The 57008-nt window shown below is 69.3% G+C and carries 54 protein-coding genes (1 of these 54 only partly in view); 21 read left to right on the forward strand and 33 right to left on the reverse strand.

Translation table 11 applies throughout. The features are described from left to right. The first annotated feature begins 91 nt into the window (after positions 1-91). Positions 92-757: a response regulator gene (locus ACZ5CR_RS32365; protein ID WP_468864023.1), complete on the forward strand. Its 666-nt coding sequence runs from the start codon at positions 92-94 to the stop codon at positions 755-757. Between the two features lie 66 nt (positions 758-823). Here ACZ5CR_RS32365 and ACZ5CR_RS32370 read toward each other — a convergent pair whose 3' ends face one another. The 9 genes from ACZ5CR_RS32370 to ACZ5CR_RS32410 form a co-directional block, all read right to left on the reverse strand. Continuing rightward, positions 824-1651 carry a cyclase family protein gene (locus ACZ5CR_RS32370; protein WP_468864025.1) on the reverse strand — a complete coding sequence of 276 codons (828 nt, stop codon included), beginning with the start codon at positions 1649-1651 and terminating at the stop codon, positions 824-826. Between the two features lie 83 nt (positions 1652-1734). Beyond that, complete coding sequence (locus tag ACZ5CR_RS32375; RefSeq protein WP_468864152.1) at positions 1735-2697, reverse strand: carbohydrate kinase family protein; 963 nt, start codon at positions 2695-2697, stop codon at positions 1735-1737. 37 nt (positions 2698-2734) lie between these two features. Continuing rightward, the gene (locus ACZ5CR_RS32380) at positions 2735-3178 is read right to left on the reverse strand and encodes an SRPBCC family protein (RefSeq protein ID WP_468864026.1); all 444 of its coding nucleotides are present in this window, start codon (positions 3176-3178) and stop codon (positions 2735-2737) included. A gap of 4 nt (positions 3179-3182) precedes the next feature. Further along, positions 3183-3437, reverse strand: a complete 255-nt coding sequence (locus tag ACZ5CR_RS32385; RefSeq protein WP_468864028.1) for an acyl carrier protein — start codon at positions 3435-3437, stop codon at positions 3183-3185. A gap of 130 nt (positions 3438-3567) precedes the next feature. Continuing rightward, the gene (gene acpS, locus ACZ5CR_RS32390; protein WP_468864031.1) at positions 3568-3996 is read right to left on the reverse strand and encodes a holo-ACP synthase; all 429 of its coding nucleotides are present in this window, start codon (positions 3994-3996) and stop codon (positions 3568-3570) included. Then, complete coding sequence (locus tag ACZ5CR_RS32395) at positions 3975-5216, reverse strand: beta-ketoacyl-[acyl-carrier-protein] synthase family protein (protein WP_468864033.1); 1242 nt, start codon at positions 5214-5216, stop codon at positions 3975-3977. Before ACZ5CR_RS32395 ends, acpS begins: the two co-directional genes overlap by 22 nt. After that, positions 5213-6508: a beta-ketoacyl-[acyl-carrier-protein] synthase family protein gene (locus ACZ5CR_RS32400; protein WP_468864035.1), complete on the reverse strand. Its 1296-nt coding sequence runs from the start codon at positions 6506-6508 to the stop codon at positions 5213-5215. Before ACZ5CR_RS32400 ends, ACZ5CR_RS32395 begins: the two co-directional genes overlap by 4 nt. Next, positions 6508-7590: a methyltransferase domain-containing protein gene (locus tag ACZ5CR_RS32405; RefSeq protein WP_468864037.1), complete on the reverse strand. Its 1083-nt coding sequence runs from the start codon at positions 7588-7590 to the stop codon at positions 6508-6510. The genes ACZ5CR_RS32400 and ACZ5CR_RS32405 overlap by 1 nt, the downstream gene beginning before the upstream one ends. After that, entirely contained in the window at positions 7587-8057 is a 471-nt protein-coding gene (locus ACZ5CR_RS32410; protein ID WP_468864039.1) for a cupin domain-containing protein, read from the reverse strand. The genes ACZ5CR_RS32405 and ACZ5CR_RS32410 overlap by 4 nt, the downstream gene beginning before the upstream one ends. A 258-nt stretch (positions 8058-8315) precedes the next feature. Here ACZ5CR_RS32410 and ACZ5CR_RS32415 point away from each other — a divergent pair, with 258 nt between their 5' ends. After that, entirely contained in the window at positions 8316-8762 is a 447-nt protein-coding gene (locus ACZ5CR_RS32415; protein WP_468864042.1) for a hypothetical protein, read from the forward strand. On the opposite strand, the gene ACZ5CR_RS32420 is transcribed toward ACZ5CR_RS32415, so the two are convergent. Next, entirely contained in the window at positions 8731-9168 is a 438-nt protein-coding gene (locus tag ACZ5CR_RS32420) for a winged helix-turn-helix transcriptional regulator (RefSeq protein WP_468864044.1), read from the reverse strand. The genes ACZ5CR_RS32415 and ACZ5CR_RS32420 overlap by 32 nt on opposite strands. Positions 9169-9369: 201 nt before the next feature. Here ACZ5CR_RS32420 and ACZ5CR_RS32425 point away from each other — a divergent pair, with 201 nt between their 5' ends. The 3 genes from ACZ5CR_RS32425 (at position 9370) to ACZ5CR_RS32435 (ending at position 13358) form a co-directional block, all read left to right on the forward strand. Then, complete coding sequence (locus tag ACZ5CR_RS32425) at positions 9370-11589, forward strand: alpha-N-acetylglucosaminidase (RefSeq protein WP_468864047.1); 2220 nt, start codon at positions 9370-9372, stop codon at positions 11587-11589. Between the two features lie 149 nt (positions 11590-11738). Beyond that, positions 11739-12584, forward strand: coding sequence for a chitosanase (locus ACZ5CR_RS32430; protein ID WP_468864048.1), 846 nt, complete (start codon positions 11739-11741; stop codon positions 12582-12584). 129 nt (positions 12585-12713) lie between these two features. Continuing rightward, positions 12714-13358 carry a LysE family translocator gene (locus ACZ5CR_RS32435; RefSeq protein ID WP_468864050.1) on the forward strand — a complete coding sequence of 215 codons (645 nt, stop codon included), beginning with the start codon at positions 12714-12716 and terminating at the stop codon, positions 13356-13358. A 1797-nt stretch (positions 13359-15155) separates the two neighbouring features. Here the strand turns inward: ACZ5CR_RS32435 and ACZ5CR_RS32440 are convergent. From ACZ5CR_RS32440 to ACZ5CR_RS32485, 10 genes are all read right to left on the reverse strand, one after another. Continuing rightward, a complete protein-coding gene (locus tag ACZ5CR_RS32440; RefSeq protein WP_468864052.1) occupies positions 15156-16379 on the reverse strand; it encodes an MFS transporter in 1224 nt (407 codons plus the stop codon). Between the two features lie 235 nt (positions 16380-16614). After that, entirely contained in the window at positions 16615-18027 is a 1413-nt protein-coding gene (locus tag ACZ5CR_RS32445; protein ID WP_468864054.1) for a nucleobase:cation symporter-2 family protein, read from the reverse strand. A 137-nt stretch (positions 18028-18164) separates the two neighbouring features. Then, positions 18165-19523, reverse strand: coding sequence for a nucleobase:cation symporter-2 family protein (locus ACZ5CR_RS32450; protein ID WP_468864154.1), 1359 nt, complete (start codon positions 19521-19523; stop codon positions 18165-18167). 373 nt (positions 19524-19896) lie between these two features. Next, positions 19897-21285: an 8-oxoguanine deaminase gene (locus ACZ5CR_RS32455; RefSeq protein WP_468864056.1), complete on the reverse strand. Its 1389-nt coding sequence runs from the start codon at positions 21283-21285 to the stop codon at positions 19897-19899. A gap of 48 nt (positions 21286-21333) precedes the next feature. Continuing rightward, complete coding sequence (locus ACZ5CR_RS32460) at positions 21334-22746, reverse strand: nucleobase:cation symporter-2 family protein (RefSeq protein ID WP_468864058.1); 1413 nt, start codon at positions 22744-22746, stop codon at positions 21334-21336. Between the two features lie 67 nt (positions 22747-22813). Beyond that, positions 22814-23737 (reverse strand): factor-independent urate hydroxylase, encoded by a 924-nt coding sequence (pucL, locus tag ACZ5CR_RS32465; protein ID WP_468864059.1) that lies wholly within the window; start codon positions 23735-23737, stop codon positions 22814-22816. 5 nt (positions 23738-23742) lie between these two features. Beyond that, the gene (gene uraH / locus ACZ5CR_RS32470) at positions 23743-24165 is read right to left on the reverse strand and encodes a hydroxyisourate hydrolase (RefSeq protein WP_468864061.1); all 423 of its coding nucleotides are present in this window, start codon (positions 24163-24165) and stop codon (positions 23743-23745) included. Further along, the gene (uraD, locus tag ACZ5CR_RS32475; RefSeq protein ID WP_468864063.1) at positions 24165-24683 is read right to left on the reverse strand and encodes a 2-oxo-4-hydroxy-4-carboxy-5-ureidoimidazoline decarboxylase; all 519 of its coding nucleotides are present in this window, start codon (positions 24681-24683) and stop codon (positions 24165-24167) included. Before uraD ends, uraH begins: the two co-directional genes overlap by 1 nt. A gap of 168 nt (positions 24684-24851) precedes the next feature. Continuing rightward, positions 24852-25220, reverse strand: coding sequence for a helix-turn-helix domain-containing protein (locus ACZ5CR_RS32480; protein WP_468864064.1), 369 nt, complete (start codon positions 25218-25220; stop codon positions 24852-24854). After that, positions 25217-25477 carry a YkoF family thiamine-binding protein gene (locus tag ACZ5CR_RS32485; protein WP_389901044.1) on the reverse strand — a complete coding sequence of 87 codons (261 nt, stop codon included), beginning with the start codon at positions 25475-25477 and terminating at the stop codon, positions 25217-25219. Before ACZ5CR_RS32485 ends, ACZ5CR_RS32480 begins: the two co-directional genes overlap by 4 nt. A gap of 181 nt (positions 25478-25658) precedes the next feature. Between ACZ5CR_RS32485 and ACZ5CR_RS32490 the strand changes: the two genes are divergently transcribed. The 3 genes from ACZ5CR_RS32490 to ACZ5CR_RS32500 all read left to right on the forward strand — a co-directional run bounded on the left by ACZ5CR_RS32490 (position 25659) and on the right by ACZ5CR_RS32500 (position 29159). After that, positions 25659-26486, forward strand: coding sequence for a TIM barrel protein (locus ACZ5CR_RS32490; RefSeq protein WP_468864066.1), 828 nt, complete (start codon positions 25659-25661; stop codon positions 26484-26486). A gap of 69 nt (positions 26487-26555) precedes the next feature. Beyond that, complete coding sequence (locus ACZ5CR_RS32495; protein ID WP_468864068.1) at positions 26556-27446, forward strand: 2-hydroxy-3-oxopropionate reductase; 891 nt, start codon at positions 26556-26558, stop codon at positions 27444-27446. Positions 27447-27701: 255 nt separating this feature from the next. Then, a complete protein-coding gene (locus ACZ5CR_RS32500; protein ID WP_468864071.1) occupies positions 27702-29159 on the forward strand; it encodes a catalase in 1458 nt (485 codons plus the stop codon). A 453-nt stretch (positions 29160-29612) separates the two neighbouring features. Here ACZ5CR_RS32500 and ACZ5CR_RS32505 read toward each other — a convergent pair whose 3' ends face one another. Continuing rightward, positions 29613-30191 carry a YdeI/OmpD-associated family protein gene (locus ACZ5CR_RS32505; RefSeq protein ID WP_468864073.1) on the reverse strand — a complete coding sequence of 193 codons (579 nt, stop codon included), beginning with the start codon at positions 30189-30191 and terminating at the stop codon, positions 29613-29615. A 93-nt stretch (positions 30192-30284) separates the two neighbouring features. Then, a complete protein-coding gene (gene gcl / locus ACZ5CR_RS32510; RefSeq protein WP_468864156.1) occupies positions 30285-32072 on the reverse strand; it encodes a glyoxylate carboligase in 1788 nt (595 codons plus the stop codon). A 299-nt stretch (positions 32073-32371) separates the two neighbouring features. Between gcl and ACZ5CR_RS32515 the strand changes: the two genes are divergently transcribed. The 3 genes from ACZ5CR_RS32515 (at position 32372) to ACZ5CR_RS32525 (ending at position 34818) form a co-directional block, all read left to right on the forward strand. Further along, positions 32372-33337, forward strand: coding sequence for a protein kinase domain-containing protein (locus ACZ5CR_RS32515; protein ID WP_468864075.1), 966 nt, complete (start codon positions 32372-32374; stop codon positions 33335-33337). Positions 33338-33386: 49 nt separating this feature from the next. Continuing rightward, a complete protein-coding gene (locus tag ACZ5CR_RS32520) occupies positions 33387-34121 on the forward strand; it encodes a hypothetical protein (RefSeq protein ID WP_468864078.1) in 735 nt (244 codons plus the stop codon). Positions 34122-34263: 142 nt separating this feature from the next. Next, complete coding sequence (locus ACZ5CR_RS32525; RefSeq protein ID WP_468864080.1) at positions 34264-34818, forward strand: GNAT family N-acetyltransferase; 555 nt, start codon at positions 34264-34266, stop codon at positions 34816-34818. Here the strand turns inward: ACZ5CR_RS32525 and ACZ5CR_RS32530 are convergent. Further along, positions 34781-36433, reverse strand: coding sequence for an AMP-binding protein (locus ACZ5CR_RS32530; RefSeq protein ID WP_468864082.1), 1653 nt, complete (start codon positions 36431-36433; stop codon positions 34781-34783). The genes ACZ5CR_RS32525 and ACZ5CR_RS32530 overlap by 38 nt on opposite strands. Before the next feature lie 438 nt (positions 36434-36871). On the opposite strand from ACZ5CR_RS32530, the gene ACZ5CR_RS32535 reads away from it, so the two are divergent. Then, on the forward strand, positions 36872-37474 hold the full coding sequence (locus ACZ5CR_RS32535) for a hypothetical protein (RefSeq protein ID WP_468864084.1): 603 nt from the start codon (positions 36872-36874) through the stop codon (positions 37472-37474). 141 nt (positions 37475-37615) lie between these two features. Here ACZ5CR_RS32535 and ACZ5CR_RS32540 read toward each other — a convergent pair whose 3' ends face one another. Beyond that, positions 37616-39301 carry an AMP-binding protein gene (locus ACZ5CR_RS32540; RefSeq protein ID WP_468864086.1) on the reverse strand — a complete coding sequence of 562 codons (1686 nt, stop codon included), beginning with the start codon at positions 39299-39301 and terminating at the stop codon, positions 37616-37618. Positions 39302-39494: 193 nt separating this feature from the next. Between ACZ5CR_RS32540 and ACZ5CR_RS32545 the strand changes: the two genes are divergently transcribed. After that, positions 39495-40301, forward strand: coding sequence for a LuxR C-terminal-related transcriptional regulator (locus tag ACZ5CR_RS32545; RefSeq protein ID WP_468864158.1), 807 nt, complete (start codon positions 39495-39497; stop codon positions 40299-40301). A 15-nt stretch (positions 40302-40316) separates the two neighbouring features. Here the strand turns inward: ACZ5CR_RS32545 and ACZ5CR_RS32550 are convergent, their stop codons facing one another. Then, entirely contained in the window at positions 40317-41561 is a 1245-nt protein-coding gene (locus ACZ5CR_RS32550; protein WP_468864087.1) for a winged helix DNA-binding domain-containing protein, read from the reverse strand. Positions 41562-41699: 138 nt separating this feature from the next. Here ACZ5CR_RS32550 and ACZ5CR_RS32555 point away from each other — a divergent pair, with 138 nt between their 5' ends. After that, positions 41700-42872, forward strand: a complete 1173-nt coding sequence (locus tag ACZ5CR_RS32555) for a magnesium and cobalt transport protein CorA (RefSeq protein ID WP_468864089.1) — start codon at positions 41700-41702, stop codon at positions 42870-42872. An 840-nt stretch (positions 42873-43712) separates the two neighbouring features. On the opposite strand, the gene ACZ5CR_RS32560 is transcribed toward ACZ5CR_RS32555, so the two are convergent. The 3 genes from ACZ5CR_RS32560 to ACZ5CR_RS32570 all read right to left on the reverse strand — a co-directional run bounded on the left by ACZ5CR_RS32560 (position 43713) and on the right by ACZ5CR_RS32570 (position 45819). Further along, a complete protein-coding gene (locus ACZ5CR_RS32560) occupies positions 43713-44960 on the reverse strand; it encodes a tyrosine-type recombinase/integrase (protein ID WP_468864091.1) in 1248 nt (415 codons plus the stop codon). Between the two features lie 46 nt (positions 44961-45006). Next, on the reverse strand, positions 45007-45423 hold the full coding sequence (locus ACZ5CR_RS32565; protein WP_468864094.1) for a helix-turn-helix transcriptional regulator: 417 nt from the start codon (positions 45421-45423) through the stop codon (positions 45007-45009). Positions 45424-45534: 111 nt separating this feature from the next. Further along, the gene (locus tag ACZ5CR_RS32570) at positions 45535-45819 is read right to left on the reverse strand and encodes a helix-turn-helix domain-containing protein (protein ID WP_468864096.1); all 285 of its coding nucleotides are present in this window, start codon (positions 45817-45819) and stop codon (positions 45535-45537) included. A gap of 257 nt (positions 45820-46076) precedes the next feature. Between ACZ5CR_RS32570 and ACZ5CR_RS32575 the strand changes: the two genes are divergently transcribed. The 5 genes from ACZ5CR_RS32575 to ACZ5CR_RS32595 all read left to right on the forward strand — a co-directional run bounded on the left by ACZ5CR_RS32575 (position 46077) and on the right by ACZ5CR_RS32595 (position 51578). Then, on the forward strand, positions 46077-46961 hold the full coding sequence (locus ACZ5CR_RS32575) for a hypothetical protein (RefSeq protein WP_468864160.1): 885 nt from the start codon (positions 46077-46079) through the stop codon (positions 46959-46961). Then, on the forward strand, positions 46958-47674 hold the full coding sequence (locus tag ACZ5CR_RS32580) for an ATP-binding protein (RefSeq protein ID WP_077965340.1): 717 nt from the start codon (positions 46958-46960) through the stop codon (positions 47672-47674). Before ACZ5CR_RS32575 ends, ACZ5CR_RS32580 begins: the two co-directional genes overlap by 4 nt. Before the next feature lie 413 nt (positions 47675-48087). Further along, on the forward strand, positions 48088-49107 hold the full coding sequence (locus ACZ5CR_RS32585) for a DUF2637 domain-containing protein (protein WP_468864098.1): 1020 nt from the start codon (positions 48088-48090) through the stop codon (positions 49105-49107). 117 nt (positions 49108-49224) lie between these two features. After that, complete coding sequence (locus tag ACZ5CR_RS32590) at positions 49225-49890, forward strand: MobC domain-containing protein (protein WP_468864101.1); 666 nt, start codon at positions 49225-49227, stop codon at positions 49888-49890. Further along, a complete protein-coding gene (locus ACZ5CR_RS32595) occupies positions 49887-51578 on the forward strand; it encodes a relaxase/mobilization nuclease domain-containing protein (protein WP_468864102.1) in 1692 nt (563 codons plus the stop codon). The genes ACZ5CR_RS32590 and ACZ5CR_RS32595 overlap by 4 nt, the downstream gene beginning before the upstream one ends. 25 nt (positions 51579-51603) lie before the next feature. On the opposite strand, the gene ACZ5CR_RS32600 is transcribed toward ACZ5CR_RS32595, so the two are convergent. From ACZ5CR_RS32600 to ACZ5CR_RS32615, 4 genes are all read right to left on the reverse strand, one after another. Continuing rightward, on the reverse strand, positions 51604-52185 hold the full coding sequence (locus ACZ5CR_RS32600; protein WP_468864104.1) for a hypothetical protein: 582 nt from the start codon (positions 52183-52185) through the stop codon (positions 51604-51606). A 28-nt stretch (positions 52186-52213) separates the two neighbouring features. Next, on the reverse strand, positions 52214-52909 hold the full coding sequence (locus ACZ5CR_RS32605) for a class I SAM-dependent methyltransferase (RefSeq protein ID WP_468864106.1): 696 nt from the start codon (positions 52907-52909) through the stop codon (positions 52214-52216). After that, positions 52910-53824, reverse strand: coding sequence for a phosphotransferase family protein (locus ACZ5CR_RS32610; protein WP_468864108.1), 915 nt, complete (start codon positions 53822-53824; stop codon positions 52910-52912). A 75-nt stretch (positions 53825-53899) separates the two neighbouring features. Further along, a complete protein-coding gene (locus ACZ5CR_RS32615; protein WP_468864110.1) occupies positions 53900-54649 on the reverse strand; it encodes a hypothetical protein in 750 nt (249 codons plus the stop codon). A gap of 231 nt (positions 54650-54880) precedes the next feature. Between ACZ5CR_RS32615 and ACZ5CR_RS32620 the strand changes: the two genes are divergently transcribed. Together ACZ5CR_RS32620 and ACZ5CR_RS32625 are read left to right on the forward strand one after the other, a co-directional pair. After that, positions 54881-56236 carry a helix-turn-helix domain-containing protein gene (locus ACZ5CR_RS32620; RefSeq protein ID WP_468864113.1) on the forward strand — a complete coding sequence of 452 codons (1356 nt, stop codon included), beginning with the start codon at positions 54881-54883 and terminating at the stop codon, positions 56234-56236. A 24-nt stretch (positions 56237-56260) separates the two neighbouring features. Then, positions 56261-56773, forward strand: coding sequence for an NUDIX domain-containing protein (locus ACZ5CR_RS32625; RefSeq protein ID WP_468864115.1), 513 nt, complete (start codon positions 56261-56263; stop codon positions 56771-56773). 53 nt (positions 56774-56826) lie between these two features. On the opposite strand, the gene ACZ5CR_RS32630 is transcribed toward ACZ5CR_RS32625, so the two are convergent. Then, positions 56827-57008, reverse strand: the end of a protein-coding gene (locus ACZ5CR_RS32630) for a pentapeptide repeat-containing protein (protein ID WP_468864117.1). Its footprint extends 835 nt past the window's final position; only the last 182 of its 1017 coding nucleotides appear in the window; the start codon falls outside the window, past its right edge; it ends in the stop codon at positions 56827-56829.

The following is a 57008-nucleotide window of genomic DNA, read 5'->3' on the forward strand; positions in this document are numbered from 1 at the left end:
AAATCAGCCAACGGGGGCGCGGAGCACAACACTTGATGTACCTCTGTTCTGATCTTTCACAGTCGTGAATGCGGAACCCTGGGGGATATCAGTGTCATCGATAAAGATCCTGCTCGTCGACAGCGAACAACTCGTGCTAGAAGGTTTCCGAAAGCTTCTCGACGGCTTTACGGAATTCTCCGTGGTGTCCATCGCGCACGACGCCGCCGCGGCCGTGGAGCATGTACGCGGGCACCGGCCGCAGATCGTCGTGATGGGGCTGGGCGTGCCCGGAACGGGCGGCGTGGACGCGATTCGGGCCATTCGCCGGGAGTCCGGCCACGTGCGCATCGTCATCCTCTCCTCCAACCAGCAGCCGGTCTATATGCGAGAGGCCTTCGTGGCCGGCGCCAACGCCTATCTCTCCCGCAGCATCGACGCGGACGAACTGCACGGGACGCTCCTCGCCGTGCACCGCGACGGCGCCGCGTTCACCGCGGCCACCGCGGGGCCGATACTGCAGCTCGTGGCGGGCCGCCACCGCGGCGACGACGCGGCGCTCTCGACACTGACCGAGCGCGAGCGGCAGATCCTGTCCCTGGTCGCCGACGAACACGAGACGGCCTGCATCGCCACTGCGCTAGGCATTCGCCCGAAGACCGTGCGCAACTATCTGAGCCGTATCTACGCCAAATTGGGCACCCCCAACCGTGTACAGACCGTCCTCTACGCAAAACGCTCTCTGGGCCACCAGGGAGGGCTCGTGACGGACCCGTGACGCACGGGTCCGTAATCTTCCGACACCGCACAGGGACACGTTTCCATTGCCCGTGCAATTGCCCATTCAATGTACGTCGGCCACCGCCCTGCACCATGCCGCGCCCGCGTCGGCAAGGGCTATGGGGAAGGCCATGAAGGTGAACGAGCCGCCTTGCGGGAGATCCCACAGTCGGGCCAATCCCTCAATCTGGATGAACTCCCGTTTCCTGCCGTGGAGATGCGTGGGCCACAGAGCCGCGGGATCACGCGTTCCGTAGAAGGACTCCACCATCGCTCGGGCGGGGCCGTCGAAACTCCAGCAGTCCGTGCCGAGCACCTTCACGCCGAGATCAAGCAGATGGTCGACGGCCCCGGGGGTGATGGCGGTGGACTCCGTGTAGTACGCGGGAGTGCCAAGACGCAGATCCGAGTCGGTGCGGAAGAGCACCACTGTCCCCGGCCCGACCGCCGCACCGGCCGGACCGGCCGCATGCAGCGCCTCCTTCACGTCCGAGGCCGTGACGCGCCTCCCGCACTCCCTTACGTCGAGGACGACGCCGGGCCCGCGGAACCAGTCGAGCGGCAGGTCGAGGACCTTCTTCGCGGGCCTGCCCGCGCACTCGGGGCCGTAGTGGAAGGGTGCGTCCACGTGCGTGCCCTGGTGCACGGACATCCGGTAGAACTCGTTGGAGAGGAAGCAGCCGTCGGGCAGATCACGCGTGCGCAGTCGGCGGGCCCCGGTCAGCCAGCGCACGTAGTTGCGCCGCCGGTCCTTGCGGCTGTCCCCCGGCAATGCCCTGATCCTGCGCGACAGGTGGCGGATGCCGTCCCGGTGGAGCCACTGCTCGAACTCGACGCCGGGCGCACGGCGGCTGATGGGGATGCTCAGGTCTACGTACCTGCTCGGATGCATGTCGGTCTTTCCTTCTCTGTCGGTGACGCCTCGGTGCCTCGCTCGGTGCTCAGTGCTCGGCGCCTAGGTGCCTCGGTGCCGCCTTACGCGGCATAGGTGACCAGGCGGCGGATCGCGACCGCCGCCGTGTGGCCGTACGCCTCCCGGACCCGGTTGAGGAGGCGCCGTACGTCCATCGCGTACTCCTGTGTGCCGGTCGTCTCCAGGGCGAACGAGGCGAGTACGCAGCCCAGTTGAGCGGACCGCTCGTGCGGCGCCCCCTGGGCGAGCCCGGCGACGAAGCCCGCCCGGAACGCGTCCCCCGCCCCGCTCGGCTCGGCCACGGTGACCGAGCCGAGGGAGGGGACGAGAGACGGCTCATGGCCGAAGCGCTCGATCCGCGCCCCGGCGGGGCCGAGCGTGGTCACCCACGCTCCGACCCGGTCGAGGATCTGCGGACGGGTCAAGCCGGTGGCTTCCCTCAGCCGCACCGACTCGTCCTCATCGGTGAAGAGGCAACTCGCACCCGAGATCAGGTACTTGAGGTCGGCGCGGTCCATCCCGGCGATCTGCCAGGAAGGGTGGGCCACGAACGGCAGTCCCAGTGAGCGGCACTCCTCGGTGTGCCGGAGCATCGCGGACCGGTCGCCCGGCGCGACCACCACAAGCCCCAGACCGCCCGTGCGCTCCGCGACGGAACGCAGCGAGGGAAGCGAGTCGGTGGCGGCGGCCCGCATGGCGCCCGGCCGGAAGGTGCTCACCTGCTCCCCCTCGATGTCGGTCGTGCACACGTGACGCGCGGTGTGCTCCCCCGGCACGACGAGGACGGACTCGGTGTCGACCCCGTGCTGCTTGAGCCACACCTGGTAGTCGGCGAAGTCGGAGCCGACCGCGCCGACCAGGACCGGATCGAGGCCGAGCCCGCCGAGGCCGAAGGCGATGTTGGCACCGCCCCCGCCCCGGCGTATCTCGAGCCGCTCGGCGAGGAAGGCCAGGGACGCGGCGTGCAGCCGGCCCCCGACCAACCGCTCCGGGAACCGGCCCGGAAAGGTCATGAGGTGGTCCATCGCGATGACCCCCGTGACGGCGATGGGCACGGAGAGCTCAGACCCCGGACTCGATCTTCCGCTTGATGCCCGCCTGGTTCTGTCGTGTGTGCAGTTGCATGCGCTCCACGACGGTCGGCAGCGGGACATCAAAGGCTTCGTCGACCTCGAAGTCCTGGACCCAGGTCATCAAGGTCCCCTCGGGCACCTGCTGATAGCTCCACTTGAGATGCATGTAGCGGAACGGGAAGAGCGGATCGCGCCGCTCGGCGACCGCCGTCAGCTCACGGTGGTCCAGGAGCCGCCAGGAACTCCAGGTCGCACCCTCGGGGTTGGTCAGCTCGAAGAGGATCTCGGTCCAGCGACCGTCCCGCTCCTCGGAGACCACCTTGGCGTGGTTGTACTCGTCGAAGAGGTCCGGCCAGCGGCCGATGTCGTTGGTGACCTCGAAGACGCGCTGGGCGTCCGCCTCGATGACGACGCTGTTCTCGATCCTGGGCACCGTCTCAGCTCCCCACCGCGGCGACGCCGGCCGACAGCAGGCGCTCCACACAGTCGACGAGGTCGCCGAAGGTGCGGAAGCCGCCCTCGGCATCGGCGTCGACGCTGACGCCGAAGTGCTGTTCGAGGGCGACGACGACTTCGACCAGCTCGGTCGAGTCGATGTCGAGGTCCTCGGCCAGGCGCTGGTCGTCGGTCAGCTCCTCGTTCTTGAAGCCGGCACCGCGCATGACGGTGACCACGTTCTCGCGGATGTTCATGGAACTCACTTACTCCTTCGGGTAATTCAGGTGGTTGGCCTTGATGAGGTGCTACGGCCTCGGTCAGATGCGATGGCCGGTCGGCGACCGCGATCGTCACGACCCGGTCGGCGACCGCGATCGTCACGGCTCAGTCGGCGATCGCGATCGCCACCGCCACGCCCGCCTCGTGCGAGATGCTCACGTGCAGCCCGCTGTAGCCCGCGCGCCGGAACGCCTCGTCGGCCCGGCCGACCAGGCGGGGCACCGGTGCGCCCGACGCGTCGCGGCCGATCTCGACGTCGCGCCAGGCAAGGCCTTCGCCGTAGCCGCCGAGCGCCTTGCGCACGGCCTCCTTGGCTGCCAGGCGGCCCGCCATGCGGTACGCCCGGTGGCGGGGCGACGCGTCGTCGCACAGGGCTTGTTCATTGACCGTGAAGAGCCGCTCCAGGAGCCGCTGTCCACGCCGCTCGGCCATGGCGCGCAGACGTTCCACGTCGACGATGTCGATGCCCACCGCGCGGATGCCGGCCGACTGGGGCAGGACTCCTCGCGCTGTCAACGCCTCAGCAACAGACATGCGTTGACACCTCCGAGGCCGCGTGAGACCACCAGCGTGTGCTCGCATTCGGCCGCGGAACGCGCTTGCCCCGTGACCAGGTCGAGGTCGATCCCGGGAGCCCGGCGGTCCAGGTTCACGGTCGGCGGGAGCACCCCGTCGCGCATCGCCCGCAGCGCGAGCGCCGCGTCTGCCGGCGCGGCCGCCCCCAAGAGGTGGCCGAAGCCCGACTTGGGTGCGGTGACCGGGAGTTGGCGCGCGGTGGCGGGTCCGAACGCCTCGTGCAGCGCGTACCCCTCCGTCACGTCCTCGAACGGGATGCCCGAGCCGTGCGCGAAGACCGCTCCGATGTCGCCGCCGGAGATCCCGGCCCGTTCCGTCGCGGTGCGCATGGCACGGCCGAGTACCTCTCCGGTCGGCTCGACCGTGTAGTACGGCATGTAGCCGTCGGTGCTGACACCCCAGCCGGCGAGCTCGCCCAGGATCCGCGCCCCGCGCCGCTCGGCATGCTCGCGCCGCTCCATGACCAGGAACACCGCGCCTTCACCGAAGACGCTGCCGCCGTGGCCCGCGTCGAACGGCCGGTACAGCTCGTGCGGCGCGAGCGAACCGCGGGACTTGGCGCCGAGCCCGCTGGTCTCCATGCAGAGCCAGCCGTACGGCGACAGGGGCGCCTCCACCCCGCCCGCGATCACGACGTCGGCGCGGTCGCGCAGGAGCGCCTCGGCCCCGCCGATCAGCGCGTACGCACCGCTGGCCCGGTCGGCGACGAACGTGCGCGCCGGGCCCTTGATCCCCTGGTCGATACAGATGTTGCCCTGCGGCGCCGCGGGGAACCAGGCGGTCGCCTGATAGGGGCTGACCGCGCGCGGCCCGTCGGTCCACAGGTGGCGCAGCTCGCGCTCGGCGAACTCCCAGCCGCCCAGGATGTTGCCGACCATGACGCCGGTGCGCTCGGCCGACGCCTCTTCGCCCACGGTGACGCGGGCGTCCGCGAGGGCCTGGCGCACGGCGTGCACGGACAGGTGCGTGAAGCGGTCGGTGCGCTTGACGAAACGGGACGGCAGTTCCGCCTCGGCGTCGAAGTCCGACTGTCCTGCCGCCGAAGTGGCGTACCGCGAGGCGTCGAAGCGGTCGATGGCGGCGACCAGTGGGATACCTGCGCGCGCGCTGTCCCAGAGGGGATCGATGCCGATGCCCGCGGGCGTGACCGCGCCGATTCCGGTGATGACGATGCTCATCGGTGCGCACCTTCCCGCACGGCCCGCGTGACGAGCGCGGCGTGCAGCCCCGCGAATCCACTGGCGCCCTTGAGGATCGCCTCGCCGTGCCACGGGCGGCCTTCGCCCGGAACGTAGTCGAGGTCGCACGTCGGGTCGGGATTCTCGTAGTTGGCGGTCGGATGGACGAAGGAGTGCTTGCCCGCGAGGGCGCAGAGCACGATCTCCATGGCGCTCGCGGCAGACAGGGCGTGGCCGACCATCGACTTCGCCGAGTTCACCGGGATCTCGTGGGCGCGCTCGCCGAGGGCGAGCTTGAGGGCGCTGGTCTCGCAGGTGTCGTTCTGCGGGGTCGAGCTGCCGTGCGAGCTGACGTGGTCGATGTCCTCCGGACGCAGGCCGGCCTCCGCTACGGCCTGTGTCATGGCGCGGGTCAGGTCCTCGCCGTCGGAGAGCAGGTCGGTCATGTGCGCCGCGTTGGAGGTGTTCGAGAACCCGTCGACCGTCAGGTACGGCCTGGCCCCCCTGCGCTCCGCGTGCTCACGCGACTCCAGTACGACCACTCCGCAGCCCTCGCCGAGCACGAAGCCGTCACGGCCGGCGTCGTACGGGCGTGACGCGGCCTCGGGACGGTCGCCGTGGGAGCGCGAGAGACAGTTGATGATCTCGAAGGACGCCACCGTCACCGGAGTGATGGGCGCCTCCGTAGCCCCCGCGATCATCACGTCCGCCTCCCCGTGGCGGATCGCCTCGAAGGCGTGGCCGACCGCGTCGACGCCGCCGATGCAGCCGGTCGACAGGGTGACGCACGGGCCCTGCATACCGAACAGCGCAGAGAGGATCGTGCCCGGGGTGTTCGACATGGACGCGAGGTACAGGTCGCGGCCCGCCTTGGCGGGGTCGATGGGCCCCCGGCCCTCGTCGGTGACCCGCAGGAACTCCTCCTCCATCTTCGGGGTGCCACAGACCGCCGTGGACAGCGAGAGTCCGGCGCGCTCGGGGTCGTACGTGCCCGGGGCGAGCCCCGCGTCCCGTACGGCCTGGCAGGCGGCCACGACGGCGAACTGTGTGTACCGGTCGAGCCGTTGCACCTCGGGCGGAAGACCCGGTATCTGCTCCTCGAATCCGGAGACCTCAGCGATCGAGTCCGACACGAAGTCGAAGTCTTTGAAGAGCGCCGAACTCGTGATGTCGGAAAGGGGTTTCGTCACGCTCTTTCCCGCGGAGATCGTTTCCCATAATGCTTCGGTTCCTATTCCGGCCGGGCTTACCACGCCCAACCCGGTGACCACCACTTCTCGCACGTGAACCACTAACGCCTTTCTCCTGTGAGGACAGTGATGAGGCCGGGTGTGACGGATTCCTTTGCCGTCACCCCGTATTTCCGCATGACCGCGCGGTACGCGGATTCCTCCTGGATCCCGCCCGCCTCGGTGTTCACCAGGAGGCTGAGCGCGATCATCGGGCGGTGCAGGGCGGGCTCCCCCGGCGCCTGTCGCATGACGTCGACGACCAGCAGGGTGCCGCCGGGACACAGCAGCCGTGCGCACTCCTGGACGAGGCGCTCCGTGGCGTCGGGGCCCGCGAAGCGCCCCAGGTGCGACAGGACGACGGTGTCGAAACAGCCGTCGGGGAAGGGCGCCTTGGCGAAGTCGCCCGCGTAGTCCCTGGTCAAGTCGGCGGGGACGAAGCGGAACCGCTCCGAGACGCCGAACTCCACCGCCCGCTCGCGTGCGGCGTCGAGCAGTTCCGGGGAGTCATGGACCACCACCCTCGCCTTGGGGTCGGCAGCGGCCAGGGCGATGCCCCACTCGCCGGAACCCGCCGCGAAGTCCAGGACACGCCCCGCCTCCCCCGACAGCGAGAGCCCCCGCGGAGAGAGCTCCCGCACCACGCGGAAGGCGGCGCGCACCGCCACCGGGAACATCCCGGCGAACATCCCCGGGTACTGGCCCCGGCTCTCCGGATCACCCAGCTCACCGCCGCCGTGCCCGCCGGCCCGCACCAGTTCGGTGAGGCCGCTCCACTGGTCCCACTCCGCGAGTACGTCGGCGAAGTGCCGGCCGAGGTAACTGCGGCCGCCCTCGACCAGATAGGCGCGGGACACGTCGGTGAGCGTCCAGCTCTCCTCGGCACCGCCCGCGACCAGGCCCAGCTCCTCGAGCGCCGCGAGCAGCAGGCGTAGCGCCTCGGTGTCGCACGCCAGTTCGGCGGCGAGGCCGTGCGTGCCGCGCGGGCCCCGGACGAGACCGGTGAACACGCCGAGGTCCAGGGCCGTGCCGAGCACCCTGGCGCGGGCGAAGCCGAAGTTCAGGGCGAGGAGCGGGCCGGGGTCCGGCCCGTCCTCGTACGGAGCCAGGGCGCGGCTGGGGGCCGCGGCCGTCGGGGCACTCACTTGCTGCCCTCCGCGACCTTGTCGCCCGCCGTCGCCTTGCCGCCCTCCAGGAGGCTCACGTACTCGGGGTTCTGCGTGTACTCGTACGGGTCCTCGGAGAGGAAGACGTTCCGTACCGGGGGCCGCTCGCAGGGCGCCACGACCAGGAACCGGCAGGTCTGGTCCGGTCCCGTGACGAAGCCGTGGGGCTCGTTGCGGGGAATGAAGATGGCGTCACCGGGGCCGACTTCCTCGGTCTTGCCGAGCTCGGGCATGACGAGCCCCATCGAGCCTTCGAGCACATAGATCTCGTGCTCCCACTCGTGGTAATGCGGCGGTGTGGAGCCGTTCGGCGAGACCTCGAATTCGGTGAGGACGAAACGGTCGGCACCGTCCGGTGTGTCGATGAGCTTCCGGTGGGTGGTCTCTTTCGCTCCCGGCTCGCGGACTACTTCAGCCTTGACCGCGGTCCTGTGTACGCGCTTCATTTACTGCCTTTCTCGGGATTCTCTCCGGATGGGGGCGCTTTCAACGGCGCCGAAATCGAACGTAGGTCAGTGACGGTGGGCTCATCTATGGGCATAGACCGCCGCTGACGTCGGGACATGGAGCCGGACTTGCCTGGGATGGGGGCCCACAGGGGTGGGACAAAGTCCCGGTGCCTGGGCTAGGCTCCGGAGCACGCTGCTTCGGAAATCGAAGCAGCGTGCCTGAAGCAGCCGCAGCAGTCAGGAGGAGTGGCACTGATGAGCCTCGACATACGTGACTTACTGGCACCCGGCGTGCCCGACCGAACCCGGCTCCTGCTCGCGAGGGACGTCGTCTTCCACAGCCCTGTCGCCGACTACAGCGGGCGGGACGACGTGGCGCACCTGCTCCCGAAGATCGGGCAGTGCTTGACGGGGATCGAACCGCTGGGGGAGTTCACCGATGCGGGGACGGATGGGCAGGAACAGGGGCAGGAACAGGGGCAGGGACAGGAGCAGGGACAGGAGCAGGGGCGGCAGTGCGTGACGACGTTCACCGGGAAGGTGGGTGAGGAGTCCGTGGACGGCGCGTTCGTGCAACAGGTCGACGCCGAGGGTCAGTTGGCGGAGGCGACCTTGCTGATCCGGCCGCTCAGTACGCTGACGAGCGCCGTCCGGCAGATGCGCGACGCGCTCATCGCCGACCCTCTGCCGAGTCGGGGCTGACTTCAGGGCTGACGTCGAGGTTGACCTCAGAGCTGGCCTCAAGGCTGGCCTCAGGGCTGACACCAGGACTGACCTCGGCGCTGACCTCCGTCGCCCAGCGTCCGGCCCAGGCGTCCAGGGGGCGCAGGGCCTCGTGGGCCTCGCGGCCGAGTTCGGTCAGGGCGTAGGAGCTGTCGGGCAGCTGCCGCACCAGGCGGGCTTCGAGCAGCTCGGTCAGGCGCTGGCGCAGCACGCTGGACGACATCGCGTCGCACCGCTCCTGCAACGCACGGAACCCCAGCGGCTCCGCCCGCAGCTCCCAGACGATCCGCAGGCTCCAGCGCCGCCCGAACAGGTCGAGGGCGGCCATCAGAGGGCGACCCGTGGTGGAGGCGCGGGTCGGTCTGCCGGGCAGGGGTGCGGTCATCCGCTGACGCTAACACCGGGGGTACGAACACCGCGGGTTCGGACCCCGGGGCTTCGGGCGGAGGAGCGGTGCGGGACGACCGTGGTTCACTTCGCCACGGCATCTTGACCATGGTTCGTGGGCGGTTCATCGTGGTGCGCCGTCCAGCACTGCCCGGGCGCCCGCCCGGACATCGCCGAACCGGGAGGGTATCCCCACGTCATGCCCCTGGCCCGCCGCACCTTCCTCACCGCCATCGCCGGAACGACCGGCGCCGCCGTCGCCTGTTCCGGCTCCACCGCCGACGGCGCCCCGACCTCCGGTCCGCCATCGGTCCCCGGATCGCCCGCGTCCTCCGACACACCGGTGGTCAATGCCGCCCGGCGTCTGCTGCCCGGACACTTCAAGCAGCTGACGTTCAGAACCGCAGGCCCCGCCGACGCCTTCCGGGTCTCCGGGCGGCGCGGGCACATCACCATCACCGGACCCACCCCCGCCGCTCAACTGACGGGCTTGCGGCACTACTTGAAGCACACCGCCCACGCGAACATCACCTGGGCGGGCGACCAGCTGGACCTGCCCGACCGGCTCCCCGGCCTCGCCGAGCCGGTGACCGGACGCGCCAACGCCCCGCACCGCTTCGTCCTCAACGACACGAACGACGGCTACACAGGTGCATACCACGACTGGTCGTACTGGGAGCGCGAGATCGACGTGCTCGCGCTGCACGGCTACAACGAAGTGCTCGTGTACGTCGGCGCCGACGCCCTCTACCACCGCGTGTTCCAGGAGTTCGGCTACTCCGAGAGCGAGTTGCGCGAGTGGATCCCGACCCCGGCACACCAGCCGTGGTGGCTGCTCCAGAACATGTCCGCCTTCCCGTACCCCGTTTCGCGTCAACTGCTGGACCGACGCGCCGCGTTGGGCCGCCGCATAGCGGACCGGCTGCGCGACCTCGGCATGACGCCGGTCCTGCCCGGCTACTTCGGCACGGTGCCGCCCGGCTTCGCGGCGAAGAACCCCGGCGCCAGGACCGTGCCGCAGGGCGACTGGGTCGGCTTCCCGCGGCCCGACTGGCTGGACCCGCGCACCGAGGCCTTCAGACAGGTGGCCGCGGCCTTCTACCGCTCCCAGGACGAGCTGTTCGGCACCTCGACGATGTACAAGATGGACCTCCTCCACGAGGGTGGAAAGCCGGGCGACGTACCGGTCCCGGATGCGGCCAAGGCCGTCGAGAAGGCCCTCCAGGCCGCGCACCCCGGCGCCACCTGGGTGATCCTCGGCTGGCAGAGCAATCCGCCCAAGGCCATCGTCGACGCCGTCGAAAAGTCCAGGATGCTGGTGGTCGACGGCCTCTCCGACCGCTTCCCGAAGGTCACCGACCGCGAGTCCGACTGGAACCGGACCCCGTACACGTTCGGCTCGATCTGGAACTTCGGCGGACACACGACGCTCGGCGCCAACACCCCCGACTGGGCCGCGCTCTACGAGAAGTGGCGCACCAAGGAAGGCAGCACGCAGCGCGGTATCTCCCTGATGCCGGAGGCGGCCGACAACAACCCGGCCGCCTTCGAGCTGTTCTCCGAACTTGCTTGGCGGACGGGTGACTTGGATCTGGACGCCTGGTTCGCCGACTGGTCCGTATCGCGGTACGGAGCGGCCGATCCGCACGCTGCCGCCGCCTGGGGCATCCTGCGCCGCACCGCGTACGGCACGACCCGCGCCGACGAGTGGGCCGAGGGCGCGGACGGCCTCTTCGGCGCGCGGCCCGACCTGTCGGCGAAGTCGGCGGCGGCCTGGTCGCCGAAGGCGATGCGCTACGAGCCGACCGACTTCGAGCCCGCACTCGGTGAACTCCTGGATGTGCGGGCCGGGTTGCGCGGGTCCTCCGCCTACCGGCGCGACGTACTGGACGTCGCGCGCCAGGCGCTCTCCAACCGCAGCCGGGTACTCCTCCCTCGGATCAAGCACGCCTACGACGACGGGGACACCGCCCGCTTCGACCGGCTGACCCGGACCTGGCTCGGCCTCATGAACCTGCTCGACAAGCTGGTGGCCACCGACTCCCGCCATTTGCTCGGTCGTTGGGTCGCGGACGCCCGCTCGTGGGGCGCCGACGCGAAGGAGCGGGACCGGCTCGCGTACGACCAGCTGTCGCTGCTCACCGTGTGGGGCACGCGGTCCGGGGCGGACGCGGGGCTGCGCGACTACGCCAATCGCGAGTGGGCCGGACTCGTCGGCGGTCTCTACCGGCTGCGCTGGGAAACGTACTTCAAGGAGCTGCGGGCGGCACTCGGGGAAGGGCGCGCCCCGAAGGCCATCGACTGGTTCACCCTCGAAGACGGCTGGATTCGTGACCCGGGGCGACTCGCCGTCCGGCCGATCGGGGACACGTACAAAGTCGCTGTTCAGGTGCGCGAACGGCTGATCGAGGCAGGGTAGCGGGGCGGGCCGGGACCTCCAAGATCATCAACTCGCCCTCCCTTGACGGGTATACGTCATCCGCAATCTCTGGTAGGAAACCTTCCTAACAGTACGCGGAAGAGCCCAAGCGTCATCGGAACGACGAACTCCCCCACCTTGGAGGCCCCGTGCCCACCCCCCATCGCGCCCCCACGCCCCGCATCCCCACCTCACGCCGCACCCTGCTCGCCTTCATCGGCGCCTCGCTCGTCGCGGGCCCGGTCATCGCCTCCCAGACGGCAGGCGCCGCTCCGGCCGCCAAGGCGGGCGGACTCGACGATCCGGCGAAGAAGGAGATCGCCATGAAGATCGTCTGCAGCGCCGAGAACTCCGACCTCAAGTGGAAGGACTACTACCGCTACTGCGAGGACATTGGCGACGGCCGCGGCTACACCGCCGGGATCATCGGCTTCTGTTCCGGCACCGGTGACATGCTCGACCTGGTCGAGCTCTACACCCGGCGCAAGCCCGGCAACGTCCTCGCCAAGTACCTGCCCGCGCTGCGCGAGGTGGACGGCACCGACTCCCACGACGGTCTCGACCCCGGCTACAAGCGCGACTGGGAGAAGGCCGCCGAGGACCCCGAGTTCCAGAAGGCGCAGAACGACGAGCGTGACCGCGTCTACTTCAACCCGGCCGTCAAGCAGGGCAAGGCCGACGGCATCGGCGTCCTCGGGCAGTTCGCGTACTACGACGCGATCGTCATGCACGGCAACGGCGGCGACAGCACCAGCTTCGGCAGCATCCGCAAGCGCGCGCTCAACAAGGCCGAGCCGCCGTCGCAGGGCGGCGACGAGACGGACTACCTGAACGCGTTCCTCGACGCGCGGGTCTGGGCGATGAAGCAGGAGGAGGCGCACAGCGACACCAGCCGTGTCGACACGGCACAGCGGGTGTTCCTGAGGAACGGCAACCTGAGCCTGAACACTCCGCTGGAGTGGAAGGTCTACGGGGATCCTTACCGAATCGGGTGAACCGGCCGCCGCATCGGCGCGGGGTTCCGGAGTCGGCACCGGTCCCCCGCCCCGATGTAGCAGCGCTTACGTGTTGCGTGAAGAATTCTTCGCTGGTCCTTGACGCTTCCGCCGTCCGATCCTTGGCCCATGATCGGAATGAACGCGGTCCTCGGCGTCGCAGTGGTCTCTCTCGGCATGGTGCTCACGCCCGGGCCAAACATGATGTACCTCGTCTCACGGAGCATCACCCAGGGCAGGCGGGCCGGAGCGATCTCCCTGGCCGGGGTCGCCGTCGGGTTCGTCGTCTATCTGAGCGCCGCCAACCTCGGCCTGTCGGTGGTGTTCCTGGCGGTGCCCCAGCTGTACCTGGCCGTGAAGCTGGCGGGCGCCGGGTACCTGGCGTGGCTGGCGTGGAAGGCCCTGAAGCCGGGCGGCACCTCGGTCTTCACCCACCAGGAGCTGGCACCCGACTCGCCTTGGCGGCTCTTCTCCATGGGAGCTCTCACGAACCTCCTGAACCCGAAGGTCGCCATCATGTACGTCTCGCTGATACCGCAGTTCATCGACCCGACGGCCGGTCACGCTCTGGCGCAGGGCTTCGTGCTCGGCGGCGTACAGATCTCCATCAGCCTGGCCGTGAACCTGGCCATCGTCATGGCGGCGGGCACCATCGCGGTGTTCCTGGCCCACCGCCCGTCGTGGCTGCGGGTCCAGCGGTACGTGATGGGGACGGTACTCGGCGCACTCGCGGTCAAACTGGCGACGGACCGGGCACCGGCCGCGGCCGGCTGAGACGGGGCACGGCTCGGCCGGTAGTGCGCCGAGGTGGGCGGGGGCTGTGGTGGGCCGGTGTTGGTGGGGTTGCCGGGGCCGTCCGGTGGTCCGGAGTTTGGCGGTTACGGGCCGGGCGTCAAGGGCGCTCCTGCGTCGCGTCGGCTGCGCCGATTCCGCTTCGCTCCACCCTTGACCCCCGCCCCTCCACCGCGTGAGGGAAGACGACCGGACGGCCCAGGGGCGGGACTCTCGGGACGGCTTTGCGGGGTCGTCGGGTCGTCGTGCCGGGTGCGGGCTGGTTCGTTGGGGGCGGCGGGGAGTGGGTGAGGTGCGCGGCTGGTTCGGGGAGGGGTGCGGGTTTCGTCAAGCGACTGGGGGCTGGTTCGTTGGGGGCGGCCCGAGTGTCGGGGGTGGCCCGAGTTCTCAGGGGTGCGCGACCTGTTCGGGGAGGGGCGGCGGTCTCGTCAAGCGACTGCCGACCGGATCGTTGGGGGTGGCCGCCAGAGGCAAGGGGGCGTAGGGGGTCGGTGAGGCCCGGGCCGTCGGGCGGCTGCCGACCGGATTCCCTGGAGTGGCAGTCAGGGGGAAGGGGGGCAGTTGATTCGGCGGCGGCGACGACGGCGGCTGGCAGCTCGCCGAGCGGCTGCCGGTTGGCGCGCCCAGGGCGCCCCTACGGGCGGGACCCGCAAAAATCGGCCATCGGGAGTGGGTTGCAGGAAAGTCCCACGACACGCCGGGGCAGAGTGGGTCTCAGTGGGACTTTTCTGCAATCCACCTCCCCGTAGGGCGGTATGACCCGGTTTGCGGCTTCGGGGGTGAGGAGTGGGTGGCGTCAGCAGTCACACCGCGCGCATCACTCACCAGCGTCCCTTTCCGCTCCGTCACCCCACCTTGCCGCCGCCCTGCCACACCTCACCCTCCCCTCACGCCCACCGCCACCACAGCCACGACAGCCACATGCGATGGGCCGAGGGGGGAATTGCTGAGGAGCCGGGGGCGCCGGGTCGGGAACGTTCACGCACCCGCCCCCGGCCACGCCCCCGTCCACCCCCCGCCCGGCGCCCCCCCCTCCCCACCGGATCCGGTCAGCAGACGCCTGACGAGACCGGTGCCCATACCCGGAGCCCCCGCGTAACCCGGTCCGTCCCCGGCGGCCACCCCCAACGATCCGGTCGGCAGTCGCCTGACGAGACCCGCATCCCTACCCGCATCCCTCCCCGAGCGGACCGCGCACCCCTGAGCACTCGGGCCACCCCCAACGAACCAGCCCCCAGTCGCTTGACGAAACCCGCACCCCTCCCCGAACCAGCCGCGCACCTCCCCCACTCCCCGCCGCCCCCAACGAACCAGCCCGCACCCGGCAGTCAAGCCGACGACCCCGCGTAGCCGTCCCGAGAGTCCCGCCCCTGGGCCGTCCGGTCGTCTTCCCTCACGCGGTGGAGGGACGGGAGTCAAGGGTGGAGCGAAGCGGAATCGGCGCAGCCGACGCGACGTAGGAGCGCCCTTGACGCCCGGCCCGTAACCGCCAAACTCCGGACCACCGGACGGCCCCGGCAACCCCACCAACACCGGCCCACCACAGCCCCCGCCCACCTCGGCGCACTACCGGCCGAGCCGTGCCCCGTGCCCATACCGTCTTGCCGACCTCCCACTCCGCCTCAGGGGCGGACGGTGGAGGGGCCAGCGGCAAGCGCCCTCCGCCCGGCAGTCACTCGCCTCGATGCGTACGCCGCCGTCCTCACCCGCGACTCCAAGAACCCGGAGGGGCCCCAACTCGACTCGCCCTCACCCTCCCCCTCACCACCTGGCAGGACTTCACCACCTACGCCGCCGACGAGGCACAGGCGCAGGCACAGTAACCGTCACCGCAGCCAGCACCGCGGCCAGCACCGCCGCGATCCCCCCAAGGACCATCACCACGGTGGTGGACGCCGCGTCCACCACCACGCCTCCGGCCAGCGCACCGAACGCGAACGTCGCCTGGAACGACGACGTGAACACCACGGACGCGGCCTCGGGCGCACCCGGCGCCGCCGTCACGAACCACGTCTGTGAGCAGACCGGCACGGCCCCGTACGCGACGCCCCAGACCAGGAGCAGCGCGAGCGCGCCGCCTTTTCCCGCGCCGAGAAAGGGCAACAGCAGCGTCGCGGCGGCGATCAGACCGGCCGCCACGGTGAAGGTGCCGCGCAACTCGCGTCTCACCCACGCGCCCGCAACGAAGTTGCCGACAATGCCCGCAGCGCCGTACGCGAGCAGGAACACGGTGATGAGCTGCGGGCCCGCATGTGTCACGTCCGCCAGGAACGGAGTGACGTACGTGTACGTACCGAAGTGCGCCGTCACGATGAGGAAGGTCACGACCAGGCCGACCCTGACGCGGGGCAAGGTGAGAAGGTCGCGGAGAACAGTCAGCCGGGTGACGTGCTCCGGCGGCAGCGACGGCACGGACACCACCAGCGCGGCGAGTACGGCCAGCGTCAGGGCGCCCATCACAACGAACACCACTCGCCAGCCCGCGAGTTGACCGAGCAGAGTCCCTGCCGGTACGCCAAGGACTGAACCCAGCGGTACGGCGGAGAAGATCACGGCGGTCGCCCGCCCGGCCTGCGCCTCGGGGACCAGGCGGGACGCGAGCCCCGACCCCATGGACCAGAAGGCGCCGATGACCATTCCCACCAGGACCCGACTGACCAGCATCAGCCAGTAGCCGGGCGCCGCCGCCGCGAGGAAGTTCGCGAGGGCGAGCAGCAGGATCAAGGCGCAGAGCATGCGGCGCCGGTCGACGCGGCCGGTGGTGACCGTCACGGTCGGTGCGGCGACGGCGGCGAGGATGCCGGGCAGGGTCATCATCAGGCCCGACGTGCCGTCCGAGACGCCGAAGGTGTCGCCGATGGGGGTCAGCAGGCCGATCGGCAGGATCTCGGTGGTGACGATGGAGAAGATCCCCATCGTCACGGCGATGACGGCCGGCCATCCGCCCTGCCGTGGGCGGGTGGATGAGGCTGCGAACGGGGCCTTTACGGCGGGTGCGGGCATGCTGCCGAGTTCAGCAGCGGCGTACGGCCCCGGTCTGGCACGTATGCGACACGACCGTGGCGCGGCGAGGGTGACGTCGGATTCCCGCGCCCCACCACGGCGAGGGTGACGTCGGATTCCCGCGCCCCACCCCCCTCCACTCGGAGCCCCTCCACTCGGACCCCCTCCACTCGGACCCCCTCCACTCGGACCCCCTCCACTCGGAGCCCCTCCACTCGGAACCCTTCCACTCGGCTCAGTGCGTGATCGCGGGCTCCGGATCGGACTCATCGACCGAACTCGCCTTGCTGCCCATGTGGTTGAAGACCAGGTTCAGCGCCACGGCGAGCAAGCACCCCGTGGAGATCCCCGATCCGAGAACGATCTGCGCCCAGGCCGGGAACGCGTCGTAGAAGCCGTCCGAGAGTGCGGGGGCCAGGCCCGCGCCGAGGGTGACCACGACGATCAAGGCGTTGTCGCCCCTGTGCAGGTCCGCCTGGAGCAGTGTCTGGATGCCGCTGACCGCGATGGAGCCGAAGAGGAAGAGACTGACGGCTGCCAGGACCGGCATGGGGACGACCGAGATCAGCGCCGCCGCTGCGGGGCTGAGGCCGATCAGGACCAGGATGGCGCCGCTGAGCGCCACCACGAAGCGGCTGCGCACCTTGGAGATGACGACCAGGCCGATGTTCTGTGCGAACGCGCTCGCGTGGAAGGCGTTGAACAGGGGGCTCAGGGCGGAGCCGAGCGCGTCGGCTCGTAGGCCGCGGGCGATGGTCTTCTCGTCGACCTCCTTGTCGACGATCTTACCGAGGGCGATCATGTCGGCGGTCGACTCGGTGAGGATCACCAGCATCACGACGCACATCGAGATGATGGCGGGGATGTTGAACTCGGGCGCGCCGAAGTGGAGCGGCGAGGGGATGCCGACCAGGGCCGCGTCATCGAGCTTGGAGAAGTCGGCCAGGCCCATCGGGATGGCGAGCAGCGCTCCGAAGATCATGGCGAAGAGCATGCTGATCTGCTTGAGGAAGCCGTGCGTGAAGCGCTGGAGCAGGAGCATGACCAGGACGGTCGCCCCGGCAAGGCCGATGCTGCCCGGCTCCGGGGTGCCCGTCGACGAGTCGTCCACTATCCAGTCGTACGCGACGGGGATGAGCGAGACGCCGATCAGGGTGATGACCGAGCCCGTCACCACCGGCGGGAAGAAACGGACCAGGCGTGAGAAGTACGAACTGACCAGGAAACCGAAGAGACTTGAGACGATGATCGCCCCGAAGACGACGGGCATCCCCGCCTCTACGCCGCCCTGTGTCGTGATGATCGTCAGCATGACGCCGACGCCCGCGAACGAGACTCCGTTGACGAAGGGCAGGCGGGAGCCGATGAAGTTTCCGATGCCGAGGGTTTGGAGCAGCGTGGCTATGCCCGCCATCAGGAGGCTGCCGCCCATGAGTACGGCCGTGTCCCCCGGCGACATCTTGGCTGCGACAGCCACGACCAGCGGGACCGACACGGCGCCCGCGTACATGGAGGCGACGTGCTGGAGGCTTGCGACGAGCATCCGGCCCGGCGGCAGGATCTCGTCGACCGGATGAACCTCGGGATGAACCTCAGGGGCCGGGGCGGCAGGTGCGGCCTTCTCGGCGGGGCGGGGCTGAGAACTCATGGGTGGCGCTTCTTCCGTGTGCGTGACGCCGGAAGTCGGGCCCGTCGCGCGGGAGTTCACGAGGCGCGCGGCGGGATCGACCTTTAATCCGACTGGAAAGTAACTTCCGCGATGCGGGCGGCGTCACGCACGTTACGTCAGTGGGCCCCCGCCGGGGAAGACTCTTCGTGCACCCTCTGTTCAGCGATTTCTCCCCCGGGCTCCATCGGGTTGGTCACGTCGTCGTCCTCACCTCGTTTGCCGATGTGGTTGAAGACGAGGTTGAGCAGTACGGCCGCGACACAGCCCGTGGAGATGCCCGAGTCGAGGATGATCTTCGCGGTCTCCGGGAACGCGTGGTAGAACTCCGGCGCCGCGATCGGGATGAGGCCCACGGCGAGGGACACGGCCACGATCAGGACGTTGTTGTCGCGCTCCAGGTTGGCCTTGACCAGGGTCTGGATGCCGCTCGCCGCGACCGAGCCGAAGAGGACGACACCCGCGCCACCGAGCACCGGACGCGGTACGACGGCGATGAGCGAGGCGGCCATCGGGCACAGGCCCATCAGGACCAGGAAACCGCCGCCCACGGCGACGACGTACCGGCTGCGGATCTTCGTCATCGCGACCAGGCCGATGTTCTGCGCGAACGCGCTGCACATGAAGCCGTTGAAGAGTGGGCTGAGCGCAGAGCCGAGGGTGTCGGCGCGCAGACCGGCCGCGATGGTCTTCTCGTCGGCGGGACGGCCGACGATCTCGCCGAGCGCCAGCATGTCCGCGGTGGACTCGGTCATCGAGACCACCATGACGACACAGAGGGAGACGATCGCCGCCGCCGCGAACTGCGGGGCGCCGAAGTGGAACGGCGTCGGGAAGCCGACGATGTCCGCGTCGCCGACCGGGCTGAAGTCCGTCACGCCGAACGGGATCGCGATGAGCGTGCCGACGATGAGGCCCAGGAGCACGGCGATCTGCTTGACGAAGCCCGTGGTGAAGCGGCGCAGGAGCAGGACGATCACGAGCGTGATGCCCGCAAGGCCCAGGTTCTTCATCGAGCCGTAGTCGTCGGCGCCCGGTACTGGCCCCTGTGCCCAGCCGAAGGCCACCGGCATGAGCGAGATGCCGATGAGCGTGATGACCGTGCCGGTCACCACCGGCGGGAAGAAGCGGACCAGCTTCGAGAAGAACGGCGCCGCGATGAAGCCGAGTACGCCCGCGACGATGACCGCGCCGAAGATGATCGGTAGCGCGTTGTCCTTGTTGTCGGTCGAGTCGACGACCGCGAGCATGGGGGCGACGCCCGCGAAGGTGACGCCGTTGACGAAGGGCAGACGGGCGCCGATCTTCCAGATGCCGAGCGTCTGGAGGAAGGTGGCGAGGCCCGCGGTGAACAGACAGGCGCCGGTCAGGAAGGTGAGTTCCTTCGGCGAGAGGCCGATCGCCGCGCCCACGATGAGCGGCGGGGCGACGACACCCGCGTACATGGCCGCCACGTGCTGGAGGCCGGTCGTCGCCATCTTGAGCGGGGGGAGCTTCTGGTCGACGGGGTGGATTTCGTCCACCTGACGTATGGCGCTTTCGCCGTCGGAATCGGATGGGTCTGGAGTGGTGCCTGGGGTGGTGCCTTGCTTGGTGAACCTGGGCTGAGTGGCCACTGTGGCTCCTCCGGTTGTTTTCCAGTACGGGCGGCGTTGCCGGCACTTTTCGCTTCTGGGAGGTGGTGCGTGGTGCAAGGGCTTGCTCGGTGTGAAGTTGTGGTGTGCGCCCAGGTATTACTGACCGCCCCGGGAACGTGAAGCTTTGGGCCACGTTCCGGGGCGGCACTTGAGCAACCCGCTCGGCTGCTCAAGTCCGGTCAAGGGCCGTCCCCCCTGACCGGAGTTCTTGGGGTCAGGCCTCGGCGGAGAGCCGCGCGAGGCGCTGCGCCTCGTCCCGCGCGGAGCGGGCGATGGCGTCCTCGTCGACGTGCAGCAGGCGGCCGTCCTCGACGATCGGTCGGCCGTTGACGAGGGAGAGCGTGACCGGGGCCGCCGCGCCGAAGACGATGGCGGTCACCGGGTCGGCGATCGAGGAGTGCCCGATGCCGTCGATCTTCCAGAGGACCAGGTCGGCGAGCTTGCCCGGCTCGAGCGACCCGATCTGCGAGGAGCGGCCGAGGACTTGGGCGCCGCCGAAGGTGCCGAGCCGCAGGGCCTGACGGGCGTTCAGGGCCGCTTCGCGGTGTGCGCCGAGTCGGTTGATGAGGAGTGCGTTACGCAGCTCGGTGTGGAGTTCGCCGGACTCGTTGGACGCGGTGCCGTCGACGCCGAGGCCGACCGGGACACCCGCCTTGAGCATGTCGGGGACGCGGGCGATACCGGCCGCCAGGCGGGCGTTGGAGGAGGGGCAGTGCGCGACTCCCGTACCCGTGCGGGCGAACGCGGCGATGTCGGAGTCGTTCATGTGGACGCAGTGCGCCATCCACACGTCGTCACCGAGCCAGCCCGTCGACTCGAAGTAGTCGGTGGGGCCCATGCCGAACAGTTCCTTGCAGAACTGCTCCTCCTCGACGGTCTCACTGCCGTGGGTGTGCAGACGTACACCCTTGGAGCGGGCCAACTCGGCGCCCTGCTTCATGAGTTCGGTCGACACCGAGAACGGGGAGCAAGGAGCGACGGCGACCTGGGTCATCGCGTCGAAGGAGGCGTCGTGGTGCTTGTCGACCGTGGCGGCGGTCGCGGCGAGCGCGCCTTCGAGGGTCTCGACGGCGAAGTCCGGCGGCAGGCCGCCGTCCTTGACGCTGCGGTCCATGGAGCCGCGGGCGAGGGTGAAGCGGACACCCATGTCGCTCGCCGCGCCGATGATGGCGCCGGAGAGGTCGCCGGAGTCCTTCGGGAAGACGTAATGGTGGTCCATCGCGGTGGTGACACCGCCGCGGGCCATCATGCCGAGCGAACCCTGCGCCGCCGCCTTCACCATCTGCTCGTCGATGCGCGCCCACGTCGGGTAGAGCGCGACGAGCCAGTTGAAGAGGTTGTGGTCGGTGGCGAGGCCACGGGTGATCCACTGGTAGAAGTGGTGGTGCGTGTTGACCAGGCCGGGGGTCACGAGGTGACCGGTCCCGTCCACGCGGCGTACGACGTTCTGAAGGCCCTCGGGGGCCTTTCCGGCGCCGATGGACTCGATCTTGTTGCCCGCGACGACGACGTACCCCGATGCGTACTCGGTGTCGTCGGCGTCGACGGTCGCGATGGCACAGTTCTCGATGACGATGCGCTGAAGGTCTGCCGGTGCTGCCATGGTGCTTCTTCCTTCTTCGGTGAGTGGCGATGTGGGCACGGCATGACCCTAGGAAGATTTGAGTGCCGCGGCCGCGGGGCTGCGGGTGCCGAGATGGTTGAAGAACAGGTTGAGCAGGACCGCGGTCAGCGCTCCCGCACTGATTCCGGAGCCGAGGACGGTCTGCGCCCAGGCCGGGAATTCGGCGTAGAAGGTGGGCGCGGCGAGCGGGATGATGCCCGCTCCGAGCGCGACGGCCACCAGGATGATGTTGGAGCTGTCGTCGAGGCCCGCCTCGGAGAGCGTACGGATGCCGCTCACCGCGATGGAGCCGAAGAGGACGATGCCCGCGCCGCCGAGGACCGGCATCGGTACGAGGCTGACGACCGCGCCCAGCATCGGGAAGGCACCGAGCACGATGAGCGCGCCGCCCGCGACGGCCACGACATAGCGGCTGCGGACACGTGTCAGGGAGACGACGCCGACGTTCTGCGCGAAGGCCGAGGTGGGAAAACCGCCGAAGACCGGGCCGATGAGTGTCGCGATGCCGTCCGTGCGCAGGCCGCGGGTGATGGTCCTGCCGTCGCTCTTGCGGTCGCAGATCTCGCCCAGGGCGAGCATGCCGGCCGACGACTCCGTCATCAGGACCAGCATCACGATGCAGAGCGAGAGGATCGCGGCGGGCTGGAACTCCGGGGCACCGAAGGCGAAGGGCGTCGGGAGCGCCGCCACCGGCGCCGACTTGATGGCGCTGAAGTCGGCCATCCCGAACGGGATCGCGGCGAGCGTTCCGATGAACAGGCCCAGCAACAGGGCGACTTGCTTGAGGAAGCCGCGTCCGAAGCGCTGGAAGACGAGGATCACCGCGAGCGTGAAGGCGGCGAGCGCGAGGTACTTCATGGCGCCGAAGTCGGCGGCGGTCTTGTCGCCGCCCTGCGCCCAGGTGACGGGCACGGGCATCAGCGTCACGCCGATGAGCGTGATGACGACGCCGGTGACGAGCGGCGGGAAGAAGCGCAGGAGGCGCCCGAAGAACGGGCCCACCGCGAGGCAGAAGACGCCCGCGACCATCACCGCGCCGTAGATGGAGGTGAGTTGATGGCCTTTGGCGCTGTTCTCGGCAATGGCGAGGATGGGCGCGATGCCCGCGGACGACGCGGCGTTCACGAAGGGGAGCCGGTTGCCGACGAACCCCTTGACGCCGAGCGTCTGGAGGATCGTGGCGAGTCCGGCGATCAGCAGGCTCGCGGCGATGAGGCGCGTCTGCGCGACCGTGTCCAGACCACAGGCCTGGCCGATGATCAGCGGCGGAGTGACGACACCCGCGTACATGGCGGCGATGTGCTGGAGCGCGGCGGGGACGAGGCGTGAGGGGTGGAGCTTCTCATCCACCGGATGGCAGACGGGAGTTGACTCGCCGTCGGCTATGTCCGATGGGGTGGAACACGGGCCTTTCTCAGACCCTTTTGCAGGGTGTGCCATTGCTGCTGTTCCCTCCGGTGTGGCGCGCCCCCGTCCGCTGCGGACGGGCGGGGGCGCGCGTCCCGCGTCAGAGGTTGGTCATGTCGACCGGGATCTTCGGCTGGACCCCGTCCCTGAGAACCGTGGCCTCGATCAGGCCGTAGGGGCGGTCCGCCGCGAAGTAGACCTCGTTGTCGTTCTTGAGACCGAAGGGCTCGAGGTCCACCAGGAAGTGGTGGTTGTTCGGCAGCGAGAAGCGGATCTCGTCTATCTCGCTGCGGCTGTTGATGACGCGCGAACCCATTTGGTAGAGGGTCTGCTGCAGCGAGAGGGAGTACGTCTCGGCGAAGGCCTGCAGGATGTGCTTCTTGGCCTGCGCGTACGACTTCTCCCAGTTGGGCATCCGGTCCGCGTCGCTGGTCCAGTTGTAACGCCAGGCGGCGGAGACGTCGGTGCACAGGATGCGGTCGTACGCCTCCTTCAGCGTCGTGTACTTGTCCTTGACGTAGCCCCAGAACTCCGAGTTGGTGGAGTTCATGACCGTGAGGTCCTTGAGCCCGGAGATGATCTCCCAGTTCTCACCGTCGAAGGTGATCTGCGTGGTGCGCAGCTCCTGGCCCTTGCGGGCGAAGGAGTGGTTGACCTCGTCCGAGCCGATGAACTTGGAGTTGTTGTCCGAGGTCGCGATGCGCTCCCAGGAGTACTCCTCGATGCGGATCCGCGCGACCTTGATCGGCTCCTGGGACGTCACGAAGTGCCGGGCCAGGTGGATGCCGAACTGCTCGGCGGACTCGATGCCGTACTCCTTGGCGAACGCGTACACCGTGTTCTTGGTGGTGTCCGTCGGCAGGACGTTGGCGTTCGAGCCGGAGTAGTGGACGTCCTCCATGTCGCCGGAGAGCGCGACCGAGACGTTCAGGTCCTTGATGTGATGGGTGTCGCCGTCCCGCGTGATCTTGACGACGCGGTTCTCTGCTTTGCCGTACTGGTTCTGGCCGAGAATCGTGGGCATGTCTGCTAGCTCCCTCGGTAAACGGAGTAGCCGAACGGGTTGAGCAGCAGCGGTACGTGATAGTGCTCGCCCGGGTTGACGGCGAACGTGATCGCCACCTCCGGGAAGAACGCACCGCTGTCCCTTACGCGGGGGGCGTCCTGCTGCGCCTCGGCTTGCTTCTTGTCGCTGTGCTGGTTTTCGCTGTGCTGGTTTTTGGAGAAGTACGCCTCGACCTCGAAGTCGAGTCGCACGTGTGTGGTGCCCTCCGGCAGGGCCGGGAGGTCTTTGCAGCGCCCGTCCGCGTCGGTCGCGGAGCCGCCGAGCGCCACCCACTCGGCGTCACGGCCGCTGCGGGCGGTGAGCGAGATGGCGACGCCCTCGGCGGGGCGTCCGACGCTGGTGTCCAGGATGTGCGTGGACACCGAGGCGGTGGTGTCAGTGCTCATCAGTCGTTGTCCTCTTCTGCTGCTACGAGACGGGCCAGCCGGATGCGGTTGATCTTCCCGAGTTCGGTGCGCACGATTTCGCGCTCCGCCTCGGCCGTGTTGCCGATCCGTGCCTTCATCGCGTCGCGCATCTGCTCACCGGTGGCTCCGGTGGCGCAGATCAGAAAGACATGTCCGAACCGGTCCTGGTAGGCCAGGTTCAGTTCGAGCATCTCGGCCTTGAGCTCCTCGGAGGCCCCCGCCATGCCGCGCTGTTCGCGGGACGACGTGGGGTCCCCGGGCTTCGGGCGGCCGATCGGCGGATGCCCGGCCATCGCCTCGGCCAGATCCTCGGCGGTCAGCTCGGCCATGGCGGCGTCACTGGCGGCGAAGAGGGCTTCGGCGGTGGGGAAAGGGCGCTGGGAGAGCAGTTTGCTTCCCCAGGCCGATGAGGCGCAGGCCTCGTGGAGGGCGGCGGTGGCCGCGCTCTCCGTCAAGGCGTTGAACCGGGCTGGGCCCGGCGTCGAGCTCGAAGTCACGGGTGCCTCCGTGGCCATAGGGCCTTGTGCTGGACGGGCTGCGGATAGCTAACGCCAGCCGAAACACCACGTCAACACTTTGTTGAAAACTTCGAGTAACAAAGGCCACCGTCCGGTTAACGGACGGTGGCCTTCGGCACCGCTCTGACCTGGGGCTTACCCGGCAGGTCAGGTGGAGCGGTTGAGGTAGTTGTACACAGTGAACCGTGAGACACCGAGCGCGCCGGCGACTGTCTCCACTCCGTGCCGTACGGCGAAGGCGCCTCGCGCCTCGAGTATCCGCACGACTTCCTGCTTGGCCTTGCGGTCGAGATCCGACAGCGGCATCCCGCGCTTGCGCTCCAGGGCGAGCAGGATGTGGTCGAGGGAGTCGGCGAGCTGCGGCAGGCGTACGGCGATCACGTCCTGCCCCTCCCAGGCCAGGACGACGTCGTCGGCGCCCGCCTGGTCGGGGGGCACCATTTCGCCGCCCATGGCGTCCACGAGCGGCTTGACGGCCGCCACGAAGGGGTCGCGGCCGTCTCCGTCTCCGGTCATTCGATGACCTCCCCCGACTCTCCGAGCACGTTCACCTGGAGCGAGACACGGGTCGCGCCCGCCTCCAGGGCCTGGCGCAGCAGCGCGTCCACGGCGGTCAGGACCTCGTCGGCGCCGCCCTCCGCGGTATTGCCGAAGGGGCCGACGTCCACGGCGTCGAGGTCGGCCCCCTGGATGACGTCGCGGGCCACCACGGCGTGGGCGGGCGCCTCGTCCAGGTCGAAGGGTTCGGTCGTGAACTCCACTCTCAATCGCACGCGCTCAACCTACCGACCAACAGGTGCGGCGCGACAGCGCCTCGATGAGGGGTGGTGGCCGGGCGACGGGTGGGCGTGGCGATTTTCCGGCAGCCCCCTCTTGACAAGGGCGGATCCCCGACGGCAATCTTCCATCAGACAGAAATTAACTTCCGCTATACGGAAGGAGCGCGGAAGCCCCATGGGATACTCCGACCAGCGCTTCAATGTGAACCTGTCGATCCTCTTCACGGAACTCCCGCTCCTGGAGCGCCCCGCGGCCGCCGCCGCGGCGGGCTTCACCGCGGTCGAGCTGTGGTGGCCCTGGGTCGACGCCCCCACCCCCGAGCAGTCCGAGCTCGACGCCCTGCGGGCCGCGATCACGGACGCCGGCGTAGAGCTGGTGGGTCTGAACTTCTACGCCGGTCAGCTGCCGGGACCGGACCGCGGCGCCCTGTCGATTCCGGGCGAGGAGAGCGAGAAGTTCCGCGCGAACCTCCCGGTGGCCGCGGACTTCGCCAAGTCCCTCGGCTGCAAGGCGCTCAACGCGCTGTACGGCAACCGACTGGAGGGCGTGACCCCCGCGGTCCAGGACGAACTCGCCCTGGAGAACCTGGTGTTGGCGGCACGCGAGGCCGACCGCGTGGGCGCGGTGCTGCTGATCGAGGCCCTGAACAAGCCCGAGTCGCCGCGCTGCCCGATCGTCAGCGCGGACGCGGCGATCGCCGTGGTGGACAAGGTGAACTCCGCCACCGGACTCGGTAACGCGAAGTTCCTCATGGACCTGTACCACCTGTCCATGAACGGTGAGGACCTGCCGGCCGTCATCGATCGGTACGTGGCCCAGACCGCGCACGTGCAGATCGCCGACAACCCTGGCCGCGGGGCCCCGGGCACGGGGTCGCTTCCGCTGGAGGAGCTGCTCGATCAGCTCCGGAAGGCCGGTTACGAGGGGTACGTCGGGCTGGAGTACAAGGCCGGGGACCGTCCCAGCGCCGAAGCGTTCGGCTGGCTGCCGACTGCGGACTAGACCGCCGCTTCGCGGCGGACGTTTCCCGCCACCCCCGAAACTCCGTATTTTTTGCAGAAAGGCTCCACCATGAGCAACCTTCCCAAGATCGCGTGGATCGGACTCGGCATCATGGGGTCCCCCATGTCCGAGAACCTGATCAAGGCTGGTTACTCCGTCACCGGCTTCACCCTTGAGCAGGACAAGCTGGACCGTCTCGCCGCCGCCGGCGGCACCGTCGCGAAGTCGATCGCCGAGGCCGTCAAGGACGCCGACGTCGTCGTGACGATGGTGCCCGCGTCCCCGCAGGTCGAGGCCATTGCCTACGGCGAGAACGGCATCCTGGAGAACGCGAGGTCCGGCGCGCTGATCGTCGACATGTCGTCGATCACCCCGCAGACCTCCGTGGACCTGGCCAAGGCCGCCAAGGACAAGGGCATCCGCGTCCTTGACGCCCCCGTCTCGGGCGGCGAGGCCGGTGCCATCGAGGCCGTGCTCTCCATCATGGTCGGCGGCGAGAAGGCCGACTTCGACGAGGCCAAGCCCCTTCTGGACGCCCTCGGCAAGACCATCGTGCTGTGCGGTCCGCACGGCTCGGGGCAGACCGTGAAGGCCGCCAACCAGCTGATCGTCGCCGTGAACATCCAGGCGTGCGCCGAGGCAGTCGTCTTCCTGGAGAAGTCCGGGGTGGACCTGACCGCCGCCCTCGACGTCCTGAACGGGGGGCTTGCGGGCTCGACCGTCCTGACCCGCAAGAAGGACAACTTCCTCAAGCGCGACTTCAAGCCCGGATTCCGGATCGACCTGCACCACAAGGACATGGGCATCGTCACCGACGCCGCCCGCAATGTCGGTGCCTCGCTCCCGGTCGGCGCCGTGGTCGCCCAGCTCGTCGCCTCGCTGCGCACGCAGGGCGACGGCGGCCTCGACCACTCCGCGCTGCTTCGCGGCGTCGAGCGCCTCTCGGGCGCCGAGCTCTAAGCCGAGCCCCGAGAAGCCTTACGAGGCTCCGGGAGCTCCCTCAACTTCCGGGCCGCGGCGGCGCTGACACCTGTCCTGTCGCGCCCAGGCGTCGCCGCGGTCCGGAACTCAAGCCTCAGCGGAACAAGCGAAAAACAACCGAACAAGCCCCACCCAAAAACTTCAACAAACTGTTGACGTAGCAGTTCAGGCGTACTTACGCTCGCGTCACCTCAGCAGTTTCAGTAGTCCGTACGGAAGGTCAACCCCGCCACCATGTCGAAGCGTGTGCTCACGACCGAGTCCGGCGCCCCCGTCGCCGACAACCAGAACTCCGCCACCGCCGGCGTCGGTGGCCCGCTTCTCCTCCAGGACCAGCACCTCCTCGAGAAGCTCGCGCGCTTCAACCGCGAGCGCATCCCGGAGCGTGTCGTCCACGCCCGCGGTTCCGGTGCCTACGGCTACTTCGAGGTGACCGACGACGTCACCGCGTACACCTCGGCCGACTTCCTGAACACCGTCGGCAAGCGCACCGAGACGTTCCTGCGCTTCTCCACGGTGGCCGACAGCCTCGGCGGCGCGGACGCGGTCCGTGACCCGCGCGGCTTCGCGCTGAAGTTCTACACCGAGGACGGCAACTACGACCTCGTCGGCAACAACACCCCGGTCTTCTTCATCAAGGACCCGATCAAGTTCCCCGACTTCATCCACTCCCAGAAGCGCGACCCCTTCACGGGCAAGCAGGAGCCCGACAACGTCTGGGACTTCTGGGCGCACGCCCCCGAGGCGACGCACCAGGTGACGTGGCTGATGGGTGACCGCGGCATCCCCGCGTCGTACCGCCACATGAACGGCTACGGCTCGCACACCTACCAGTGGACGAACGAGGCGGGCGAGGCCTTCTTCGTGAAGTACCACTTCAAGACGAACCAGGGCGTACGCAGCCTGTCGTCGGAGCAGGCCGCCGAGCTCGCGGGCAAGGACGCCAACTCGCACCAGACGGACCTGCTCCAGGCCATCGAGCGCGGCGTGAACCCGTCCTGGACGCTGCACGTGCAGATCATGCCCGCGGCGGACGCGGCGGACTACCGCTTCAACCCCTTCGACCTGACGAAGGTGTGGCCGCACAGCGACTACCCGCTGCAGCGCGTGGGCCGCCTGGTCCTCGACCGCAACCCCGACAACGTCTTCGCCGAGGTCGAGCAGGCCGCCTTCTCCCCGAACAACTTCGTTCCGGGCATCGGCCCCTCCCCCGACAAGATGCTGCAGGGCCGCCTGTTCGCCTACGCGGACGCGCACCGCTACCGCCTGGGCGTCAACCACACGCTGCTCGCGGTGAACGCGCCGAAGGCGACGACCGCGGACAACTACGGCCGCGACGGCCTGATGGCGTCCAACGCGTACGGCCGCGACCGCAAGAACTACGAGCCCAACTCGTACGACGGCCCCGTCGAGACCGGCCAGGCCCTCTCCGCGCCGCTCGCCGTCAACGGCCACACCGGCACGCACGAGGCGCCGCTGCACACCAAGGACGACCACTTCTTCCAGGCGGGCGAGCTGTACCGCCTGATGTCGGCCGAGGAGCAGTCCCGCCTGGTGGCGAACATCGCGGGCGGCCTCTCGCAGGTCAGCCGTGACGACGTCATCGAGAAGAACCTGGCCCACTTCCACGCCGCCGACGCCGAGTACGGCAAGCGCGTGGAGGAGGCCGTCCGAGCCCTGCGCGAGGACTAGAACTCCCCAGCTGCGTCGGGGAATTGACGGGAGGTCAGCTCCCCGGCGCTGTGCCCGCGCCATCACGGAACCCGGATGAGGGGTGGTCCCGTGGTGCACCGGGCGCCGGACGAGGACCGTGGCGGCTCCGCGAGCCAGTGCGGTGGTAAAGGCCCTGCGGCCCTCTTCTCGACATGAGGGAAGAGGCACCCCGGAGCCATTCGCAGCCGCCGCGGTCCCAGCCGATGACTCCGTCCGGCAGCGCGTATGCATGTTCCGCCAGTCGCGCGCGGTCGGACGGCAACAACTCTCCATGACGGCAAGGCAGTTCAGCCGAGAGAGCCAGAGCGCCGAGTACGGACGGTCCCGTACTCGGCGCTCTTCTGTGTGCGCGGCTCTTGTGTGTGCGGCTCTTCTTTGTGCGCGGCTCTTCTGTGTGCGCGACCCGGTGTTCCGTGGAGCGGCCCCCGCCGCTCAGCGCACCTTCTCGCCCGACGCCAGCTTGGCCAGCATCCGTTCGAGCCTGGCGGCGCGCGTGGTGGGCGTCTTCGCCGTCATCAGGCGGTGCAGCACGACGTACCGGTCCGACTTGGTGAGGCCCTCGAACGTCTCACGGGCCACCGGGCTGGCCGCCAGGGCCGCCGCCAGGTCGTCCGGGACCGTGGCGTTGCGCTGCGACTCGTAGGCCGCCTCCCAGCGCCCGTCGGCCTTGGCCGCCGCCACCTCCGCGAGGCCCGCCTCGCGCATGCGGCCGGCGGCGATCAGGGCCTCTGCCTTCTGGACATTCACCTTCGACCAGAGGCCGCGCGGCCGGCGCCGGGTGATCTTCTGAAGGAAGTACACGTCGTCGTGCGACCTGCGCTGGCCATCGATCCAGCCGTGGCAGAGGACGACGTCGACGACTTCGCCCCACGTCACCGACGCCACGCCCGTCGCCTTCTTGGCGATCAGCAGCCACGCACCCGGCTCACTGTCGTGGTGTTCGTCCAGCCAGGCGTCGAGTTCCGCGACGTGCGCGCAGGTCATGACCCGCAGCCCCTCCAGCGATTCCATCCGCACACACTAATCCGCACGCGCCAAAGGGGCGGCCCACCCCACCGGGTGGACCGCCCCTCCAGGACTAAGTCAGGGACTACGTCAGGCGATTCAGACCTTCAACGGCCGGATCGCGGTGGGCGCGTGGCCCGGCTCCGTGGCGATCTCCTCGAACTCCTTGACCGCGCTGATGTCGGCCGTCGGGCTCATGGAGATGTTGGTGATGCGCTCCAGGATGGCCTCGACGACGACCGGGACCTGGTGCTCCTGGGCCAGCTTCTTGGCCTGCTCGAAGGCGGCGCCCAGTTCGTTCGGGTCGGTGACGCGGATGGCCTTGCAGCCCATGCCCTCGGCGACCTTGACGTGGTCGACGCCGTAGACGCCGAGCTCCGGGCTGTTCTGGTTCTCGAACTCCAGGTTGACCTGGAAGTTGATGTCCAGGCCGATCTGGGCCTGGCGGATCAGGCCCAGGTAGGCGTTGTTCACCAGGACGTGGACGTACGGGATGCGGTGCTGCGCACCGACCGCCAGTTCCTCGATCATGAACTGGAAGTCGTAGTCGCCGGAGAGGGCGACGACGGGGGTGTCGCGGTCCGCCGTGGCGACACCGAGCGCGGCCGGGATCGTCCAGCCGAGCGGGCCCGCCTGGCCGCAGTTGATCCAGTGGCGCGGCTTGTAGACGTGCAGCATCTGGGCGCCCGCGATCTGCGAGAGGCCGATGGTGGTGACGTACCGCGTGTCCGGGCCGAAGGCCTTGTTCATCTCCTCGTAGACGCGCTGCGGCTTCATGGGGATGTCGTCGAAGTGCGTGCGGCGCTGGAGCGTCTCCTTGCGCTCCAGGTGGGACGCGACCCACCGGGAGCGGTCGGGCAGCTTGCCCGCGGCCTTGAGCTCCTTGGCCACCTCGACGAAGAGTTCGAGGGCGACCTTGGCGTCGGAGGCGATTCCGTAGTCCGGCGCGAAGATCTTGCCGATCTGGGTCGGCTCGATGTCGACGTGCACGAACTTGCGGCCCTGGGTGTACACGTCCAGCTTGTAGCCGGTATGACGGTTGGCCCAGCGGTTGCCGATGCCGAGGACGAAGTCCGACTCCAGGAACGTCGCGTTGCCGTAGCGGTGGCCGGTCTGCTGGCCGACCATGCCCGCGTTCAGGTCGTGGTCGTCGGGGATGGTGCCCCAGCCCATCAGGGTCGGCACGACCGGGGTGTTGGTGAGCTCGGCGAACTCGACGAGGAGGTCGGAGGCGTCGGCGTTGATGATGCCGCCGCCCGCGACGATCAGCGGACGCTCGGACTCGACCAGGAAGGTGATCGCCTTCTCGATCTGGGCACGGGTCGCGGACGGCTTGTAGGCCGGCAGCGGCTCGTACGTGTCGATGTCGAACTCGATCTCGGTCTGCTGGACGTCGATCGGCAGGTCGATGAGGACCGGACCGGGGCGGCCCGAGCGCATCAGGTGGAAGGCCTGCTGGAAGATGCCGGGGACCTGCGCGGCCTCCAGGACCGTGACGGCCATCTTCGTGACCGGCGTGGCGATCGAGGCGATGTCGACGGCCTGGAAGTCCTCCTTGTGGAGCAGGTGCGTCGGCGCCTGGCCCGTGATGCAGAGGATCGGGATCGAGTCGCCGGTCGCGGAGTACAGACCGGTGATCATGTCGGTGCCCGCAGGGCCCGACGTACCGATGCAGACGCCGATGTTGCCGGGGTTGGCCCGGGTGTATCCCTCGGCCATGTGCGAGGCGCCCTCGACGTGCCGGGCGAGCGTGTGGTCGATGCCACCGCCCTCCTGGAGCGCCTTGTAGAACGGGTTGATCGCCGCGCCGGGCACACCGAACGCGTTGGTGACGCCCTCGCGCTTGAGGATCTCGACTGCCGCGCGGACAGCGGTCATACGGGCCATGGGGTTCTCCTGCTTCGACAACAGCTTCGACAGCTTCATCAGCTATTCGGCTGACGGATACGGCTGGCGGATCCGGCTCCCGTCGCGCCCCGCGGTGAGCTTCTGTTTCCGCATTGTGGAAAGTATGTTCTGCTATATGGAAGCAATGTAGGCGGGTGCGGTGGAGGCAGTCAAGAGATGTCCGGGAACCGGGCCGCCCGAAGGGCGCGTCCCAGTCGTTGAATTCGGGATGGAAGTCGGCGTGGAAGTCGGCATGGCACTCGGCGTCGAATTCGGGCCACACCATCAGGGGGTCACGCGTGGCCACTTCACCGGACACGTCGTCACCGGACACGTCGCCCGCCCGACAGGACCGGCGGAAGTACGGCCGCTGGGCGGCTGGGCCGCTGCTGGGGCAGGGGAGCCTCGGGCGGGTCTTCCTCGCGCACGACGGGACGGGGCGTGCCGTCGCCCTGAAGGTGGTGCACCCCTGCCTGGCCCGTGACCAGGAGTTCCGTGGACGCTTCGCCCGCGAGCTCCCCGCGATCGGCGCGGTGCGGGGGCGGCGCACCGCCGCGCTCGTAGACGCGGATCCGCAGGGTGCGGCGCCCTGGCTGGCCACGGAGTACGTCCCCGGCCCGACGCTCGCCGAGCGGGTACGGGACGCCGACGGGCCGCGACTCGCCACGACACCGACGGGACCAGCAGGACCAGCGGAACTGTTCACCCTGGCGAGCGCACTCGCCGAGGCACTGGACGACATTCACCGGGCAGGGCTGGTGCACGGAGGCCTCCGGCCGTCGAACGTGCTCATGGCCGCCGATGGCCCACGCGTCGTCGGCTTCGGCACGGCCGCCGGGTACGCGGGAGGGGCGAAAAGAGCGGGACGGGCAGGAAGCGCGGGAGGGACAGGAAGGGCGGGAGGGGCAGGAAGGGCGGCGGGATACACGGCGCCCGAGCTCCTGGCCGCACAGGGAGTAGTGGCCACACCTCCCTCGGACGTCTTCTCCCTCGGAGCGGTCGTCGCCTTCGCGGCGACGGGGCGCGAGCCCTTCCCCGCCGGAGGCGGGGACCCTGACCTGACGGACCTGCCGACGGAGCTGTTGCCCCTGGTCAGCGCCTGCCTCGCCACGCACCCCGCGGCGAGGCCCGCGCCGCGCACCGTCGCCCGCATGGCGGGCCTCCCCCTGCCCGGCAGCCGCCGCCGGGATTTGACCCTGGCAAAGGCGCTGTTCTTGGCTCAACTAGCTGCCGCGGCAAGCTCACTTGATGGACGATGGACATGACGAACCGGTGAGCGGTGACGGTGAGCGGTAACGGTGACGGGTGAGGGTGATGACGGACAGCGACGTCCCGGTACGGTGCCCGGCCTGTCGGCGCGAACATGCGTACGCTCCACCGTCCTACCCCTGCGCGTGCGGCGCCCCGGTGGTACCGCCGGTGGCACACGGAGCGACCGTGACCCCGGTGACGGACCGGACGTGGGCGGACGAGTGGGTGATCGTGCGGTGCCGGATGTGCGGGCGCCGGGACCAGTGGCCACAGCCTGAGCTGGAGTGCGAGTGCGGGGCGGTGCTGCGGATTCCGGTACGGGCGGTGCAGGCGCCGTCAGCCACTCCCCCGCCTCCGGCTACGCCGAGTACCCCCACTCCCCCCGCGCACATACCCCCGCCCCCGACGGCTCCGGCGCCGCGGCCCGCCTTCCAGCCCGTCCCGGTCCGTACGGCGCAGGACGCGGTGACGGTGGCGGCGCTGTACCTGCGGTGGCTCGGGTACGCGGACATCCGGGGAGCGGTCAAGCGGGCGCCTTCCGGGGTGCGGGTCGCGGCGCGGGGCGTGATCGCCCTGATCGAGCCGTCCGTGAAACCAACCTCGCTCCGTGACGTGGAGTGCGTATGGCTCAGCGCGATGGCCGAGTCCGTCAGCTGCGTCTGCTTCAGCCTCGCGGGCTACGAGGAAGCCGCCCGCACACGCGCGGACGCCTTGTCCATCCCCCTGTTCGTCATCGACCTCACAGGCACACCACAGCCGGTGAACGGCGCGGCGGACGAGCTGATGTCGGCGGAGTGACGCGGGCCCGCGGGGCGCGGCGGCGCCGGACACCTCCCGACACATGCCGGGTGATCGGTTGGGCGGGTGGGAGGCATCCGCCGCGGGGCGGCGGGGCGGAAAAGCCGTCGGCCGCCGACGGACGGACCGGCATACTCCCCCCATGCGCATCCGCCCAGCCACGAGAGCAGAACTCCCCACGCTCCAGGAGATCGAGCGCGCCGCAGGCGAACCCTTCCGCTCCCTGGGCATGGCAGCCATCGCCGACGACGAACCCCCCGGCATCGACCTCCTGGAAGAATTCCGGCGCGCGGGCCGAGCCTGGGTGGCCACCGGGGCAGACACAGGCGACAGCGGCTGCGCCCCCGTCGCGTACCTCATCAGCGAACCCGTGGACGCGGCAGAACACATCGAGCAGATCACCGTGCACCCCCGAGCGGCGCGCCACCGCATCGGCCAGGCCCTGATCGAGCACACCGCGGAACGCGCCCGCGAAGCCGGGCGAGAAGCCCTCACCCTGACCACCTTCGCGGACGTCCCCTGGAACGCCCCGTACTACGCCCGCATCGGCTTCCGCGTACTGGACGAGGCCGAACTCACTCCGGGGCTACGGAAGATCCGCGCTCACGAGGCCGAACTGGGTCTCGACCGCTGGCCCCGCGTCACCATGCGCCGCGAGCTCACCCGCGACGGGACTGCACCCCGTACCGCTCCCTGAGTTCGATCTTCCGCACCTTCCCCGACACCGTCATGGGAAAGCTCTCCAGGATCCGCAGCCCCGCCGGGATCTTGTAGCGCGCCAACTGCCCCTCGCAGAAGGCCCGCAGCTCCTCCCACGTCAGGGGATCATCCGCGTCCCGCAGGATCACGCACGCCAGCGGCACCTCCCCGTAGCGCTCATCGGGAACCCCCACCACCTGGACATCCGCGATCTTCGGGTGTCCGTACAGAAACTCCTCGATCTCACGCGGGTAGATGTTCTCGCCACCCCGAATGATCATGTCCTTGATGCGGCCGACGATCTGGACGTAACCGTCATCGCGCATGACCGCCAGGTCACCCGTGTGCATCCAGCGCCCCGCGTCGAGCACCTCCGCCGTACGCGAAGGCTCGTTCCAGTAGCCGAGCATCACGCTGTAGCCCCGCGTGCACAGCTCGCCCGACGCACCCCGCGGCAGTGTCACGCCGCTGACGGGATCGACCACCTTCACCCCGATGTGCGGCAACACCCGGCCCACCGTCCCCGTCCGGCGCTCCAGGTCGTCCGTGCGGCGGGTCTGCGTCGAGACCGGGGAGGTCTCCGTCATGCCGTAACAGATGGAGACCTCCTCCATGTGCATCTCGGCGACCACCCGCTTCATCACCTCGACCGGGCAGGGCGAGCCCGCCATGATGCCGGTGCGCAGCGAACTCAGGTCGTACGTGGCGAAGTCGGAGAGGTTCAGCTCCGCGATGAACATCGTCGGCACCCCGTACAGCGACGTACAACGCTCGCGCTCCACCGCGTGCAACGTGGCGACGGGATCGAAGGACGGTGCCGGGATGACGATGCAGGCACCGTGGGACGTAGCGCCCAAGTTGCCCATCACCATCCCGAAGCAGTGATAGAAGGGCACGGGCAGGCACACCCGGTCCTGCTCCGTGTAACCGACCGTACGACCCACCCAGTAGCCGTTGTTGAGGATGTTGTGGTGGGAGAGGGTCGCCCCCTTGGGGAAGCCGGTCGTGCCCGACGTGTACTGGATGTTGACCGGATCGTCGCAGCTCAATTCAGCTTCACGCGCGTCCAGTTGATCAGCGTCTACCGTCCCCGCCGCACCGAGCAACTCGTCCCACGAGACGTCCTCGATGTAGTGGACGGACCTCAGCTCGGGGCAGCCGGGCCGCACCTGGTCCACCAGCGCCCGGTAGTCGCTCGACTTGTGCGACCGCGTGGCGACCAGAACCGTCACCCCGGCCTGCTTGAGCACGTACTCCAACTCATGCGCGCGATAAGCCGGGTTGATGTTCACCATGATCGCGCCGATCCGCGCGGTGGCGTACTGCACGAGCACCCACTCGGCACAGTTCACCGCCCAGATGCCGACCCGGTCACCCTTGCCGACCCCGACCCCCATGAACCCTCGCGCCAACTGCTCCACGGCCGCGCCGAACTCGGCATACGTCCATCGCTTCCCCGCGGCCACGTCCACCAGCGCGTCCCGCTCCGGCCAGGCCTCGATCGCCCGGTCGAGGTTGCGCCCGATGGTGTCACCGAGCAGAGGCGTCTTGCTGACACCGTGGGCGTACGACAGTTCATACGGCAGTTCACCCGCACGGAGACTCGCGCTCACCGGACTCACTGGAACTCCCCTTCGCGGTACTGGGCGGCGTCAAGTGTCACCCGCGGATCAGCGCCGCGTCGAGCCTTGCGCGTCTGAAAGAGGGGCGCGACCTGCGACCACGCTCAATACCGGGAAGCCTCACAGCACACGCTCGGCCCCTGGCGACCTCCGCAGCCCGGCGACGCCGCCACCGCGATGCCGATCACGACCGTGCTGATGGTGCACCAGCTTCAGCTGATCGCCTCAGCCCTTATGCGGGTTCGACAGCGTGCGGCCAATGGCGTGCGCTTTATCCCGTATCCGTCGCAAGTGTGAACGAACCTCGCGTGTACGGTGCGGAACCGCCTCGCCCCCTTGGGTGATCAACTCATATGCTGACCGCTCAACAGCCGTTCCACGGGGAGACTTTGTGGGGCGCGGCTGACACATTTCTGCCAGGAGTTCACTTTGCTGTACAGGAAGACCGCTTTGCGCGTTGCCGCACCCGTGGCCGTGCTCGCCCTCGCGCTGACGGGATGTGGCGGCGACGACAAGGCGTCGGGTTCCACGGACGAGAAGCCGAAGGCCAAGGCGAGCGCGGAATCGTCGCCCGAGTCCGGCGGCGCGCGCGGCACCGGCGAGAGCGCCACCGGCAAGGTGAAGGAGGGCGACGCCTCCGTCACCTACGAGCTCACCGCGCAGAAGGTCGAACTGGGCACGGAGGCCGACACCAAGAAGATGGTGTCGGACCCCAAGGAGGCCAAGGGCCTGGTCCCGGCCATCGCCTACGTGAAGTACACGCACAAGTCCGGCGCGGCCCTCACACAGAGCCCGGACGCGAATGACTCCACCACCGTCTGGGCGGACGGTCAGCGCGGAACTCTGATCATCGGCGCCGCCGAAGACGCGCCGGGCTGCGACGACTCCTCGTCCATCGAGGGCTGGAAGCAGGGCGAGTCCCACGTCCTGTGCGAGACCTACCTGGTCCCCAAGGACGCGAAGGGCCTGGAGGTCCACTGGTCCGAGGAGGACGGCGAGCCGTTCGTCTGGAAGTTCCCTGCGACCAAGTGACACGCGGCCGGGCGGGCCGTTTCCGGCCCCCCCGGCGCTCGTGACCGTGCGCTCGTCCTTCCGCCGGCCTCCCCTATGCGGCTGAGGCCAGTAGCCCCCGAGGACGACATCGGAGTTCAGGCGCTCCGCTCCGGCAGGACCTCAGCTCTTGCCGCGCTCCACCCACTCGTCCCCCGACCCCTCCGCCGTCCGCTCCCGCAGATCGACCCGCCGGATCTTGCCGGAGATGGTCTTGGGCAGCTCCTCTGTGAACTCGATGCGCCGGATGCGCTTGTAGGGGGCCAGCACCGACCGGGTGTACGCGAAGATGGCCTCCGACGTCTCCTCACCTGGCTCCCAGCCCTTCGCCAGCACGACGTACGCCTTGGGGACGGCGAGCCGCAGGGCGTCCGGCGCGGGCACGACCGCGGCCTCCACCACCGCCTCATGCTCAAGCAGCACGCTCTCCAGCTCGAAGGGCGAGATCTTGTAGTCGGAGGCCTTGAAGACGTCGTCACTCCGACCCACATAGGTGAGGTAACCGTCGGCGTCGCGGGAGCCGATGTCGCCGGTGCGGTAGTAGCCGCCGGCCATCGCGTCGGCGGTGCGCTCAGGGTCGCCGTGGTAGCCGACCATCAGACCGACCGGGTTGGCCGCGAGGTCGAGGGAGATCTCGCCCTCCAGCGCTCCCGGCTCTCCGGTCACCGGGTCGAGGAGTTCGACGGCGAAGCCCGGCGTGGGCCGCCCCATCGAGCCCACCTTCAGCTTCTGACCCGGCGAGTTGGCGATCTGCACGGCGGTCTCGGTCTGCCCGAAGCCGTCCCTGATGGTGACGCCCCAGTCGCGCCGCACCTGCTCGATGACCTCGGGGTTCAGCGGCTCACCGGCCGCCACGACCTCGCGGGGCGGTGTCCGCAGCTGGGTCAGATCGGCCTGGATCAGCATGCGCCACACTGTCGGCGGCGCGCAGAACGACGTCACCCCGGCCCGGTCCATCTCGGCCATCAGACGACTCGCGTCGAAGCGCGTGTAGTTGTGGATGAAGACGGTCGCCTCCGCGTTCCACGGGGCGAAGAGGTTGGACCAGGCGTGCTTGGCCCAGCCCGGAGAGGAGATGTTGAGATGGACGTCGCCGGGCTTGAGGCCGATCCAGTACATCGTCGCCAAGTGGCCCACGGGATACGACACATGGGTGTGCTCGACCAGCTTCGGGCGGGCCGTCGTGCCCGAGGTGAAGTAGAGCATCAGCGCGTCGTCCGCGCGGGTGACGCCGTCGGGCTCGAAGACATCAGAGGCGTCGGCGGCAGCGTCGTAGGAGATCCAGCCGGACTGGTTCCCGCCCACCACGATGCGCGTGTAGTCGCCGGGCACGGCATCGAACTTCGCCGTGTCCTCGGGGCGTACGACCACATGGCGGGCGCGTCCGCGCTGGATCCGGTCGCGCAGGTCGACGGGGCCGAGCAGCGGGGTCGACGGGATGACGACCGCGCGCAGCTTCATCGCGGCGAGGGCGATCTCCCACAGTTCGACCTGATTGCCGAGCATCACGACGACACGGTCACCGGCGCGCACTCCCTGGGCGCGGAGCCAGTTGGCGACCTGGTCGGAGCGGGCGGACAGATGCGCGAAGGAGAAGCGGGTGGTGGGCCCGTCCTCCTCGACGATGTGCAGCGCGGTCCTGTCGTTGCCGCGGGCGATGACGTCGAACCAGTCGAGCGCCCAGTTGAATCGCTCGGGCCGCGGCCAGGCGAACCCCTCGTAGGCGGCGGCGTAGTCCTCACGATGCCGCAGCAGGAAGTCCCGAGCCGTCCGGAACTGGTCCGTGCCGCTGGTGCCCGTCGTCGTCATTGCGCTCTCCTCGTGGCCGGTCCGGTGCCCGGCGCCTGTGCCGGGCTCTTCGCCGGGGTCATTGCCGGACGCTACGTAACATCGTGTAATTCGTGATGCGGGTATCACCACCCCCGTACGGGGGTGTCCCGAGGTGAAGATCCCGAAGTGGAAGGGCTGACACGTGACGGCAGACGGAAGCGAGGCGGTCGAGATGCGGGCCGCACTGCTGCGGCTGCGTCGCGGCACGGGGCTGCCGGTGGCCTTCGGGGGGCTCGTCGAAGGGCAGCGGCGCCTGAGGATCGTCGAGCTGACGGGCACCGGCACGCGTGCGCTGTCCGGACTCGCGGTGTCGTCCGGGAACGGTCTGGGCGGCAAGGCGGTCGCGCTCTCGCGCCCCTGCGCGGTCACGGATTACCACGACTCGCGCCACATCAGCCATGAGTACGACTCCGCCGTGGCCGCGGAGGGCCTGCGCTCGGTGCTCGCGGTGCCGGTGGTGGTACGGCGACGGGTGCGAGGTGTGCTGTACGGGGCCCTGCGCTCGGCCCAGCCGCTGGGCGACCGGACGCTCTCGGCCGCGGTGGCGGCGGCCCGGGACGTGGAGCAGGCCCTCGCCGTACGTGACGAGGTGCGGGCGCTCCTGGTGGCGGCGCGGGAGCCGCAGGCGGGGGCCGGGCCCGCGTGGGAGCAGGTCCGCGAGGCGCACGGCGCGCTGCGGGAGCTGGCACCGCGGATCGTCGACCCGGCGCTGCGGGCGGAGATCCTGGCGGTGTGCGGCCGGTTGGCCTCGGCGGCCACCCTGCCGCCGGGACGGGAGCGTTCGGTGTCCCTCGCCCCGCGCGAGGTGGACGTACTCGCGTGCGTGGCCGGGGGCGTGACGAACGCGGTGGCCGCGGAGCGGCTCGGGCTGCGCCCGGAGACGGTGAAGGGGTATCTGCGGGCGGCCATGCGGAAGTTGGGGGCGCATACGAGGCTGGAGGCGGTGGTGGCGGCGCGGAGGGCGGGGTTGCTGCCCTAGCGCGTCGCAGGCCGTTCAGCGCTCGATGACCGTGCCGAACCGGATGTCGTACGTGATGGTGGCCGGGCTCATCGGGCCGCGCAACAGCCGCTCGGCCTCGTCGGTCAGTTCGCCGCGCTGCGCCTTGGTCAGGGTGCCGAACGGCTCGATGGTGAGGACGGTGGAGCCCTTGTCACCCTTGACTCCTCCCTTGGCTCCTCCCTTGTCACCTTTGTCCCCCTTGGCTCCTCCCCTGCCCTCCTCGACGCGCCACACGCCCGCGAGGAAGCCGTCGACCAGGAAGACGCTGTGGGCGAAGTTCCCTTTCCAGGCGCGGCCCTTGTACTCGGGCGGCACGACCCGGCTGCGGTCGGCGTGCGAAAGCAGGAGGTTGTCGTACTCGGGAAGGAGACGCACTGGAGCCGGGGTGCCCGCGTCGGGGCGGGGCGCGTCGGGGAGGTCGAAGAGTTCGACGCCGCTCTCATCCCGGAACGTACGCAGTTGGGGCCGCAGCCGCTCGAAGACCTCCCGCAGCCGCGTCAGGCCCGCCCAGGTCTGCATGTCCTTGACGGACGCGGGCCCGAAGGCGGCGAGGTAGCGCAGAACGGTGGCGTCGGGCGCGGGCACCGGCTCGCTCGGGCGGCCGAGCCAGTGCTCGGCGGTGGTGAGCGCGACCTGCCCGCTGCGGCGCCACAGACCACGCGGGGTGACCTGGACCAGCGGCAGCGAGCAGCGTGCGGCGACGGCGAGTGACTGGGGGTCGGCGTCGGGCCAGCGGGACAGCAGGACCTCCCGCAACTGCTTCATGGTCCTGGGCTCCTCGTCGACGGCGGCGCGGGCGAGCGAGGCGAGTTCCCCCAGGTCGACGCCGACAAGACCCATGCGGAAGGCGTGCAGTTCACGGTCGCGCGCGCCCTGCACCAGCGGGCGCAGGGTGAGGGCGTCGTCGGCGGTGTGCAGGTGGATGGTGGAGCGCATGGTGACGATGCGTACGAGGTCGCGCGCGGCAAGGAGACCGGACAGATCCTCCGGGTCGAACCCTTCGAGCCGGGCGGCGAGGGCGAGGTAGGGCGGCTTCACGTTCTGCGCCTGGAGGCCGATGAGGTGGGCGACGGCGGCCTCGACGGAGAGGTCGGCCGAGCGGCGCAGAAGGAGTTGACGGTCGAGGGTGGCGCGGTTGAGGGCGCGGGTGCCGAGTACGGGGGCGGCGGCTTGCGGCTGGGCCTTCGGCCGGACGCTCGTCGGCTTCGACGTGCTCGGCGTGCTCGGCGTCTTCGTCATGCTCCGCACGCTAGCGGGGCTCGCGGACATCCTCGGTCCGCAAGTGCACCGAGGATGTCGACACGCTCGCGACTTTTGGGACGTATATCCTGCTTCGGAGCCAACCAAGACACACGTTCGACCTCGGAGGCAGCCAGCATGGCGGAGCGCCGGATCCGGCCCGTACCGGGCGCGAAGAGGCACGGCTGGCGGCGCGCGGACCCGGCCGGGACCGCTTCGGCCGCGGGGAACGGGTCCTCCGGAAGCCCCGGAGCCACGCCCGCGTCGCCCTCCCCCACCCCGGCGGACGCCATGAGCGTCGTACAGGCCGCGCTCTACCGGGACGGGGTCCGCGTCGCGACGCCTTCCTCCCTGGCCGACACCTTCCGCGAGCTGCGCGAGCAGCGGGACGGCATGGCATGGATCGGCCTTGCCCGCCCCACCGAGGCCGAACTCCTCTCCCTGGCGGCCGAGTTCGACCTGCACGAGCTCGCAGTCGAGGACGCGATGGAGGCCCATCAGCGGCCGAAGCTGGAGCGGTACGGAGAGACCCTCTTCGTCGTCCTGCGCGCGGCCCGCTACCTGGATGCCCAGGAGGAGGTCGACTTCGGCGAACTGCACGTGTTCGTGGGACCCGACTTCGTCATCACGGTGCGCCACGGCGCCGCCCCGGACCTGACCGCCGTACGCCGCCGCATGGAGGAGAGCCCGGAGCTGCTCAAGCTCGGCCCGGAGGCGGTCCTCTACGCGATCCTGGACGCGGTGGTCGACGGGTACGCCCCTGTCGTGGCCGGCGTCCAGAACGACATCGACGAGATCGAGACCCAGGTCTTCGGCGGCGACCCGGCGGTATCGCGCCGCATCTACGAACTCTCCCGCGAGATGGTCGAGTTCCAGCGCGCGACCCGCCCCCTGGTCGCCATGCTGCACTCCCTGATGGCGGGCTTCGCGAAGTACCGCACCGACGAGGAACTCCAGCGTTACCTACGCGACGTCGCCGACCACGTCACGCACACCAGCGAACGCGTGGACGGCTTCCGCCAGGCCCTCGCCGACATCCTCACGGTCAACTCCACGCTCGTCACACAGCAACAGAACGCGGAGATGCGGGCGCTCGCGGAGGCGGGTTTCGAGCAGAACGAGGAGATCAAGAAGATCTCGTCGTGGGCGGCCATTCTGTTTGCACCCACGTTGGTGGGAACGATCTACGGGATGAACTTCGATGAGATGCCGGAGCTGCACTGGACGTTCGGCTATCCGTTCGCGATCGGCCTGATGGCGGTGGTCTGCGTGAGTCTGTACTTCATCTTCAAGCGGCGGGACTGGCTGTAGCGGGGAGCACGCAGCCTTCGGTCAGCTTCGCGGACGCGAACGTCTCCCGGCGCCCATTTCAGCCCGCTGGGGAGAATCTGGGGAGAATGCGCGGCGCTGGGGAGCGAGCCATCACTCGCCGCACGTCATTCGCCGTTTCCTGCGTGGCTCACCTCGACCCTTCCCGGCTGTGCCAAACCGTCACTGACGGTATTGACCGATCGGGATGTGGACAGGCAGGGCCGCGCCACTGTGCGGAAGATCAGGCACGGGCGTGTTGCACAGCCCAGATCAAGGACCTGGTCCGCTCGGCGGATCGGCTTCCTGGCTCGTCCCCGATGCCCCCTCGCGCAGCACCGCCCGCAACTCGTGCCATGCGCCCACGACAGCGATCAGGTTCGTCAGCACGACGCGGACTTGGGACAGCAGAAGCCCCAAGAGGCCCAAGAGCGCGGGGATCCCCAAAGCCAAGGTGGCCCATGTCACCACGCACCCCTTCCGGTTGGCCCCATGACACGCGAAGCACCTGGGGTCACTGACCCGCCGTCCTGGTCCGCATACTCCCGCCGAAAGAGATCGAAGTCTGCACGGTAAATGATGCATTTTGTGATCTTCACGCCGAAGATCACTCGCGGGCCGTCTGCCGCAGGGCGTCATGGCTGCTAACGCCTTTGCCCGCTAAGCCAGCCAGAACTCCGCCGCGTCCGGTCGAAGCGCTACTCGGCGCCGAGGGCACCAGCTCAGCGGAGATCGCCACTGCTCTGCGACGGGACGCTGAGCGTGCTGGTTGGCGCAACACACCAGCCAGCGTGCAGATGCAGAAAAGCGGGCGGCACAGCATGTGCTGTACCATCCGCTCCCTCATGCGCTCGCGAAGTTCTCTGGGATGTACTCAGGGACCACGCCGAGCAAGGCATCGACGGCCGCTCGCCCCTTCCCGCCGGCCTCCGGCATGAAGTGGGCGTAGTGGTCGAGGGTGATGGTCGGGCTGGAGTGGCCGAGCCATCGGGCCAGCGTGACGACGGACTCGCCCGCTTCAAGGATGACCGAGGCGAAGGTGTGCCGGAGCACGTGGAATCCGTCCTTGCGAGACGCCTTCCAGCGCTTGCCCTTCTCCCGCATGGGGATGACCCCTGCCGCAGCAAGGGCCGGCTTCCAGACCTCGTCGTTGAAGATGTTGGCCCGCAGCGCGTTGCCGTACGTCGTCGTCAGGACGAGCGGGAACGTCTGCTTCTCCCGGTCCGGCTCCGGGCCGCCCCACGGCAACTCGACCTCCACGGCCGGGTGCTGCAGGAAGTGCGCGGCCAGCTCGGCAGCGACGGAGGCGGGCATGTCCACGATGCGCGTCTTCCCGCCCTTGGGCAGGGTGAAGTACAAGCGGCCGTTGAGCAGTTGGACCTGTCTGCGCACGCGGATGATCCCGCGCTCGAAGTCGACGTCCTCCGGTGAGAGGCCGAAGACCTCCCCCTGCCGCAGCCCGCAACCAAGGGCGACCACGACCGCGATGCGGTAACGCGCCTTAATCGCGTCCCGCATGCGCTGCGCGGTCTCCAGCGACCATGCCTCTCGCTGGTCCTCCGGCACCTTGGGCCAACGCACCGACTTGGCGCGCATCGGGTTGCGTACGAGGCGCTTGTCGTCGATGGCAGTCTCGAAGATGTTCGAGAGGGTGGTCAGGATCTGGCGGGCGTAGCGCGGCGCGCACTCGCCTTCGAGCGTGGCGATGTAGCTGCGCAGGACGGTCGCGGAGACATCCCTCAAACCCACCGTGCCGAGCTGCGGAAGGATGTGGAGGCGTACGCGCTCGTCGACGCGCTTGATCGTGCCGGGCGCGCCCCGTACACCCTCCTTCCAAAAGCGAGTGACGTAGTCCGCCAGCGCGATGGAGCCGTCACGCGGGTCGACGAACTCGCCGCGCTCGCTGTCGGTTCCGGCCCTGCGCAGCCACGCCTTGGCGTCCTCCAGCGTGTCGAACGACATGTTCCGGACGCCGGGGATCCCGGCGACGCGGTACCGCGAGCCCTTCCCGTACCGAGCGGTGCGCTCCCGCTTGCCGCTGGTGGGGTCCTTCTTCTTGTTGATCCAGCGGTCTTCGATGTAGCCGGCCAAGTACTTCCTCAGGATCGGGGGTGGGAGTGCCGTTGACGCTGGGGCGTCAGGCCGTGGCCGAGTAGCCGACGCGGCGCTGCGGGGCCGCGCTCACGGGATCCAGGGCCGGATTCGAGCGCGAGTCGGCCTGCTCCTGCTCGCGTATCCAGGCATCGAGCGCATCGAGCCGGTACGTCACACGCCCGCGGGCACCCAGCCGGAAACTCGGCGGCCCCTGCCGGCGGTGCCGCCAGACGTAGAGCGTGCGAGGCGAAAGGCCGAGGTAGGAAGCCGCTTCCCGCACGCCGAGAAATGCGCGGTCGACGGTGGAGGAATACGAGAGGGCGGACGAATGGGCGGAGAAAGTCGAGGCGATTTCAGGCAAGAGGGATCCTTCGATAGGGAACACGATGAGGAAAGGCTTGTCACGACGACTGAAGCCGTGCGTCGCGACAGTCCTTTTCCAGAGGGCCACTGTTTCCACTCGCCGAAGATCCTGCTGCGCAAGGATCCACGGAGGACTTGGAAACGGGGGACTCGCTGGGAGGTTCAATGATGCGGAGAATCGCCGGTTTGGGTAACCGGCGATCGTCGGCTATGTTGCGCCCGCGCTGACCGGCTCCAGGGCCTCGGCGGGACCGCCGAGGAGCGCGCAGGGGGAGACGCCGAGGGCGGCGGCGATGGCGACGAGATCGTCGATGTCGCAGCGTCGGGCCCTGCGTTCGATGCGAGAGAGCGCGGTGAAGGTCATGCGCCGACCTTGCGCGGTGACGCGAGTGGCGAGCTGACGCTGGGAGTAGCCACGGGCGGTGCGGGTGCGCACGAGGGCGCGGGCGGCGGCCTGTCCCGCGGGCCCTATTTCAAGAGGATGTGGGGGCATGGTTGTGTTGTAGCTTCCGCTCGCCCCTTTACGGAAGCGCTATTCGTCTGCCGTGAGCGATGCGCCGATCGACGGCGATTTCGGCAACCGGGGTTCCGGGGCTACGGTATTGGCCCCCGCACGGAAGTAGTGCAGAGTTTGTGAACTAACTCTGGACTTTCGCGCCCTGGGTGTGGCTGTGTTGTCCACGCCCCCAGCACACCCTCCCCCGCTCCCGAATTCCCTGCCCCGATTTACGACGAAGGTGGTCGAACGACATCGCCCGAATCCGCACCATCAAGCCCGAGGCGTTCGCGTCCGAATCCTTGGCATCCGTCTCCCTCTCCGCCGAGCGGACCTTCTTCGGCCTGCTCACCCAGGCCGACGACCACGGCCGGTATCGCGACCAGGCCGCCGTCATAGCCGGCCTGCTGTGGTCCCTGCGCCCCGAGCACGGGCCCATGGGCGTCGAGGACGACCTCAACCAACTCGACACCGCCGGCCTGATCTGCCGGTACGAGGGCGTAGACGGGAAGCGATACCTGCACGTCGTCACCTTCGCCCGGCACCAGAAGGTCAACCGGCCCAGCGGCGTCCGACATCCCGATTGCCCGCACCACGATCTCGGCCTGACGCGTGAGGCCGCACCGCCTACGCGCGGAGCCCTCACCGAGCCCTCCGCGCAGGCTCTCGGAGGAGGCAAGGAAGGCTCCGTGAGCCACGAAGGCGCAGGTCAGAACGGATTCCTTGAGCCCTCACCACGAACGCGGAAGCAAGCGGTGAGCACTCACGGTCCGGATCTAGGACCTAGGAACAGGGATCTAGGATCTACTCCGTTGGGGGGCACAAGCGCCCACGCACCCGAGATCGTCTCGGCCAAGACCCTCATAGGCGAGTACGCCGCCGCCTGCCCCAATCGGCCTCCCAGCAGCTTCCTGGGGCACCTCGGCAAACAAACCGCCCAGTTGCTCGCCGATGGCATCGACACGCCGCACGTGCGCGCCGGGCTTGAACGGCTGCGTGCCAAGGGCCTGCACCCCAGCGTGCTGCCGAGCCTGGTCAACGAGGCCATGAACCCGCCCACGGTGAGCGGCACGTCCGCAGGGCACCGGCCGTGGACCAACCCGATCAACGCACAGGCCGCGTACGGGGGTGAGCTGTGAGCACGAAGACATCTGCCCGCGAGCCACGCCAACTGGGTGGTGCGGTGGCCAAGCTGGAGGCGATCCTGGCCTCCCGCGACATCGACCTCACCGCCGTGGTCGACGCGACGCCATCGCCGGAACCGGTGACCGCTCTGGAGCTGGCCGCCGCCCGCATCCCGCGCCGCTACCGCGACGCCCTGGCCGACCACCCCGACGTATCGCCCTGGGTCGAGGAGATCGCGGCTGCCGGACGACCGGGGCCGGGCGGCGCACCGGGCATCGCCTACGGGCCCTCGCTGCTGATCGCGGGGCCGACCGGCACCGGCAAGACCTACCAGGCGTACGGCGCCATCCGCTCCCTGCTCGGCGCCGGAGTCCGGCTGCGCTGGGAGGCCATCACCACCGCCGAACTGCACGCCACCCTGCGCCCACGCCAGGGCCACGACGGCGAACGCCGCTTCCAGGAACTGGCACGCAGCCCGCTGCTGCTGCTCGACGACCTCGGCGCCGCCAAGGCATCGGAGTGGACCGAGGAGCTGGCCTACCGGCTCATCGACCACCGGTACGTCCACGAGCTGCCCACCCTCATCACCACCAACGTCCCCATCGCCGACCTGCGGACCGCCGTAGGCGACCGCGTCGCCTCCCGCCTCGCCGAGATGACCCGCCGCGTCATCCTCGACGGCCCCGACCGCAGACGCAGCGCAGGCACCGGCCCGCACGGGTATTAACAGACCCTTGCTCCCCGGCGCCGCCTGAACCGCCCCGTCGACAGCAACCTGGCCAACCATGGTGGGCTGCGTCACCGGAGGGCCGAGGGCGGGCAGCAGACCCGCTTCTGCGCCTCCTCCCGCCGCCTGACCGACGTCGGCTGAGCCCTGACCGGCCCGCGTGGAGCGATCACGCCCGCGCGTACGCCCCTCAGTGCCCCTTCACTCCCACCCCACAAGTCCACTTCCCCCTGGAGCCCTCCGCCTTGCACTCCCCTGCCCCGAGCACCCGGGCAGCCGTACACGGAAGCCGCAGCGTCCGCGCCGGCATCACCCTGCTCCCGCTCTCCCCCGGCCGCCGAGGACGAGACCCTCGCCCACGTGATGATGCTGGCGATGCTCGCCGAGCACCCGCGCCAGCTGAGGGTCTTCACGTGAACCGCAAGGGACGCATCACCCTTGTCATCGGCCTGGTGGCCGTCGTCCTCATGGCCTTCCGCGTCTCGTGGAACGCGCTGTCCGACGTGGCCCGCGCCATCGGCGCAGACTCCACCGCCGCTCTGCTCTATCCGATCGTGGTCGACGGGCTGATGGCCCTCGCCCTTATCGCCACGCTCGTGCTGACCGGTCCCGGCCGGAAGTTCGCGCTGCGGGTCCTGGCGGCCTACGCCATCGCCAGCCTCCTGCTGAACTACGTGCACGGCCTCATTCCAGCCCTGCACACCACGTCGATCCAGCAGGGCCGACTGACCGACTGGGACCCCGCGAACTGGGCCCTCGTCCTGCTGGCGACCTCGCTCCCGGTCGGATCGATCTACTTCGGATCGGATCTCGTGGCGAAGGTGCTGCACCACACTCCCGAGTCGGCCGACCCAGCCGAAACGGCCTCCGCCCAGCCGGTTGGCCAGCAGGCTGACGAGTCGGCTGGTCGGCAAGCCAACGAGCAGGCTGCCCGGTCGGCATCTGACCAGGCTGAATCTGCCCCCGAGCGGCTGACCGAGTCACTCCCACTGAAGGTCACCGAGGCGCCCGTGACGGGGCCGACCGAGACCGACGAGTCGGCCCCCGCCCCCGCACCCGCTGCCCGACCGTCCCGGTCGGCTGCTGTAGCGGAGTCGACCGGAGCCACCCCGCGTCGGGCGACCGGTCGGGGCCCCGTCACCAGGTCGACCACCGACCGCACCCGCACCCGCACCGACGCCGAAGTCCTCGACGAGGCCCGACTCCTGACCGCCGCCTGGAGCGAAGACCAGCTGACCGCCGAGCGTCTGCGCAACGAACTACGGATCGGCCAGAAGCGAGCCCGCGTCCTGCGTGACCAGCTGCAGGCCGAGCGCACAGGCCAGGCCAAGCCCGTCGCGTACGACGGCTTCGCGGCCGAGCCTCTCGACGGACTCGACGAGGCCGCCTCCCAGCAACAGGGCGAACCCAACGCGCCTGGCGACGACGTCTGATTCCCCACGTTCACCTCCTCCTCGCGGTCCACCCCGCGACCCTCGGAATGCAGCGCGGGACACCGAAGCCAGACGCAGCGAGGTCCTCAACACCATCACCCCACGGAGATCCGACCCATGCACGACCCGCACTACGAACCCCTCACGGCTAAGCAGCAGACGACCTCCACCCCCGTCACACGCGCAGCAAGGTATGCCGCTGGACCGTCCACGGGCCGGTCCAGCAGGGAAGCCTCCGCCCCAGGGGTGGCGGAGGCACTCGGGCACCAGGGGGTGCCCGAGGAGGAGAAGCAACACCCTGACGCCGAGCCCGTCGCCGTTGCCGTGCCCCTGCCGCGCGCCGCCGAAGCAGTCGCTCTGCACCGAGTCGCCCAACGTCGCAAGCCCGACCCAGGCGGCCGGCGCAAGAAGCGCGTCGATGCCCGCTACAGCGTTGAAGAGAGGGCCGCCATCCGCGCCAAGGCCACGTCGCTGAACCTCAGCGGCGCCCACTACGTCGCCACCGTGACGCTGGCCCACGTCGAGGGGGATCTCACCGTGCCCGGCCAGCGCACCCAGCTGGACGACTACATCGACGAACTCAACGCCCTGCGCGAGCAGGTCGCCACCATCGGCCGCAACGTCAACCAGATCGCCAAGAAGCTCAACTCCGGCGGCCATCCGCACCCTGGGGACAGTGTTCTCCTCGCCCAGACCGACCGGACCCTGGACGCGGTCGGTGAGGCGGTGGGCCACATCGCGGCCGCCGCGAACCAGGCCGTCAGCCACAAGGCAGCCCGATGATCGCGAAGATCACCGGCGGCCAGACCACCGCCGACCTCATCCGCTACCTGTACGACACGAAGAAGAAGAGCCACACCGACCCGCATCTGGTCGCCTCCTGGGACGGCTTCGCTCCGGACCCCGGCCGCGCGGACGACTTCGACGCCACGAAGAGGGCTCTCGTCGCTGACCTCGACCTGCACGTCAAACAGGCCGCGCGGCTCGACAGGGCGCCCGAGAAGCACGTGTGGCACTGCTCGATCCGCGCCGCCGAAACCGACCGCCACCTCAGCGACGACGATTGGGCCGACATCGCCCGCCGCGTCGTCGCCGCCACCGACATCGCCCCTGACGGCGACCCGGACGGCTGCCGCTGGGTCGCCGTCCGCCACGCCGACGACCACATCCACATCGCCGCCACCAAGGTCCGCGCCGATCTGCGCACCGCCCGGCACTGGAACGACTACCTCACCGCCGACCGCGAACTCGCAGCCATCGAAAAGGAGTACGACCTCTTCCAGGTCGTACGCGGGGATCGCACCGCCGCCAAGCGGCCCACCCGCGCCGAGCAGGAGAAGGCCAAGCGCGCCGGCCAAGCACGCACCGCCCGCGAACGACTGCGCACCACCGTGCGTACCGCCGTGGCCGCCGCCACCAGCACCGAGGAGTTCATAAGCCTCCTCCAGCACACCGACGGCGTCCTCGTCGACATCAAGCACTTCCCTACCGGCGACGTACGCGGCTACACCGTTGCTCTCCAGGACGACACCAACGGCAACCAGGAGCCCATCTCGTACTCCGGCTCAGCACTCGCCCCCGACCTGTCCCTCCCCAAGATCCGCCAGCGCCTCGACGCCACCGAACGGCAGCCGAGCCCACGCAGGACCAACCCCTGGCACCAAGCAACCGCCGCCGCCGAACGCATCCCCCACCACCTCGACCGCGAGGATGACGGAGCCGCCCAGGCCCACCTGGCTGCCTTCGGTGAAACCCTCGACGTGCTCCCGCTCCTCGCGCCCCAGGGCGTACAGCCTCAGCTCCGTCAGGCAGCGGAAGCCTTCGAACGCGCCACCCGCTCCCGCATCCAGGCCGATCACCAGCACGCCCGTGCCCTGCGCGGCGCGGTGCGGGCGATGGTCCACGAGCCCGCACCAAGGGACGGTGCCCTGCTGGCGATGCTGTTGGACGCAGCGCTCCTCGTCGTCATGGCCGCCGCGCGCTGGCACCAGCTCCACCAGCACGACCAGCAAGTGGTCGCCGCCCATCAGACCCTGCTGCACCTCCAGGCCGCCTACGAGCAGACCGCAGCCTCGCCGCTCACCGCACGCGCCCAGCGCCGGCCACCCCAGCGGGTCGTGGAGCGGCACATCCTGCTCATCCGGCAGTACGTACCCGAGCATGCGGAACAGGTACTGGAGGACCCCGCCTTCGACACGCTCGCCGCCGTTCTCGCGGTCGCAGAGGTGGAAGGACACGATCCGAAGGAGCTCCTGCAGCTGGCTGCCGACCAGCGAGCGTTGGACGATGCTCGCCGCCCCGCGCGTGTTCTGACCTGGCGCGTCGAACGCCTCAGCGCCAGGCCGGTGCCGAGCGACCGCGCCCGTGCGGCGCGGGCCCGGAGCGCGGCACAGCGTCCGAGCATGCCGACACGACCGACACCGGCTGCCCCGGCCACTCAGGCACAGCCTCCGCAGACACGGCGACGCTAGCCACCGGTAGAGCCGCACTTGGGCGCTAGGCGGCTACGACTCCAGGTACAGCATCGGGTGGACCCGTTGTCACGATTCGACGCAACTGGTCCACCCACCCAATGGCTACGTCCAGGTGCTGAGCCTGCAGCCCGGCGTGAGGGTCCGGCTCGATCAGGAGGGTCGCCGCGCCACGGGCGGTGCGCGCGGCGGCCCAGTCGTGGTCAAGGCTGGTGAAGTCGTCGTCGATCCAGATGGCGGGTGCGTCGCCCAGCCAGGTGTCGACGTAGTCGCGTTTCCAGAGGTAGCCGTCGGGGTGGCTGGTCGTGATCTGTGGCCGCGGGAGGTCTACGTACGGCAGTGGCGGAAGGCCGAGAAGTGGGCCGATCAAGGTTGCAGCGTCTTGGCGCCAGCTGGTGCACCAGACCGGGTCGACCAGACCGGTTCGGAACACGTCCATCAGCAGGGGGCCGTGGCCGGCGTTGAGCCAGATGGCAACAGGGTCCTCGGCAAATCGGTCGGCAGGGACTACGTCGTGCCGGGCGTGCGAGGCCGGGATGGACCCGTCCTCGGCCGGGAACGGTATGAGGACGCCGTCGACGTCGAGGAGTAGGTAGGGCGTGCGCATCGGTTCCTCCAGAGGGCTGGAGCGGGGGTCAGAGCTTGCGGGCAGTGATCAGCAAGGTGGCGGGCCAGCGGCCGAGGCGGGCGTCGTGGAATTCCTGGGCTGAGGTGAGCCACAGGCCCGCCTGGCGGAGGTGTGACTCCCAGCGGCCCGCGTCGAAGTCCCAGCGCGCGAGGGGAAGTCGAGTGCGGTCCGGGAGCATGACGTGATCGCGGCGCGGCCGGTCGTCCGGTGACGGGCGGCGGCCCCCGCGCTCGGGGTGAGGCACGGTGAAGGTCAGAGCGCGGCCGGGTTTCAGGTGCTGGGCGATGGCCTGGAGCAGGAGCTCGGGAGCTACAAGGCCGACGGCACCGAAGACCGAGTAGATGGCGTCGAACTGCTCGTCGCTTGCTTGCAGGTAGTGCAGGGCGTGGCCGGCGACGAAAGTGAGGTTGGTGAGTCGGCCGTAGTGGGAGCGGGCTCGGCGGATCTGAAGGCCAACCAGGTCGAGGCCCGTGACGCGTGCTCCGTGTCGTGTCGCGAGGTGGGCGGCGTTATGGCCGGGGCCGCAGCCGAGTTCGAGCAGCCGCTTCCCGTGCAGGTCGGGGCCAAGTATCTCGGCGCCTGGGCCGCTGCCGGGTTTGACCGTCCATTCCATCCGGGCCGGCACAGCGAGTGCTCGGGCAGGGCCGGCGGCGGTGCGCTGGAGTGCGTGTGCGTGCCAGGGGGATGCCTGAGCGAACGGCATCTAGACCTCCAGGAGCCGGAGGGCATCGGTAAGGTGACGGCGTACGACCTTGATGTACGCGGGGTCGGTGGCCGGGTCGTTGATCCACCGGATGGCCTGCTCCATGAACCACTCCACCGCCCACATGCGGTGCCAGCCCAGCGCCCACTTCTCCGCGGCGAGACCGCCGCGCTCGGCGAGCGCATCAGGGGTGCCGCCCTCGGCGACGTAGGTCTCCAGGAATACGCGCAGGCGTACGGGGTCGGGCTCCTCAAGGGTGCCGTGCCAGCTGGCGAGGTCGAGGAGGCCAGGGCCGGTGAAGGAACGGGCGAAGTCCAGCAGACGCCAGCCGCGTTGGCCGATGTGGAGGCTGGTGGGGTGGAACTCGGAATGCACCCAGCCGAACGGCGCCACCGTGGCCTCGGTCGAGCGTGCTTCGGCGGCCTGGGCGAGCCGGTCGAGCGCCGCCTCAATGTCGTCCGCGTCCTGCCATCGCTCGGCCTTGCGAAGCCGGTCGAGGTGGTCCAGTGCCCCCCCGGGCAGGGAGCGCAGGGCCTCTTGATCAAGGATGGGCAGGGACGCTGCCCTACGAGTGGAGTGCAGGACAACGGCTGCGGCGGCACCGTCGAGGTCGTCGGCGTCGCGGATGGGGGCGCCGAGGTCTTCCAGCAGCATCCCGAGCCAGCCGTCCAGTACCGCGGAGGCGTGGACCTTCGGGACCGGGACGCCGAGGGTGTGCGCCAGGCGGAGGGCCTGGTCTTCGCTGTCGAAGGGCTTCTTGGCGTACTTGAAGATGGCGGTGGCGCCGTCGGAGAAGGTCAGGCGTTCGACGCCGGACATGGACCAGACGCGCACCTCTTCGCGCGCTACGGCGGAGGGGCGACCGGCAGCGGTCAGCACACTTGCCAAGAGATCGGCATTGAGCGACGCGTCCATGAAGGACTCCTGTGATTGAGGGCGTCCGGGGCGGGCGACGGTGCCGGCCCGCCCCGGAGCCGGGTCGGGTACGGGCTATGCGGCGGGGACTACGCGGTGGGCGTAGACCTGGTCGATCCATCCGGCCTTGAACTCGGCAAGGTCGTCGCGGAAGGTGGCCATCGAGGCACCGTAGGGCGCGACCACGCCGCCGGACTGGTCCGGCACGGACTGGCAGCCATGCACGAGCCGACCGCCGAGCGCGGCGTGGGCCTTGATGGACTCGATGCGGCGGTGCTCGTTGAACCAGCCACCGTGGTAGACCTCGTCGAGCAGGCCGCCCATCTCGTCGGACAGGTCGAAGACGACGGAGGTGGCGGCGGGAAAGAACCAGCACGGGCCCACGTTCGAGATGTGCCCGTCCAGCTCGACCTTGTTCAGCGCCATCAGCGTGGCGGCCTCACGCAGCATCCGCAGGTGGTCGGTGGTGATCTGCGGCAGGCCGAGGCCGGCGAGGTGCTCCTCGCGGAACAGGTAGGCGTACACCTCGTACGCGATGGCCAGCACCTGGGCAGCGTCCGAAGTGGGCTGACTGTGCTGCTTGATGAAGTCGAGCGCGAACTGCTCGACCGCGCTCTCGGTCGTCTCGTCCACGTCCAAGAGCTGGGACTTGACCAGCTCCCAGTCGGCGACGAGCCAGGTGTGGGACTCGAAGCGGAAGAAGTACTCGGCCGGGTCGATGGTGATGCGCCGGCCGTCGACCTGGATGCCGGGCAGGCGGCTCCAGCGCGTGTCGAACGCCTCGGGCAACTCGACCGTGATGGTCGTGGTCTCGATGGTGGTCACCGTGTCTCCGTCTCTGAAGGGCCGGGTCCGGGCATAGAAATGCCCGGACCCCCTGCGGGTGTACGGAACTTCGGGGAGCCGCCCGGACCAAGGGGGAGTCTGGATCACGGTCGGAACCTGGAACCGTGCCGGGCGGCTGCAATTAAGTGAACCGCTCGTCACACAGAGTGGGTACGGTGAGAGCCAGGCAAAGCGGTATACGCGGTTTACAGCTCCGGATCGGAGGCGGTCGTGGCAGCCCAGCGAGCATCCAACTCCCGCCTGCGCGAGGTCATCGAAACGATCGGCTGCACGTACGAGGCCCTGGCGAAGGACGTACAGCGCATCGCCGCCGAGAACGGCGAGATCATCCAGACCAACAAGTCGGCCATCTCCCACTGGGCCAACGGCACTCGCCAACCGAGCGGCCGAACGAGTCAGTACCTTGCCGAAGCGCTGTCCCGCCGAACTGGCCGCATCGTCACACCGACCGAGATCGGCGTGGGCACGTCTGACGGCAACGAGCAGGACGAAGCCGACCCGGTCTTGGCGGTGACCGATCTGGGCCGCGCCGACGTCGAGCGCCGCCGCTTCCTCGGGGTCGCCGCCTTCACCACCGCAGGCGTCGCCATGCCGCTCGCTTACGATCACGAAGCCACCGCCCGAATGCTCCGTGCCCGTACCGGCACCGGGCTGGTCGGTGCGGAGGACGTGGACGTTGTACGCGAGATCACCGCCGCGTTCAGCGCAGCCGACGAACGCCTCGGCGGCGGCCACGGCCTGACCACCGTCACTGCCTACCTGGCCGACACCGCCGCTCCTATGCTCCGCGGACGATTCACGGCGGAGCCCTTACGCCAGGCCGCGTTCGGCGCGGTCGCCGAACTCGCCTACCTGGCAGGCTGGAAGCACCACGATCTTGGCCAGGAAGGCGCCGCCCAGCGCTACTACCGAGTCGGCTACCAGCTCGCCTGCGAGGCTGACCCGCACGGCCACGCCGCCTGGATGATGCGTGCACTCGCCCACCAGGCCCTCAGCCTCAAGCAGCCCCACCACTGCATTGCCCTGGCCGAGGCTGCGCTCGCCCAGAGCGTCGGCCACATCGACGGCCAGACCGAGGCCCTGCTCCACATCACCCACGCCCGCGCCTACGCCGCCACCAGCGAGAAGCCCGCCGCCGCCCGCGCCCTGCTGGCCGCCGAGGACGCTCTCCTGCGCGAGGACGACCCCCAGCCCAGCTACTCCCGCGTCAGCGGCCCGGCCGCCGGCACCGTGGCCAGCCACACCGCCCGCACGCTGACCGACCTCGCCGATCACGTCGGCACCGAACAGCAGCACCGCGACGCCCTGGTCCGCTGGGATCCCGTGAAGTACAAGCGCGTCCACGCCCTGACCTACGCCGACCTGGGCGACAGCCTCGCGGCCCAGGCACGAGCCGACGAGGCCGTCGCCGCCTGGTCGCAGGCGCTGACTCTCATGGAGGGCATGACCTCCGACCGCACCCGCAAAGCGATCACGTCACTGCGATCCACCCTCGCGATCTACCAGCGGCGCAAAGTCCCCGGAGCCACCGAACTCGCCCGCCGCGCACGTGAAGCACTCGCCTAACATGCCCACCAACGGGCCGATGAGATGAAGGGACGCACAGTGGCTCAACCGACCACCGACGACCAACCCAAGGCCCTCAAGCCCGCCCTCGAATCTATGACCCTGCTGGTCGCCGCCGTCATCGTCCACGACCAGGCCACCGAGCGCGTCGTCCTCCTGCAGCGCAGCGAAAATGCCAAGTTCGCCCAAGGCATGTGGGACCTGCCAGTCGGGAAGAGCGAACCCGGCGAGGCGATCACCGACACCGCGGTGCGCGAGCTCCACGAGGAGACCGGCCTCATGGTGAAGCCGGAATCCCTCAAGGTCGCCCACATCATCCACGGAGCATGGGGGGTCGAGGCTCCGAACGGCTTCCTGACAGTCGTCTTCGTCTCCCACGAGTGGACCGGCACCCCCGAGAACCGAGAGCCGCGCAAGCACGCCCAGGTCCGCTGGGTCGACACCGACGCCATCCCCGAGGAGTTCGTAGACACCACCGCGAGTGCCCTCGACCGCTACCTCAATGGTGGACCAGAAGTCTCTCTCAATGGCTGGTGACGTAGGCGTCTCTAATCAGCAACTAACCCATACAGACACGGTCGTGTGCAGCCTCAGCCCCTCGCTGGTGATCGCAAGTGCCTTGGAAGGACAGTCTGGCCATCGACGCGCGCAAGCTCATCAAGGTTCGAGGGCAAGCCGCTGGCGTCCAACAGGTTGGTCCCGCGCAGGTCCGCCTTGGCCCATCTTGCGAGTCGGAGATCCGCTCCTCGCAGATCTGCTCGTGCTAGCTCCG

Source organism: Streptomyces sp. NPDC031274, assembly GCF_055570235.1.

Bases quoted from the DNA above. Each gene is read 5' to 3' on its own strand.
- ACZ5CR_RS32590 (WP_468864101.1), top strand. From the start codon at position 49,225: ATGCACGACCCGCACTACGAACCCCTCACGGCTAAGCAGCAGACGACC.
- ACZ5CR_RS32395 (WP_468864033.1), bottom strand. From the start codon at position 5,216: ATGAGCATCGTCATCACCGGAATCGGCGCGGTCACGCCCGCGGGCATC.
- ACZ5CR_RS32440 (WP_468864052.1), bottom strand. From the start codon at position 16,379: ATGCCCGCACCCGCCGTAAAGGCCCCGTTCGCAGCCTCATCCACCCGC.
- ACZ5CR_RS32455 (WP_468864056.1), bottom strand. From the start codon at position 21,285: ATGGCAGCACCGGCAGACCTTCAGCGCATCGTCATCGAGAACTGTGCC.
- ACZ5CR_RS32605 (WP_468864106.1), bottom strand. From the start codon at position 52,909: ATGCCGTTCGCTCAGGCATCCCCCTGGCACGCACACGCACTCCAGCGC.
- ACZ5CR_RS32625 (WP_468864115.1), top strand. From the start codon at position 56,261: ATGAAGGGACGCACAGTGGCTCAACCGACCACCGACGACCAACCCAAG.
- uraH (WP_468864061.1), bottom strand. From the start codon at position 24,165: ATGAGCACTGACACCACCGCCTCGGTGTCCACGCACATCCTGGACACC.
- ACZ5CR_RS32495 (WP_468864068.1), top strand. From the start codon at position 26,556: ATGAGCAACCTTCCCAAGATCGCGTGGATCGGACTCGGCATCATGGGG.
- ACZ5CR_RS32555 (WP_468864089.1), top strand. From the start codon at position 41,700: ATGGCGGAGCGCCGGATCCGGCCCGTACCGGGCGCGAAGAGGCACGGC.
- ACZ5CR_RS32525 (WP_468864080.1), top strand. From the start codon at position 34,264: ATGCGCATCCGCCCAGCCACGAGAGCAGAACTCCCCACGCTCCAGGAG.
- ACZ5CR_RS32500 (WP_468864071.1), top strand. From the start codon at position 27,702: ATGTCGAAGCGTGTGCTCACGACCGAGTCCGGCGCCCCCGTCGCCGAC.
- ACZ5CR_RS32505 (WP_468864073.1), bottom strand. From the start codon at position 30,191: ATGGAATCGCTGGAGGGGCTGCGGGTCATGACCTGCGCGCACGTCGCG.
- ACZ5CR_RS32550 (WP_468864087.1), bottom strand. From the start codon at position 41,561: ATGACGAAGACGCCGAGCACGCCGAGCACGTCGAAGCCGACGAGCGTC.
- ACZ5CR_RS32375 (WP_468864152.1), bottom strand. From the start codon at position 2,697: ATGGACCACCTCATGACCTTTCCGGGCCGGTTCCCGGAGCGGTTGGTC.
- ACZ5CR_RS32490 (WP_468864066.1), top strand. From the start codon at position 25,659: ATGGGATACTCCGACCAGCGCTTCAATGTGAACCTGTCGATCCTCTTC.
- ACZ5CR_RS32425 (WP_468864047.1), top strand. From the start codon at position 9,370: ATGCCCCTGGCCCGCCGCACCTTCCTCACCGCCATCGCCGGAACGACC.
- ACZ5CR_RS32480 (WP_468864064.1), bottom strand. From the start codon at position 25,220: ATGACCGGAGACGGAGACGGCCGCGACCCCTTCGTGGCGGCCGTCAAG.
- ACZ5CR_RS32540 (WP_468864086.1), bottom strand. From the start codon at position 39,301: ATGACGACGACGGGCACCAGCGGCACGGACCAGTTCCGGACGGCTCGG.
- ACZ5CR_RS32600 (WP_468864104.1), bottom strand. From the start codon at position 52,185: ATGCGCACGCCCTACCTACTCCTCGACGTCGACGGCGTCCTCATACCG.
- ACZ5CR_RS32385 (WP_468864028.1), bottom strand. From the start codon at position 3,437: ATGAACATCCGCGAGAACGTGGTCACCGTCATGCGCGGTGCCGGCTTC.
- ACZ5CR_RS32595 (WP_468864102.1), top strand. From the start codon at position 49,887: ATGATCGCGAAGATCACCGGCGGCCAGACCACCGCCGACCTCATCCGC.
- ACZ5CR_RS32460 (WP_468864058.1), bottom strand. From the start codon at position 22,746: ATGGCACACCCTGCAAAAGGGTCTGAGAAAGGCCCGTGTTCCACCCCA.
- ACZ5CR_RS32410 (WP_468864039.1), bottom strand. From the start codon at position 8,057: ATGAAGCGCGTACACAGGACCGCGGTCAAGGCTGAAGTAGTCCGCGAG.
- ACZ5CR_RS32450 (WP_468864154.1), bottom strand. From the start codon at position 19,523: ATGGCGACGACCGGCCTCCAGCACGTGGCGGCCATGTACGCGGGTGTC.
- ACZ5CR_RS32570 (WP_468864096.1), bottom strand. From the start codon at position 45,819: ATGCCCCCACATCCTCTTGAAATAGGGCCCGCGGGACAGGCCGCCGCC.
- acpS (WP_468864031.1), bottom strand. From the start codon at position 3,996: ATGTCTGTTGCTGAGGCGTTGACAGCGCGAGGAGTCCTGCCCCAGTCG.
- pucL (WP_468864059.1), bottom strand. From the start codon at position 23,737: ATGCCCACGATTCTCGGCCAGAACCAGTACGGCAAAGCAGAGAACCGC.
- ACZ5CR_RS32415 (WP_468864042.1), top strand. From the start codon at position 8,316: ATGAGCCTCGACATACGTGACTTACTGGCACCCGGCGTGCCCGACCGA.
- ACZ5CR_RS32445 (WP_468864054.1), bottom strand. From the start codon at position 18,027: ATGAGTTCTCAGCCCCGCCCCGCCGAGAAGGCCGCACCTGCCGCCCCG.
- ACZ5CR_RS32370 (WP_468864025.1), bottom strand. From the start codon at position 1,651: ATGCATCCGAGCAGGTACGTAGACCTGAGCATCCCCATCAGCCGCCGT.
- ACZ5CR_RS32610 (WP_468864108.1), bottom strand. From the start codon at position 53,824: ATGGACGCGTCGCTCAATGCCGATCTCTTGGCAAGTGTGCTGACCGCT.
- ACZ5CR_RS32520 (WP_468864078.1), top strand. From the start codon at position 33,387: ATGACGGACAGCGACGTCCCGGTACGGTGCCCGGCCTGTCGGCGCGAA.
- ACZ5CR_RS32435 (WP_468864050.1), top strand. From the start codon at position 12,714: ATGATCGGAATGAACGCGGTCCTCGGCGTCGCAGTGGTCTCTCTCGGC.
- ACZ5CR_RS32545 (WP_468864158.1), top strand. From the start codon at position 39,495: ATGCGGGCCGCACTGCTGCGGCTGCGTCGCGGCACGGGGCTGCCGGTG.
- ACZ5CR_RS32420 (WP_468864044.1), bottom strand. From the start codon at position 9,168: ATGACCGCACCCCTGCCCGGCAGACCGACCCGCGCCTCCACCACGGGT.
- gcl (WP_468864156.1), bottom strand. From the start codon at position 32,072: ATGGCCCGTATGACCGCTGTCCGCGCGGCAGTCGAGATCCTCAAGCGC.